The sequence below is a fragment of the Magnetococcales bacterium genome (genome assembly GCA_015231175.1).
Lineage (GTDB): Bacteria > Pseudomonadota > Magnetococcia > Magnetococcales > DC0425bin3 > HA3dbin3.
In genome coordinates, this window is the sequence record JADGBZ010000015.1 from 1 (window position 1) to 41,931 (window position 41,931).

Sequence of the window (41,931 nt, forward strand, 5' to 3'; positions counted from 1 at the left end):
CTGGACCCCGATTCATGGCTTGCCTGCACATCAAATCAACACGGTTGAGCCACTACAGCACATAACAGGCCAACACCCCCACTTGTCACTCTTTGCCGCAACGTTCCAGTCTCGGTTTGATCTCCTCCACCGAAACAACGTCTTCTCCCCCCTCTTCGTCCATATAGGCGATCTCGACCAGGCCATCTTCCTCCGCGCTGTCGATGCGGATCGGACGCCCGTCATGATATCTCTGCACCGGGGGGGGCGGCGTGGCATCCATCACCTTGAAGCGCCCCATCCCTGTTGCGGATTTGGCCCCGGCGCCGATCCATTGCAGGGCCTCCTTGAGCCATTCGGCAACCAGGCCACCATCCGTGTCGTGACCAGGGCGCGGCATGATGGCGAAGGAGAAGGGGGTTCCTGCTTCCACGGCCAGAAACGGAATGGGGGTTGGACTGTACCAGTCGGCAGGAGGTACCGGGACGGGTGATGCCTGCTGATACCATGGGCCATAGTGGGGGGTCATCACCTCGGCCACAAGTTGGACGGGTTTTTGGGGAAGCGCATCGAGAAAGATCACCGAACCGACGGATGGGGAGGTGGTTTGCGGTCCAGCTTCCGAGCCGAAGATGGCGGCAATCCGCGCCTCATCCGTATCGGTCCACTCCCGCACATAAGCCCGGACCATACCCTTGACGCCGGAGCCTGGCAGATAGGGAACGCCCAGGGATGGATGCCAGGTCAACCCGTTCTCCACCGGATGGGATCGGCCCAGGCCGGTGACAAAGCGGGTCTCCGCCGTGAATATGAAAAAATGCCCACGACAACCGGTAACCAGGGATTTTCTGCGTCGAAGATACTCGCCCAGAATGGCGTCATCTCCAACAGGTCGCGCATCTCCCAGATATCCTCTCTTGGTCCAAGCGTTCGTCACAGAGCGGACCCAACCCAGTTTGGCGCCTTCATCGCCCAGCTCTGCAAAATCGTCGCTCCACTTGTCACAAAATTTGTCATACCACAGGCCGGCGTTGCCACTGTTCAGTTTAAACGTCTTCCTTGCTGCTTCCATCGCACCTTTATAAAGAGGGCTCGTCATGACCCCTCTCCTGCCGGGTCAGGGGCGAGTTGCGCTTCAACAAGGAACGCATGGGCAAATTTTTTCAGCCATTCGGCATAAGCCAACGCTTCCGCCTGGGCAGTCAGGTAGGTTTTTTGGTCGGCGGCACACAAAGACTGCATGAAATCTTCGCTCTTCGCAAAGGGGGTGTCCGGTTCCTGGCTGTTGCACAACCATCCACGAAACTGATTATATATGGCCTCATAAGCCTCTTTTCGCCCCTTGTTTTCCCCTTTTTTCGATTGGGAGAGCGCCATGGCCATGGCCTGTCCCAGACCATTCGTGCGCATCTCGATGGGTACGGATTTGATGGCGGAGAGATAAAAGGTGTTGCGGTCAGGGGTGCTCGTTTGGGCAAATGCCTGGATGGCCTCCAGGGCATGTTTGGCCCGGCGTTGAGAAAGCAACTGTAGCATGGTTCCCCTCCTCCCTACTCGTGGAGACAGCAGCAACGGAACCACCCCTGCCCCGTGGTCTCGTTGCCGCCCAGACGCAGGTAGCCATGCATGGCAAAAAGATCCATCGCCTCCTGCAACGGATCCTTGGCGTTATGGTTTTCCTCGATCCCCGTGCGTTCCTCCACCACCACATACATGGCGGTATCCGGCGGCAGCGTCTCCTCATACCAGAGGGCCTGGCTCTTCTTGGTATCCCTCGCAAGGCTGTTGTGTGCATCCACCGGCAGGGCATGGCGGGCGAACCAGGCAAAATCATCGTCGGAAACCACGGCAAGCTGATGCTTCAAACGGCCTCTTACGCCAGAGTCGGCGATGACGGCTCCCAGAAACCCCGCGAGGGTCTCCAGATTTTCCTCCTGACCGCCACAGATCACAAAATTGCACTCCTCAAGGAACAACTTTCCACTTCCTGCCGCCATGACCACGCCACCGGCAAGGCAGGTAAAATTGATCTCTGGCGGGCTGGAGAAACCTTGCCGTTGTCGGTCACGCCGAAAACGTTCGATCAGGTGCGGACAGGTCAGCCATTTGTAGGCGCCGGTCAGGCTGCGTACCGGCAACAACAACAGCCGGGCATCGGAGATCAACAACGCCCCAGCCTTGTCCGGTTCGCCAAACAACCTGTCGGCGACATTCTCTGGGTGTTCTCCCTCTTTCCAGTATGTGTCAAACGCCTTCTGCCGCAGGGATCCTTTGACACTCGAACCGGGGACAAGGGGATAGTCGGTCGGTTTTTCCCGCGCCACCGGCAGATCGACAGCGGCATCCGACTGTCCCACGCCCGGATGTACGAAAGTTTCGGCCAAAAGACCGAGAATCATGCCACACATGGTGAAGCTGCCTCCTCTCTGCCTGCATAAGTACCGATGGCCATCCGGCCAAAGCCATGCCGGGTCTCTTCGCCAATCGCCGTAAGGTGCCGTTTGAGAACAGCCGCTTTTTGTTCGGAAGAGGCAGCCATTTCCATGAAAAAGACGCTGCCTGCCGGCAGAAAGGGGCGCAATGGACGTGGACCAGCCGGTTGACCGCCGTAACCGGCGCTGTTCCAACCCCCGATAAGGGTCATGCGTTCAAGACAGGCCGAGACGATCAGGCCCGGAAGCTGCGGCAGCGTCCCCCCGGGCTTTCGCCACGCCTCATCGGGGGGGCACAGGGGGCTGAGCAGGACCACCGTGTAGAACATCCGCTGACCTGCACAACGCAGGGAGTCCGGCGCCTCGGGCTGGGGCAAGACGGCGGAGAGCTCCTCCACCCAGCCGAAACGCCCCTCGCCGCCCAGCGGCATCACCCTGGGGCACGGCCAATCGCCGGGTAATCCATGGACCTCCAGGGCCAGCATGATGTCATCCCGCAAGCGGACGTGGGAGGTCGCATAGAGCATCCCCTTCCGGGCCGCGCGCGTCTGATAACAGCGGGCAAGCCCGATCCGGCTCTCCTGGGGCCATAAATCATCAGCCAGCAGCATCTCCTCTTTTTGCGGCACGCTGCCCTTCAGAAATCGGGTGAGGCCTCCAGCCGTCACCCAGGTGTCGGAGAGGGGTTTCCACCCTGGTCCACTCCCCTCCGGCAATTGCGGCAGGGAGACCGCCTGGCCCAGATCACTCTGCAACGGCGCACCCGGGGCCAGCCGGCAATAGCCCTCCCTGGTGGCATGCCCAAGGAGCGCGAGCGGCACCGGGTGGAGCGTCTCTAACCTGCCGTTCGCTGCGCAGACCGGGGTGGGGGGACCAAAGGTCAATGGCCCCATGTCGTCCGGTCCATCGCCAAGGATTGCCTGAAGCTCAGGCGACCATGGACCGTGCCGCCACCCCCTGGCCTCGGCCAAGGCTCTGCGCACCGCTCCACTCATGGTGCAGGGAAATGGTGGAAAATGGCTGTGCGCCCGGGCCAACCCCTCGTCACTCTGGTTGAAAGGCCGACCATCACGAAAGAAAAGGGTGTCCTGGGGGGTGATCTTGAAGGTACGGGGTTGCGTCATCGTCAGCTTCCATTCCACAGCCAAATACCGTTGTCGGCCAGAAAACGGGCCAGAAGGGCGCCATCCGAAGTGAACGCCCCCCTTTCGACACTCCCGCTCTCCTTGGTGAGCGGTCGGCAGACCCGCAACAATTCGTCTATTTCCTTCTCGACAATCTCACGCGCCATCTCTGTACCTTTAAGCCGCTCGGCGAAGAGAATGGCGTGGGTTTGCCTTTCGTCAAGCCCCTCCCACAAGGAGGAGTCATAACGATCCCGCAGATGGTAGACAAAGCTGGTGGAGCGGTCGTCGTCGTCGGCGAAGGCCTTTGCCAGCGTTACCAGGTGATGGATGACCCCGCTGGCCGCGTCCTTCTCTTCCTTGCGCCAGCACGAACCCCATTCGAAGGCATCGCCGCCGGATTTCATCACCGCCACGGCGATGCCGTCACGTCCATTTTTCTCCTTGGCCACCGCGTCCAGAAGGTGATGGACCTTGCGCAGTACGGCTGACAAGGCCACCCCGTGGTGGGCAAAGGCGACGCCTGCCGATATCGTTCCGCCGCCACCCTCTTTCCAGGAGGCCTGGTAGGCATCGGCGAGGAGTGCGGCGGCAGGCAGGGCAGATGGAAGAGGAAACAGCCCCAGATAGTCATCACCGCCGGCATAGATGGTCACACCGTCATGCTTCTCGACAATCTTCGGAATCTTGCCGGCAAACTCTCCCAAGGCCTTGCTGACCTTCTTGCCTCCCCATTTTTGCAGAAGATCGCCGATCCGGTCACCATCCATGAGCAGCAGGGCATAATAGGGCGATGCCTCCTTCATTTTGAGGCGGCGTTTGGTGGACTCTTCAAGCAGGTCACCCTGGAAGCGTTGGAGGGCCTTGAGAACCTCTTTTTGGGAACGGGGAGGAACCACTTTGTCGTTGCAGACGGCATCGGAGAAAAACAAATGGCCATCCAGGTCCGCGAACGCCCCCATAGGGTGAAAATTGGCAATGCGGGAAATATGCTCCGCCCGTTGCGTGAGGATCGCATCGTCACCGCACGCCTTGATGGCTTTGACGTAATCCTGACAGGCTTGTTCGTTCCGCTCACTTGCCCGCTTCATCCAGGGCGCCGCCGCCATATAGGCCGTGGAGGGCCATTTGCGCAGCACCTTCCGCGTCCCGTCCGGGATCCAGCCGACGGTCGACTTCAGCGTCTCGTCTGGCAGAAGGGGAAACAGGCGCTTGACCAGGGCGATGGCGCACAGGCGCTCGTTATCCCGCAACTCCAGGGTGTTGACTTCCTTGTTTCCCTTCAAGGCCGCATAGACCTCATCGAGAACACCTTGCCGGATGGAGTCCCAGAACACTTCCTGTCGCTCTCGCTCGCGGAACCTGACCCATCCGGAGATCTCCTGCCAGTCGCTCATGATCGTGCAACGATCTCCCCCCTCTTCCCGGCGCGGATGGGTGCGCCAGTTTTTGCGGCGGTCCAGCCACCCCCCATCGCTACCGTCCGAGGCTTGCCCCATCACCCAGGAGGTTTCCCAGAATCCGTCTATCTGCCGCTCCCAGATGGCCCTTGTCTCTCTTCCCCTGGGGGCCACGGGGGCGACAAACGTCTCCCAGACGGCATCGGCGAGGCCATGCCAGGCCTGGTTGATGGCCTCACGGCAGAGTTCCCCCGCCTGAACCTTCGCCTGGGTGATGGTCGCCTTGAACCGGTTGGGCAGGGAGCCGACCACGGGGGCAGGGTCGATCCCTTCGCCGCCCAGGGCGCGAAACATGGCATCCCCTTGCACATCGGGAAAGTCGATCTCACCCCACCCCTTGTCAACGAGCGCCCGCATCGCCTTGCCGGACAGCCACGACAGCAAAAACGACCCGGCCCACAAATCACGGGTGCGCCGCGCCTGGGCCACAAAATTCTGTACAGGCCCCAGAGTGAAATGAAGTATCTGCTCCGTCATGGCAGCACCGCAGATTTGTCGGGGAAATAGGATTTTTGCTTGGTCGAAGGTTCGGAATGCGGTCCTTTGCCATCGATGAACGTGTCCAGAACGCGCCAGTCAATTTTGGCGGGTTTGGGTCCGGGGTGCTTGTCCTTCAATGTCTCGACCTGATCGTCGTTGGGGAGAAATTCCGCCGGCAAACGGACGGATACAGCGATGTGAAGGTTGTCCTTCAACTTGTGGATGTGCAGCAACAATGGGCTGGCGCGGCGGTCAAGTTTGCCAGCTGGTTTGACACTGGCACCTTTACCATAATTATGAGGCAGACCGAATACGGTGCGACGTGGAACATAGTCGGAGGAGAGCGGTTTCCCCTTGGACCAATCGTGATCGTCCTTGAAATTCTTTTCGATGGGCTCACCATTGACCACCTTATGATGCCCCCAGGAGCGATAACGCTGCATTTCCTTGCCGACCTTATCCAGAAGCGCCAACGAATTTTCCCCCTCGCGCAAAACATCGATACGGCTCCCGGGACCGAAGGCGGTGAAGGGGGGGAGAGGTTCGGCCTGGGCATATGGGATATCGGCAAACAGACCGGCGATGCTTTGCTCGTACTCCTCCCGGCTGGAAGGAGGTACAAAGGAAACGGCAGGGTCTTCCGCCGCAAACCCCGCTGCGGTCAGTTCGACAAGACGCACACTGCCCCACCCCCGCCGCGAACGGCTGCCGATACCACCCAACAACCCCAAAATCTTGAGCGCACGGACCAGACTGTCGACCTCCCATCTCTCTGCCTTCTCCTTGACCATCAGGGAGATGATCAAACTTTGATCCTTTTGGAGACAGGATCGGGTGATAACACCTGCTTCTTTGCCAAACGTCCCCTGGCCGGCAAGATAACAAGCCCCGGGACCAACGATGCGCTTACCGTTCATGAGCTTTGTTTTAGGCTTGACCATCTCCAGATTCTCGACCTTTTCCAGCCGCATCAACACTGCCCCCTGGCCGTCCTCGCTGCTGCCGAAGAGTCGAACCTCCGCCTTATGCAGTTCTTGCAACGCCGCCTCTCTGCGCCTGGTGGCGACCTGTGCTGCGGCATAGAAATTCGGATAATGCAGCGCCCGCCACCACCAGCGCAGCACACCACGCAACGAGGCCAGGCGGAACAGCGCCTCGGCCTTTGCAGGGTCGGCGCCCCCCAGGAACATGGGTGTGACGATCTCGAAGGTCGCCTGCAACCGTCTCATGGATAAACTCCCTCTGCGGATAGATCGCCGGCATGATAAACTCTTTTTTTGCACAAAATCTTTAGGTGTTGTACCCCGCCTCCCGACTCGGAGGCAAGAAAAATAATAAGGAATCATGGCAAAAGTCATGATGTGAATGACAGGCAGTCTATAAAAAAATTTGATATGCAGATAATGGCACGCATCCAAATGGAGATACAGACGTAACGATTCACCACTCTTGCAAGAAAAGCCTGGACAAGAAAGCCTTTGTCAGGGCCTCGCCCCGAACCGAGTGAATCCCGTTCACGCAACCGCCTGGTACGCTCTGAACGTTCGGTGGCGCCAACCCTTGACCTGTTTGGAGACCTTGATAAGAATTGAACAGGGTTCAACGTTCAAACAAGGATCGCCTGATGAGCGGTTTGGGAGTTCTCTGTTGCCAAAACCCGGAATGTCCTGATCCTGCCAAGACCGTTTTGGAATGGGTTGCACGCCCTATGAGACCAGGCAGGTCAGCATGGGGCGCCACCATTTTTTTCAGGGAACTCATCCGTGCAGAACGGGATGACGGGAGATAAAAATATGGCGGTGTTTTCTTTGGCAAAATTTTTTCAGCAGGCACAGGCCACGACCAATTTGAAAAGTGACCGGGATCGGCCAATCCCGGATATCCAGAAAGCCATGCTCGACTCGGGCCGAATCGAGTTTGCCCAATTGGCCACATGGGTTGGCACTTACGAAAAAAAACAATTTGTCAGCATGTTTCCCATGCCGTTCCTGGCGGGATCCTCTGTCGTCCAAGGGGTATTGTCCACATTGTCACATCAGGAAATCACCAAATTGTTTGAAGAGAAAAGAGATGCCGTTCGTGTAAATCAAAATGAGCGGGGCTTGCTTGAATGGGCAGTCTATCCCCTGGTCAAAAAAAAAGGAACTTTCGGCACCGGAATAGATAAATTCTTGATCGGACGCACCTCGGAAAGCGATATCGTAATCCCGGATTATGCCATTTCAAAAAAACATGCGGAGATACGCATGGTTCATAAAAAGTGCTACATTAAAGACAGCGGCGCAAGAAATAAAACATCCATAAATAATGCATTGCTTGAAAAAAATATAGAGCGTCCACTGAAGGATGGAGACATGTTAAAATTTGGCCGATATAAATTTTATTTTAAAGATTCACAGGGCATCTATGAATTACTCAATCCGGAATTTTGATTCTATTTTTTTGTCAACCCATCAAGATTGATGGTTATTTCCAAATCGGCATTCTGGAGCTGAACCGATACCGTCCTGGTCTGATATCCCTCTTTTGCAACAGAGACCTGATAGGAATCGGGCGGTAAAAAAATTCCAGGTTCATATTTTTGTTTAATATTCAGGATGCGGACCACTGCCCCTTGCGGCTGGGTTTTGATGGTAAGCCGATGTTGACGTTCCGGCTTTTCGGTCTTTCCCACCACTCCATTCAATGTTGAGCTTTCTCCCGGCATTGATGCGGAAGTCGGCGTTGTGCCGGATGGCAAAGAACCCGGTACGCTGTTGACAGCGGAAGTCGGCGTTGTGCTGGCTGGCAAAGAACCCGGTACGCTGTTGACAGTAGAAGTCGGCATTGTGCCGGCTGGCAAAGAACCCGGTACGCTGTTGACAGCAGAAGTCGGCGTTGTGCCGGCTGTTGAAGAACCCGGCACGCTGTTGACAGCGGTTGAAACCGAGCCATGATAAAATATGCGCTCTCCCGTTCCAAACATTGCGGCGCCAAGGAACATGGAAAGCAGGGAGAGCACCCAACAAAACCGTCCCTTGGTAAGTTCACACCTGATTTTCTCCGAAAATGATCGTATCTCAGGCTGGATTTTGTTGCCACCTGGTGTGGGCGCACCCACGTTCATGCGCAGTTTGGTCAACCACGCTTCAAGATCTTGCGGACGTTGCGACCTGTCCAGTTTCAACGACCAGTCGATGGCTTCCAGCAGACGCAGAGAGAAATTTCCTTTGGCCAAAGAGACCGCACTCGGCAAAGGATCGGGCCGATTCTCGACAATGGCACGATTTCTTTCCTGGGGATTGATCGAACGTTTGCCGGTGACGATCAAATACAATACCGAGCCAAGAGAAAAAATATCCGACCAGGGGCCCTGTTCCCCGTCAGGAGCAAGTTGTTCTGGAGGAGCGTAAGCGGGCGTCCCCATGCTGGTCAACTTTTTTCCCTGTGTCATCATGGATTGCCGGGCCGCCCCAAAATCCAGTAATACAGGAACCCCGTTCGGTCGAATCAAAATATTGCCGGGCTTGATATCCCGATGAATGACACCCTCTTTATGTACATGCATGAGTCCATCGCAGAGATGGCGAATAAAAATAAACACATCTTTTTCGCTCATCAATTCTTTTTTTGACAGGGCATGAAGTTGCTTTTTCAAAAAGACATCCAGCGTTTCTCCTTCTTCATAGTCCATGACCATGTAGGCTGTGCCATTGGCCTTGAAAAATCTTTTTACTTTTACAATATTTGCATGATTGAATTTGGCCAGGGTTTTTGCTTCCAGCAAAAACCGGTTCATTCCCCACCTGAACATTTTCTCATCGGTGGGGTCCAAATTCACAGCCACCTGGTCACGCACCTGACCGTTCAGGCTGGAACCTGAAAAAACATCTTTCAAGAAACGTTTCACTCCCCATGAGGATGACTTGTCTTGGGCATCCGTTTGCACCAGCACCCGGGCATTGTCCTGACGGGTCACGATAGACCTTGGAAAAAATTCCTTTATGGCCAATCTTTGGTCCAGATTCGTATCACGCACAAGATAAGTTATGCCAAATCCACCCTGACCGATAACACGCTCAATTTGATATTCATGAAGTTGGTATTTGATTGGAAGATGCATGAAGTGAGTCCGTTATGATTGAAATTCATGTGGTGTCAGGCGTTGACCTGATCTATTTGAATACAGCGCGTTCGGGACAGCCAACGTCATTTTCAGATCATACCGCAGCGTCTTGCATGCCAACTCGTAAGTGAACTCAAAACGCTGTATGACACCATCTTGCACGATGGAGCCGGCAGGGCGTTCACGCAAAACGGCCTCACCCTCGGCAAGTCGCTCAATGGCACGCACAAACGATGTGAGATCCAGACCCATAACCCAAACTCCATCGTAACTATTCAGCACCCGACCACGAATCGGGGTCCAGGGGGCTGGCTCCCTGGCAGGTCCAGGACAGAGTCCTGGTGGGGTTCGGGGCGAAGCCCTGACAAAGGCTTTCATATCCAGGCTTTTTTTGAAAGGGTGCCGAATAGTTACACTCCATCATGCACTCGATCAACTTCCGGGCTGAAATTCAGGTCACTGTTCAGAACCCTTCCAAGGGAGGCCAAGCCGGCGCTCGTCAATAATACGCCCGGTCAAAATCGACCGGGGGAGGTTCTTCACCCGGGGAAGATCGATAGGGGGAGGTTTGCGGGCCTTCGTTATCCTTGAAGGCTTCGTAGACAATGCGTTGCGCATGCGGCCCGGGTGGATGACCAGTGTTGGGATCGACGGCTTCGAGGTGGATGCCGCTGGGGATCGGGAAGTCGGTGGCAGGACGGTTGGCCAGGGCGGCCCGCATGAAGTCGATCCAGATGGGCAGGGCGGCATGGGCGCCGGTTTCGCGTTGCCCCAGGGTGGAGTTGTCATCGTTGCCGACCCAAACCCCGGTGACCAGGGAGGGGCTGAACCCCACAAACCAGGCATCCCGCATGTCGTTGGTGGTACCGGTTTTGCCGGCCAGGGGACGTTTCAACACCGTAGCCTGGTGGCCGGTGCCGTTGGTGATCACCCCTTTCAACATGCTGGTAATCTGATAGGAGGTCTCCTTGGAGAGCTTCCGTCCACCAAACATGGGATGTTCCCGGCCATCCGCACCCTCGGCCAGGGCATCACGGGTGGGCTCCTGGTGGCAGAGCAGGCAGTCGCCCCCGCTGTGGCGCTGGATGGTCCGGCCATAACGATCCTGGACGCGGGAGATGTAGACCGGCGGAATCAGCTTGCCGCCATTGGCAAAAACCCCATAGGCGGAGGTGATCTTCAAGGGGGTGAAACCAACCGTGCCCAGGGCGATGGAGAGATCCCAACGCGAGTCGGGAATGGTCAACCCAAACCGGGAGATGGTGGCGACCGCATCGTTCAGGCCAATATTCTTCAGCAAGCGAATGGTCACCAGGTTGCGGGAGTGCTCCAAGGCAACACGCAGGGTGGTCGGACCATAATATTTGCGTTCATAGTTCTCCGGGCGCCACACTTTTTGTTCACCGGTGTCCGGGTCGCGATAGGTCAGGGGCATCGGGCTGTCATCGATCAGCGAGGCCGGGGTGTAACCCTTCTCCAAGGCTGAGGCATAGATGAACGGCTTGAAGGATGAGCCGGGTTGGCGTTGGCTTTGGGTAGCCCGGTTGAACTCGCTGCGCTGATAATCGTACCCCCCCACCATGGCCAAAATCTCTCCGGTATGCGGGTCGAGAGCGACCAGCGCCCCTTCGGCCTCCGGATCCTGTGCCAATTTGTAAATGTCACCTTTGTTGGCAGGTGGTTCAAGAAAAACGACATCCCCCGCCTTGATGGCATCCTGTATGCGTTTGACAGGGTTGCCGGGGAGCTTGAAATCGGACTTCAGGCGCATCCGCACCCATTTCATCCCCTCCATGGTCAGGGGAACTTCCTGGCCATCCACCAACTGGACCCGGGCCTGGGCACCATTCGCCGCCAGCCTGGTCACCAACCCCTTGAGATAGATCCCCACCTGTTCCCGGTCCGGACGCGGTTGGACCTTGGCCCGCTCCTCCACCAGCCAGGCCTGGATGGAAGCCGCATCCACCTTTTCCAGGTGGACTGCGGGCGCACGGTAACCATGGCGGCGGTCATACTCGATCAAACCGCGTCGCACCGCCGCCTGAGCGGCCCGCTGCAAGCGGGGATCCAGGGTGGTGTAGACATCGAGTCCACCCCTTTGCAAATGTTGCACCCCCCACTCGGCGCGGATGGTCCGGCGTACATGTTCTAGGAAATAGGGGGCCACCTGCTCCAGGGGAATTTGCGGGCGGGCCAGGCCAAACGATTTTTCGCTGGCCTCCTTCGCCTGCTCGGCGGTCACCATGCCCAGCTCCACCATGCGGTTCAGAACCAGCTTTTGCCGGGCGCGGGAGGCCTCCGGATGGCGCCAGGGATCCAGGCTGCTCGGGGCCTTGGGCAACCCGGCCAACAAGGCCATCTGGCCAAGATCCAGTTCGGAGACATCGCGGTCGAAATAAATACGTGCGGCAGCTCCGACACCATAGGCCCCGGCGCCCAGATAGATCTGGTTGACGTAGAGTTCGAGGATTTCATTCTTGCTGAACCGCTCCTCGATACGCAGAGCCAAAAGGATCTCCTTGACTTTCCGTTTGAGGGTCCGTTCCGAGCTCAGCAAAAAGGTTTTGGCCACCTGCTGGGTGATGGTGGAGGCCCCTTGCGTCACCCGCCCGGACTTGAGATTGGCCACGATCGCCCGGGCAAACCCGACCGGATCGACGCCCGGGTGGAGATAAAACCGGGAATCCTCGATCGCCAGGAAGGCCTGGATCAACATTTGCGGCACTTCACCACTCGGCACGAATTGGCGGCGTTCGAGAAAAAACTCTCCCAAAAGCTGATAATCCCGGGCATAGACCCGGGTCACCAGGCTTGGGTGGTAATCGGCCAGGCTGTTCAGGGTCGGCAAATCCCGCGAATAGCGTTTGTACAGGGCGAAACCGTAACCCGCCACGCCAAGGGAGATGAGCAGGAGCAGCAAAAAAAACCGCATGATCCACCCTTTTTTCTTGGGCGGTTTGACTCTTGCGGGTTTAACTTTACTGGTCGATCTGGTAGCGGCCATGAGGTATCAAGAGGTCGGTCTGCTCGGAGCCTGGAATCCTGCGACGCTGCGCAACCCGGCGGGCCACCGCCGATGGCGGGGAGAATCCGGGAAGATCAGGTTGACGGGATCATCCGCTGTGGTCCATGCTGGAGGGATTCCGTACCGCATCATCATCACACATATCACGCACCTTGACAAAGGAACCGGTTGCCATGCGCCCTTCCACCACGCTCTCCCTTGATCTCGGTCCTCGCAGTTATGACATCGTCATCGGCCACAATCTGCTGGGACAAATCGGTTCCCTGGTCAAGCCCCTGGCTCCGGGCCGGCAGGTGGCGGTGGTGACATCGACCGTCGTGGCCCCCCTGTACCTGAAACCGGTCGCCACGGCTCTGGCGGAAGCAGGCTTCACTGTCCTGCCCATCATCCTCCCTGATGGCGAAGAATACAAGGAGTGGCCAACCCTGCACATGATCTTCGACGCCCTGATTGAAAACCGCTTTGAACGGTCCACCATGCTGGTGGCCCTCGGTGGGGGGGTGATCGGCGACATGACCGGGTTTGCGGCGGCCACGTTCATGCGGGGGGTGCCTTTTGTGCAGATCCCCACCACCCTCCTCTCCCAAGTCGATGCCTCGGTGGGCGGCAAGACCGGCATCAACCACCCGCTCGGGAAAAATTTGATCGGCGCCTTTTACCAACCGCGCCTGGTTCTGATCGATGCCGCCACCCTGAAGAGCCTGCCGAAACGGGAGATTCTGGCCGGGCTGGCCGAGGTGATCAAATATGGTCTGCTGCGCAACGCCACGCTGTTTGCGCGGATCGAGGACGGACTTGACGCCCTGGTCAACATTGATCCCAAGGTGCTGGTTCCGATCATGCGCGCCTGTTGCGCCATCAAGGCCGACATCGTCGCCGCCGATGAGCGGGAGAGCGGCCAGCGCGCCCTGCTCAACCTGGGCCATACCTTTGGTCACGCCATTGAAACCTTGACCCGTTATCAAACCTTTCTGCATGGCGAAGCCGTGGCCATCGGCATGGTGTTGGCGGCGGATCTCTCCCAGCGCTGCGACCTTGCCACCGCCGACGACACCCAGCGGATCCTCGCCTTGTTGCAACGCGCCGGCCTGCCGACCAAAGCCCCACACTTTCCCGCTGCAAGCTATCTGGACGCCATGGCCCGAGACAAAAAGGTCCAGGATGGTCGTATCCGCTTCATTCTGATCGAAAAAATTGGTCAGGCCATCGTGCGCAACGATATCGATCCAGAGATGGTTGCGGCCACACTGGCGGCGCATATGGAGGGTGCGACAAGCTGACACGATGTAACCATTCAGTACCCGGCAACGAATCGGGGTCCAGGGGGCTGGCTCCCTGGCTTGGTCCAGGGCAGCGCCCTGGTGGGGTTCGGGACGAAGCCCTGACAAAGGCTTTCATGTCCAGGCTTTTCTGGAAGGGGCGATGAGTGGTTACGGTCCGGAGGTCTCTGAACGATTACGACACGAGAGAAGTGATGTGGGCCAATACTGAGGAGAGAACGCCAGCCACGTCGCCGGCTGGCAGATCATGTTTGGACCGTTTTGGAGCGGGTTTCACGCCCTGTGAGACCGGTCAGGTCAACATGGGGCACTACCGATCGCTTGGGAGTGAGGCATGAAAAATAATCATTTTTTTTTGCCATGGTGTTGCATGGGGTTTCTGTTGCTTGTTGGATCAACCGCATGGGCTGATCCCATTCGCATAAGTGGTACTGGCGCTCTTCTTTCCTCTGTCAAACAGGTCACAGACATCCATACGCAGCGACATCCTGACGTGCAGACCCAATTTATTTTTCCACCCATAGGTAGCAGCGGCGCCATCAAGGCTGTAGCCAATAAGCAATTGGATATCGCCCTGAGTGGTCGCCCATTAAAAAAAGAAGAAGAGTCAGCGGACTTGAAACAAACATGGCTTGGCCGCTCTCCGTTTATCTTTGTCGTTCACAAAGCCTCTCCTACGACCAAAGCAACTTTTATTCAACTTATTGAGTGGTATTCCGGTCGCCAAAAAACTTGGCCGGATGGCGCAAAAGTACGGGTTGTTTTACGTCCTCCCTCTGACACGGATACGGCCATTCTCAGAGGTATTTCTCCATCCATGGATGAGGCGATCACATCTGCTTACGCAAACCGGCAACCTGGTTCCTCCATGGCCGATACCGATATTGATCTTGTGGATATGGTCGAAAAGGTTCCGGGTGGACTGGGATCGGTAGCGCTGCCTCTGATTCTGGCAGAACGCCGTCCCCTTAAAGGATTGATCCTGGACGGCGTTGAACCTACAGTTTCATCCATGGATAATAATAGTTATAAACATGTCAAGCAGGCATTCTTGATTGTCCGTGCCGATGCCCCCAGCCACGTGCGTGCCATCATCGAGTTCCTGCTCACTGCGGAAGCAAAGGACATGTTGCTGAAGCTGGGAATTTCATCAAAAGAACCATGACCTCATGAGCACACCCTCCCGGTTGCTGCACAAAATCACCATGACCTCCGGTGTCATGGCCGCCATGGTCATTTTTTTGCCGCCTCTCATCCATCTGTTCCTGAGTTTGAACCATGTCTACAAGAATTTGGATTCAGAACTGCGTATTCATGGTATTTTTTTAAACAAATTTGTCAGCAACAATCCCCTCGTTTGGTCTTCTCAAGGGATTCGCCTGCAATCTGTTCTGGACGATATCCATACACCAAACTTTTCAGTGCACGTATTCCATTCTGCCAATGGGCAGGCAAAGGAGGTTATCCATGTCATGGAAACACTTGCCTGGCCGCAATTAACCCGCGAAATAAATTTGTATGACTATGGTGATCTCACTGGAAATGTGGAAATTTCCCTGTCGTTGCGTCCCATGCTGCTATCCATTTCGTTGACTTTGCTCCTCAGCACACTTTTTGGTCTGACTATTTTTTTCCATCTGCGCAATCTGATGTTGCGCACCTTGAATCAGGCCACCGAAGCCTTGCAGGAAGCCAAAGAAATTGCCGATGAGTCCAATCGCACCAAAAGCGAATTTTTGGCCAACATGAGCCATGAGATTCGCACTCCCATGAATGCGATTATCGGTCTTACCGATTTAGCATTACAAATGACGATGCCGCATCAATTACGTGGCTATATAACAAAAATCTCCAACGCATCCCACTCCTTGTTACGCATTATCAACGATATATTGGATTTTTCAAAAATTGAGGCGGGCAAATTAGAGATAGAGTCCGTTGATTTTTTGTTACGGGATGTGCTTGACCATCTGATGGACCTGTTTCGCAGCAAGGTCCGCGAAAAAAATATTGAACTTGTCCTGCATATGTCAGAGGAGTGCCAGTATATCTTGACGGGTGATGCCCTGAGACTTGAACAAATCTTGATGAACTTGATCAGCAACGCCATCAAGTTTACCAGGGAGGGGCAGATTGAGGTAAGCATCCGAACATTGGTCCCCGTCGATCACCAGGGAGAGCAGCGCGTTCGACTGGAGTTTGCCGTCAAGGATTCCGGTATCGGCATGACACAGGAACAGAGCGCCAAACTGTTTCATTCTTTTACGCAAGCAGACAGCTCCACAACCCGGGAATATGGGGGAACGGGGCTGGGTCTCGCCATCAGTAAACGCCTGGTGGGCATGCTGGGTGGTGACATTTGGCTGGAGAGTGAACCGGGCAAAGGGAGCACCTTTTTCTTTACTGTCCTGTTGCCACGACGGATAGAGAAAGAAAGAAACGAGATGTCGCCTCCCGGCGCCATGCAGGGACTCCCCGTGTTGATCGTAGACGATCATGAAATGGCCAGACGCTCCCTGAAAGCGGTTCTGGATCATTTGACCTTCCGTGCCGTGGATGTTGCGTCCGGGGCAGATGCTCTGGTGGAGATGGCAAGGGGGATAACCGAGGGTACGCCTTACCCTTTGGTGTTGGTGGATTGGGCCATGCCTGAGATGGACGGTATGGCTGTTGCGCAAAACATGGTGAAAATCGCCTCCCGTATGGGAGCGGAGAGGGCAAAAATCATTTTGATGATTGGCGATGGCCAGGAAGAAGATGTTCGGATCAGCAGCCAACGGACCAGCGTGGACGCGGTTCTCGTCAAACCAGTCAACTGCTCACAACTGTTCGATACCATTATGGAACTCTTTGGTCAGGATGTCGAGAAAGTCTATCGACACGGTTTGACCTCCATGGATGCAGAGGGCGTCAGTGCCCATGTGAAGGGAGCCAGGGTGTTGTTGGTTGAGGACAACTCCATCAACCGACAGGTCGCTGGTGAAATGCTTCAGGGGCTTGGTTTGGTGGTTGAAATGGCCGTGGATGGCCTGGAAGGGGTACGCAAGGCGGAATCCTCCGAGTTTGATGTGGTATTCATGGATATCCAAATGCCCAGGATGGATGGCTATACAGCCACCCGCGAAATACGCAACATGCCGCATCGCAAGCGGCTTCCCATCATTGCCATGACGGCGCACGCCATGGCAGGGGATCGAGAAAAATGTTTGGCAGCCGGCATGAATGACCATGTCACCAAGCCAATCGATAGAGACAATCTGTATGCAGCACTGCTGCGCTGGATTCCGCCCGGTGAGCGGACTGGACGTGCAACAGGGATGGGCCAGGGAACTCTCAGCAACGACAAGGGACAAGTGCCGCCGACATTGGCAGGGATTGACGTGATGGCTGGACTGGACCGGTTGGGCAACAACCACACCATGTATCACTCACTTTTGCAAGAATTTGGCCGGGATTATCGCCATGCTGTCGAAAGTCTGCGGGTGTTGTGTGCGGGCAAACGGCAGGACGATAGGAGTGCTGCGGTCAGCCTGACTCATGCCATCAAGGGTGTAGCGGGCAATCTCGGTGCGCGTGATCTGTACGAAGCGGCACGTGACCTGGAACTGTGTCTCAAACGGGACGCACGGGAAGGGTGTGCCGATTTGCTGGACCGTTTGGAGCGTGCAAGGGCCCTTGTGTTGGAGTCCATCGCCTCCATGACAGAACAAGAGATGGCGCCAAAGGCTGAAGAGGGGAAAATGATTGCGGATGCGCCCGTCAATCGCGAGGAACTTCATGATCTTATTGATCATATGCTCTCACTTTTAAAACAAAATGATGTCGAGGCGGAAGTGCGCATGGCAACCCTGGAAAGAGTGCTTGCGGGCACCGGCCTGCACAATGAGGTGCAATTATTGGCGGAACAGATCAGAATGTTTGATTTTGATGGCGCAACCGTTACCTTGTCGGCCATAGTCAAATTATTAAACGTTCCATTGAATAAACCAGCATGAACGATAACACGCAGCAGGCACGCATACTGATCGTTGACGATGTGCGGGCAAACATCCGTGTCCTCGTGCAAATTCTTCGCAATGATTACAAAATCTCTGTCGCCACCCATGGGGAAAAAGCGCTGGAGGTGGCGCATGCGGAGCATCCGGTCCTTATTCTTCTGGATATCATGATGCCGGATATGGATGGCTACGAAGTTTGTAAGCGCTTGAAGGAAAACAAAAAAACTCAGGACATCCTTGTCATTTTTGTCACCGCGAAAGACGATGATCAGGATGAAGCGAGAGGCTTTGCGTTGGGCGCCGTGGACTATATCACCAAACCTTTCAGCAAGGACGTTGTGCTGGCCAGAGCCAGGAACCATATTCAATTGAAACAAAACCATGACAGCATGCTTGCCATGATGGTTGAGTTGGAAAAATCCAGGGAGAGGGCAGAGGTCGCCAATCGGGCAAAGAGCGGATTTTTGGCCAATATGAGCCATGAGATCCGTACCCCCATGAACAGCATTATTGGCATGACAGAATTGGTTCTGGATTCTGATTTGGATGAAAAAAACAGAAAATATTTAAATACGGCGATCTCTTCCGCCAAAAGTCTGCTGGGTCTCATCAACAACATTCTGGATCTTTCCAAAATTGAGAGTGGCAAACTGGAGTTGGAGTCTGTCGTTTTCAACTTGCGACATGTTTTGGAGGATGTTCTGGGCGCCATGCATGTCCTGGCTCAAGCCAAAGAGTTGGAGTTGTTCGGGGATGTGGATGCGCCATTGCCAAACTGTTTTATCGGTGATCCGACCCGTTTGCGCCAGGTTTTAATGAATCTGGTGGGCAATGCCATCAAGTTTACTGAAAAGGGACACGTCTTTGTCACCGTAACACGGGAATCGGCAGAGATGTTGCGTTTTGCCGTGACGGATACCGGCATTGGCATTCCTCCAGAACAGCAAGAGTCCGTGTTTGAGATTTTTTCCCAGGCGGATGACTCGACCACCCGGAAATATGGGGGAACCGGATTGGGGACGACCATTGCCAAAGAGATCGTGGAAAAAATGGACGGACGGATTTGGCTGAAAAGCACAACGGGCAAGGGGAGTACATTTTTTTTCGTGGTCCGCTTGCCAGAGGCCAAGGGGGTCGCCTCCTGCCAGGACAGGCGAGAACATGACCGCAAGGCAGCGCCATCGGACGTTGCCATGTCTGCGCCACTGAATATCCTGATTGCGGATGATGTGGAAGCCAATCGCGTCCTGGCTGTTACACGTCTGGAACAGCGCGGACACCATGTGGTGGTGGCGGAAGATGGTGTACAGGTTCTGGCCCACTATGAAAAGGGGGCATATGACGTGATCTTGATGGATCTACAGATGCCCCATATGGATGGAATAGAGGCAACCAAAAGGATTCGACAGAAGGAAGCCGGTATGAAACCCGCACAGCATATCCCCATCATTGCCTTGACGGCCCGCTCCATGGCCAGTGATCGGGAGTTGTGCCTTGCGGCAGGCATGGATGAATATGTCTCCAAGCCTATTGATTTTAATAAACTCTACTCGATTCTTGCGCAGATGTTTCCGTTGGGTGGTGGCGTGCGGACAGGAGAACGACCTGTTGTTGCAGTAGCGCCAGAGGAGACGGAACCGGTTGCTTTTCCCGACATTCCGGGCGTTGATGTCAAGGCCGGTTTACACCAATGGAGAGACGCAAAGGTGTATCGCAACGCTCTGCTGCGTTTTGCCCAGTCTCAAGCGGCCAAAGGTGGACTCATTCGCGCAGCTCTCCAGGCAGGAAAGCTTGCAGAGGCCGAAGCGTTGGTCCATGCATTGAAGGGTGCATCAGGTTCCTTGTATGCCGTTGCCCTGGCGGGTGCGGCAACTGCTTTGGAATCGGGGTTACGTCGACAGGAATCCCATTTGGATCCTTTGCTCACGACGCTGGAAAACGCCTTGTCAGAGCTGGTGGCATCGTGTCGCGTTCTGGAAGAAAATGGTCCGACTGTCATGGCTCAAGAGACCATCCCGGTTTCGCCTCCCCAACCGCACCACATCCTTATGATGCAGCACATGGCCCGGGCTCTTGGCAGTGGCCGGGCCATGGAAGCCGAGAAACTCCTGCCCGAAATGGCGCACTGGTTACAGGGAACTGTTTACGAGTCGGATGTTGCGCGTCTCATGACCCAGGTGGATGATACCGATTGTGCAGGGGCAAAAAAAGGGCTGGACAAACTGGCTCAAGCATTGGGAGTGCATGTGTATGGAAACGATCTCTAAAAGGCCGACCATCCTGTTGGTGGATGACGAACCTGCCAATCTCAAGCTGCTTCGAGAAATTTTGCGCAAGGATCATGACCTGTTGTTTGCACACAACTGCGCAGAAATGTTTGAATATGCCGCCGACCAACCAGACCTGATCTTGTTGGATGTCATGATGCCGGAGATGGACGGTTATACAGGATGCGCCCTGTTGAAGGCAAACGAGGCAACACGCGATATTCCAGTCATATTTGTCACCGCCAAAATTGAAATGGATGACGAAATTAAGGGGTTTGCTGCGGGAGCTGTGGATTATCTGACCAAACCTGTGCAAGGTCCAGTGGTACGGGCTCGTGTCAAGACCCATTTGGCATTGCGACAGGCAAGAGAGCTTGTTGTCCGGCAGAACAAGGAGATTATGGCACAATATGAATCGCTCAAGAAAACGGCTCAACTGCGGGATGATGTGGAACACATTGTTCGCCACGACCTGAAAGGTCCACTCAATGCCATCATTGGCATGCCGGAGGTGGTGATCAACGATGGGCCATTGACCGAAACCCAGGAAAAATTCCTGCACATCATTGAGGAAAGCGGCTACCTGTTATTGGATATGATCAATCGTTCACATGATCTATACAAGATGGAGCAAGGCATTTATCAGATAGACGCCAAACCGGTCAATATACTTGTGATTCTGGGTCGTGTTTTAACTGAACTTCAGCAACAAATACACGAAAAAAAATTATTGATCGATATAACTCTGAACAGCAGGCCCGTTGTTTCAACGGATCTGTTTCTCGTCTCCGGAGAGGAGCTTCTGTACCACTCCATGTTCTCCAACCTGCTCAAAAATGCGGTTGAGGCGTCTCCAGCGAAGCAATCATTGATGATCAGTTTAAAACAAAAGGAAAAACCGGTCATACGCATAAGCAACAAGGGGAGTGTGCCCGTTGTGATTCGAGACAATTTTTTTGGAAAATACGTTACTTCCGGCAAACAACAGGGAACCGGTTTGGGGACTTATTCCGCCATGCTGATTGCCAAAACATCGGGAGGGGACTTGCTGTTGGACACAACCAGGGAAGGCATGACATCTATTATAATCAAACTGAAAGCCTGGACGGATTGTTCCGCTTCGTAGTGTGCAATCAAGTCAAGTGATTGTTATTTTGCATCTATTCACCGCCCTTGCAAGAAAAGCCTGGACGGGAAAGCCTTTGTCAGGGCTTCGCCCCGAACCCCGCCAGGACGCTGCCCTGGACAAAGCCAGGGAGCCACCCCCCTGGACCCCGATTCGTTGCCGGGTGGTGAATGGTTGACAGAGACGCGGAGAGCCTCCTGTCCATCAAATAATCTGATGTAGCCAAAAAGCAAGAAATCTGTCAGAATCGTTCGGAGCGGATTGGTTTGGCTGCAACCTGATGTTTTCTCTTCATGGAATCAAGCAATGGCCATACATGCCTCTCCCAACTCCACAACATCCCTGGCTGGTTCGGGCGAAGCCCGTCCCCTCCCTGTCGCCAATCCCCACGACGGGACGATCCATGTCACCCCGGATGGGGGCCAGGTTTATCTGCCGGACGCCTCGTTTTTGCTGACCGGAGAGTATACCCGATCCGGCGCCGATCTGATCATCGAGAACGTGGCCGGGGAGAGGGTGGTGATCGAGGGTTATTTCGCCGGGAAAAATCACCCCCTGCTCAAGCTTGCCAACGAGGCCACGGTCACGCCGGATACGGTCGAGGCGCTGCTCCTCAATCCGGTAGCCCCCTACATGGTGGCCGGGCCGACCTTCTGGCCGGGGGGAGAGGCGGAATCTCCTGTCATTGGCCATGTAGACCGGGTGGTCGGGCGGGTTTTCGCCCGGGATCGCAATGGTGAGTCCCGCCTGCTGCAAAAGGGGGATTCCATCCATCTGGGCGATGTCATCGATACGGGCAAGGAGAGTCTGCTGAAACTCCTGCTCAACGACGACACCATGTTTCAACTCGGTGAGAATGCCCGTGGCATCCTGACCCAATATATTTTCGATCCCGGCAGCGCGTCCGGAAAATTTGCCGCCACGGTGTTGCAGGGCATTTTTCGTTATGTCAGCGGCAAATTGGCCCATCTCAGCAAAACAGGCCAGCATACGGTTATCAAGACGCCGGTGGCCACGATCGGCATTCGCGGCTCGGCGCTGGACGGCGAGGTCACTCCAGCCGGGGAGACCACGGTGGTGCATACTTCGGGCGTGCTCTCCATCGGGGATGCCCAAGGCCAGGGGAGTATCACCCTGACCACGCCGGGAACAGCCACAGCCGTGTCATTCACCGGCGGGCCTCCGAAGCCGGTCTTCAAGGCGCCCGACACCTTCATGGCCAAGTTGAACTCCCAACTGTCCACCCAGGTCTTCGAGCAGAAGGAGCATGCCGAGCAGAAACAGATCGAACAAAAAATCGAGCAGCATAAGGAGGAACAGAAGCAGGAGCAGGGCAAAGAGAAATCGGACAAGGCCGATGCCAAGACCGGGGAGGCCGCTGGCGACAAAGGGGAGCAAAAGGGGGACGAAAAAGGCAAAGGGGACGACGCCAAAAAAGACGAGGCCAAAGCGGACGACGCCAAAAAGGATGATGCGCAAAAGGACAACGCCAAAAAGGATGATGCGCAAAAGGACGACGTTTCAGCCAAAACCGACGACGCCAAAAGCGGGCCGGACTTCGGCGAAGATCGCCCCCCGGAAAAATCCGGCGACGACACGAAAAAAGCCCCATCCGGCGGGCCGGACTTCGGCGCCGGCGACGCACCCAGACCGGATGGCCCGGGCAAGGCCGCCGGGCCTGACTTTGGCGACGGCGCCCCCAAACCTCCAGCCGATACCGGTCAGGCCAAGCCGGGCGCCGGAACGAACAATCCTGCCGGTGGGCCGGATTTTGGCGTTGGTCCCATCCCGGGCAGCAACAGCGGAGAACCGGTGCGTTTGGGCAGTGCACTCCCCCCGGGAAATCTTCCGGGACAGCCTGAGACCACCGCCAAAACATTTGGCACAACCCTCGCCCCCCCTCCTTCCGATGCCGCGAAACACCTGCTCCCTTCCCCGACCAACAACCTGCCCGCTGCCGGTACGCAACCCAGCCTTGTCGAGACACAAAACGTCAAACTCCCACCACACCCGGGGAGTGACACCCTCGATGCCCAGGAACAGGGCGCCCTGACCATCCCCCCAGCCAAGCTCCTGGCCAACGACCAGGATCCCCGTGGGTCATCCCACTTGAAGATCGATCCGCAGGGATTTGATTTTTCAAAACTGCTCGGAAAGATCGCTGTCGGATCCGATGGCACGCTGACCTATCAACCTGATGGTCGTTTTGACCATTTGAACCCCGGGGAGACCGCGACCGAAACCTTCAGCTATACGGTTGCCAACAGTCATGGCCTTGTCGCCACAGCCCCTGTCGTCGTGACCATCACCGGAGAGAATGATGCCCCGACGGTCAACAACACGCTTGTCACCAACCAAAATTTCATTCTGGGCAAAGCTTTCAGCTACGTCGTCGATGCCGAAACCTTCAGCGATGTGGACACAGGCGACAAACTCACCTATTCGGCCAACCTGGCAGGGGGAAGCGCCCTGCCCTCTTGGCTCAAATTCGATCCCGCCACCGCCACTTTCAGCGGCACCGCCGGCGCCGATGCGACCAACGATGTTCAGGTTCAGGTCACGGCCACGGACACATCCCAAGCATCGGTCTCGGCCAACTTGACCTTGCAACCCCTGGCACAGGGGGTCTTCCTCGATGGCGCCGTCAGCGGCCTCAATTATCAAACCGCCACCCAGTCAGGCTTGACCGACAGCCAAGGCAACTTTCTCTACCGCCCCAACGAGACCATCAAATTTTACGTGGGAAATTTTTATCTGGGGCAATCGGCGGGCGGCTCCGTGGTCACGCCGGTGGATATCGCCGACGCGGGAAATTCGACGCGGGTAGCCAACACCTTGCAACTCCTGCAAATGGCCGATGCCGATCACGACTTGAGTAATGGCATCCAGATTTCCGCTGCGACCAGCGCCGTCATTTCGGGCTTGAATCTCAACCTGGACACCCCCCTGACCGAGACAAATTTTGCCCCCCTCCTTTCCCAGAATGGTGGAACCTTTATCACCCAATCACAAGCCTGGAGCCATTTCGGTCAAACCCTGGGTAACCTGAGCAGTGAAAAAGGGGGTTTTACCGGACTGTCCATTTCCAGCAACACTCTCTCCGCCGGGGCCACAGCCGGCGCCGCCGTGGGTACGCTCACCGCCCAGGCGCCAGCCGGGGCGACCCCGGTGGTGCAGATCATCGGGGGAGCGGATGCCGGGTTGTTCGAGGTCAACAACGGCGTGCTGCAACTCAAGGCCGGGGCTGTATTGGATTTTGCCAACCACCCCACGCTGGAAGCGGAGTTTCTGACCACGGATGCCAAGGGGGGCATTCCGCCCCGGGTGGACGCCCTGACCATCACCCTGACCAACCCCAATCACGCCCCGACCCTTGCGGGCCACGCCAGCATCCCGGCCCATACCTCTGATCTCGCCAGCTCGGGCGCCACAGTCGGCGCATTGTTCGTTGGGCTCTTCAAGGATGCCGATACAAGTGACCGTCTGGCCGGGGTGGCCGTTGTCAACAATCCGGCGACCATTAGCCAGGGGGTATGGCAATATTCCGTGGATGGCGGGGCCAACTGGACCGCGCTCGGCGCAGCCAGTGACGGTGCCAAGGCCATTGCCCTCTCCGCCGCCAGCCAGGTGCGTTTTCTGCCTGCGGCTGGTTACACAGGTTTGGCGCCGGAGTTGTCCGTCAGGGCGTTGGACAGCTCCTACAAGGGCAATTGGTCATCTACGAACGCCATCGTGCAGGTCGATACCACCACAACGGGTGGATCGACCCCGATCAGCACAACCACCATTCCCTTGGGGGTCGATCTCACATTTTACCAGGGTGCGCCTTATCCGTTTGGGGTCGTTTTCGATACCGTGGCCAACCTGACGGCCAATGCCGGTGGGTACATCAATGCGGCACAACGTGTCACGGTGGTCGATACGGCAACCGTGGCCCAGTTGGCAACCATCGATGCCTTGACGCCGGGAACGGTCGTTCCCACCAGTCTGGCCGATACAGCGGCCCATCTGGCTGGCAGCGCCGGGGTTTATGTGACAGGCGCCGTCAACGTGACGGTGAGTGATGCCGCATCCCTGGCCCAACTGACGGCTATCGATGCCGCCACCACCGGAACCATGACCTACAGCACCGGAGGTATCGCCGACACGGCAACCTACCTGGCAGTCAATGCCGGTGGCTATGTCACTGGCGCCGTCGACGTGACGGTCACCGACACCGCCACCATCGCCCAACTGGCCGCCATCGACGCCCTGACCACCGGAACCATGACCTACAGCGCCGGAGGTATCGCCGACACGGCAGCCAACCTGGCAGCCCATGCCGGTGGCTATGTCACTGGCGCCATCGACGTGACAGTCACCGACACCGCCACCATCGCCCAACTGACCGCCATCGACGCCCTGACCACGGGAACCCTGACCTACAGTGCGGGAGAGATCGTCGATACGGCGGCAAATTTTGTCGCCAATGTCGGTGGCCTGGTGACGGGCACCATCAACGTCACCCTGTCCGATGCCGCCACCATCGCCCAACTGACCGCCATCGACGCCCTGACTGCGGGAACCCTGGATTACACGACGGGTGGCATCATCGATACGGCAGCCAACCTGGCGACCAACGCGGGAGGCTATGTCGACAGCTCCACCAACGTCACGGTCAGCGATACACAGACCTTGGCCCAATTGGCTGCCATCGATACCGTCACGGGAACGGTCACGGCAACCCATGTATCCGACACATGGGCCCATTTGACCGCCAATACAGGCGGATACGTGACCCGTTTCACCGATGTCGCCGTGACCGATACGGCCACCATGGGTCAGTTGGCCGCCCTGGATCTTGCGGCAGGGGTGGTCACCGCCACGCAGATCACCGACGCAGTCGGTCAACTGTTCGTCAATGCGGGTGGCTACATAACCGGCAACGTCGCCGTCACCGTCACCGATGCCGCCACCATCGCCCAACTGACCGCCATCGATGCCCTGACCACAGGCGCCGTCACCCCGACCACCATCATCGACACCGCCGCCAACCTGGCCGGCAACGTGGGCGGATATGTGGGTGGCGGGATCCATTGCATCATCACCGATACGGCGACCAGCGCCCAGTTGACCACCATCGATGGCTTGACCACCGGAACTTTGACCGTCTTGAACAACGTGGATCTGGTGGGCAACTACAGCAACCCCTCCCCCAGCCTGAACCTGCTTGCAGCTGCCGTCACCATCAACGGCGGCGGATATACCCTCGACAACCCCAATGGCTCCACCCTGAACCTGGACGATGACAGTTTTGCCTCCGTTCCGACCCTGAGCACCCTGAGCAACAGTGGCACCATTCATATCCAACGTTCACCTGGTACGGTGACGGTCCATGGCGCCTACCTCAACAATGCCGCCTCCGTCCTGGCCATAGGTGTGGGTGGTACGACCAGTCTGACTGGTGCAGCCATTGCCTTTGCCAGCGGCCTGACCAACGCCGGCGTCATCGCGCTGGACAATCATGACGCCAGCACAGCTGACGCAAGCCTGACCATCACGGCAGGCACCCTGACCAACAGCGGCACCCTCTGGTCATTGAACTCAGGGGGCGCCGTCGCCGGGGTGCGCACCATCACCGGCAACGTCACCAACAGCGGCACCATCGATGTCGATTACGATCTGACCGTCGCCGGCGGCACGCTGGACACATCGTATGGCACGTTGGACCTGGCTGCCGGGACGACGCTTGTCGCCAACGCCTGTACCATCGTGATCGGGGCCGGAACCTCACTCATCGGCACAGGCGTGCTCCGCCCGGACAGCTCCTTCGATATGACAGACAGCTTCGCCTACGGGAACACGGTGACGTTGGATCTGCTGCACAGTACGGTGACCATCCGGGGGGCCTTTTCATTTGGCCTGCTCAACGGCAGCCATCTCGCCATGGATGACGACATCGTGGATGAAAACACCACCATCAGCAATGATGGGACTGTCGAAATCCAACGCCACGCGGGAACGGTCACCATCAACGGAACCTGGTACAATCAACCCCCCAACGGGTCGCTCGTCATTGGCAAAGGCGGCAGTGGCGGCAGTGCCGATATCGTGTTCGCCAGCGGATTTACCAACTATAACCTTATCGAACTGGACAACGAGAGCAGCAGTACCGATGAGGCCTCCCTGACCATCACCAGTGGCACTCTGACCAACCCCGGAACCATCTGGTCGCACGACTCCGGGGGTACGGCGGCGGGGTTGCGCACCATCACCGGCAACGTCACCAACACAGGCCGTATTCTGGTCCATCATAACCTGACCATCAACAACACCGGCGCCACCTTCGATACCAGCAGCGGCACCATCGATCTGTCCACCCTGAGCCCCAGCCCCACGTTGACCATCGACTCCGGCACCACCCGGTTTGGCGCCGGCACCACCCTTTTGGGGTTCGGCTATCTGGTATTGGCGAACGCCCACACCCTGGACCTGACGGGAAATTATAACCATCAAACCCCGGCGCATCTGGACCTGCTCCACGGCACGGTGACCATCCAGGGTTCCGGCTACACCTTCACGAACGCTGCCGCCTCCATCCTGAACCTGGACAACGATCACTTTTCCGCCGGGCTGACCCTGAGCAACAGCGGCACCATCAATGTATTACGTTCTTCCGGTACGCTGACCATCGACGGTTCCTCCAGTAACAACGTCGGCGCCGTGCTGGCCATCGGCATCGGCGGCACCGGCAACGCGGCTCTGGCTGTCACGACCAGCTTCACCAACGCCGGAACCATCATTCTGGATAACGAGAGCAGCACCGCCGGCAACAGCACGCTCTACGCCAACAGCAACGGTGTCATTCTGACCAATTCCGGTCGCATCTGGTCGCGGGATTCCGGTGGCACGGCAGCCGGGATGCATACGATTTATGGCTGCATCGTCAACTCCGGCGTCATCGATGTGGATTATAATCTGCTTATTGGCAATACCGGCACCTTGGCCACTTTTGACACCTCGGCTGGTACCATCAATCTGGGTACGGGCGCCGTTCTGACCATTTCCGGTGGCACCACGGTATTTGGCACCGGCACCGTCCTGAATGGCAATGGCTCGATTCACCTGGCTGGAACCCAGACCTTGATGTTGGCAAGCAACTACACCTACAGCATGCCCTCCTTCAATCTGGTTTTCTATGGTGCGGTGACGGTTACAGCCGTATCGCCCACCACCTTCATGATCGCGGCCAGTGGCGCACTGGACATGGATGGCGACACATTCGCCACCCAAGTCGGGTTGGTCAACCTTGGATTTTTGAGCTTTGGCGGTACCGGCAACCATATCGACGGCACCCTGACAAACGATGGCGTTCTGTACGTCGATGGCTACAGCTATGCAGCGACCGAAGCCATCTTTGCCAGCGGTTTCACCAATGCCGGCACCCTGGTTCTTGACGACACCGCCGCCAATGCCAGCGCGGTCCTGTTACAGATCAATTCGGGCACATTGATCAATACAGGCACCCTCCAGATGCAAAATTCCGGAGCCGGCACCGCAAGCACCTTCCATATCGATGGACATCTCAGCAATCAAGGTAGCATGTACCTGATCGGCAATCACAGCACCTTGATGTTGGATCATGCGGCAGTTTTTGGAACATTTGTCAACAACGGCACCCTGTCGATCCTCTCCGACAGTGCAACGCTCAAGATCTCCGGCCTGCCCAGCACGACATTCACCAATGATGTCAATGGTCTTATTTCCGGAATCGGGACGATCGACGTTTCGGATCCCGATGTGACCTTCATCAACAACGGCAGGATCCTGCCGGGTCTGACCACGACCGGCAACCTGACCATTCAAGGCCCCGTCACTTTTGGCAATACCGGTACGCTCGAACTCTTTTTGGAAAGCAGCCAGAGCTTTGACAAGTTGACGGCCAGCAGCGTCGATCTGAACAACGCCTCCGATACCGTGGTTCTTCATTTCTACAACTACTTTGTGCCTGCGCATGGTCAGACATTCGACATCATGTCAGCTTCTTCCGTTTCCGGAGTATTTGACTATTATGCCCATGCTCTGGGGACGGACTGGACCTTTACCCAGGCTTTTGCAGGCGGCCAGTACCAGGTGACGGCCCACAAGGCCATCGATGCAGCCACGTCGTTGGGCAATATCACCGGAATTCGCGGATTTTCTCTGCAAGGCGCTGCCGCCGGCGACAATTCCGGCAACGTGGTCGGATCGGCTGGAGACTTTAACGGCGACGGTTTTTCCGACGTTCTGGTCACATCCGAAAACAACGACGTTTCGGCCAGCAACGCCGGCGCCACCTACGTGATATTCGGCACGTCAGCGGGCGTCACCTCGCCTCAATCTCTCACAGGCAGTGGTTTTACCGCTGTTGGCGTTGCGGTCAACGACTTTTCCGGAAGCTCGGCGGCCTCTGCCGGCGATGTCAACGGCGACGGCGTGGACGATTTGATCATCGGCGCCAAAGGGGCGGATGTGGTCAATGGCGGAACCATGACGGATGCCGGTGCAGCCTCCATTATTTTTGGTCAAACAACCTGGTCTGCCGACCCTTTCAATCTGTCGAGTCTGAATGGCGGCAACGGCTTTACGTTGACCGGCGGCGCTGCGGACGATTTTCTGGGACATGCGGTTCATGGCGCCGGCGACATCAATGGCGATGGCTACGATGACATCATTGTGGGCGCCTACAAAACCAATACCAACCAAGGCAGCGCTTATGTCGTATTTGGTCATGGCGGCACGTTTACCCCCACTCTCGCAGTCAGTGCCCTGGATGGCAGCAACGGTTTCACCATGAACGGTATCACCACGAGCCAGACAGGATATTCAGTCAGCTCTGCCGGGGATGTGAACGGCGATGGGTATGACGACATCCTGGTTGGCACATCCGCCACCGTCAACTCGGCTGTTCCCGGCAAGGCCTTTCTGGTTTATGGGAAAGGTTCAGCTTTTGACGCCACCCTGAATCTCGCCACCATGACTTCCACCGATGGCGTCACCCTGGTCGGCGCCAACAATGGCGACTCCCTGGGTTTGGGGGTCGATGGCGCCGGAGATGTCAACGGCGATGGTTACCAGGATATCATCGTCAGCGCCAGTAACTTTGACCTCTCCTCCGACGCCGGCGCCGGCGCAACCTATGTGATTTTCGGTTCGGCCTCCCTACCGGGTTCCATCGCCGTCTCCTCCCTGGATGGCAACGATGGATTTGCCATGTATGGCATGGCTGGCTCCGACCATGCCGGATCCTCGGTCGCAGGGGTGGGAGATGTGAATGGCGACGGTTTCGATGACGTTCTGGTCGGCGCCCTTCAAGCCGATCCTGGAGCCATTGCCGATGCCGGTCAGGCCTATCTGATTTTCGGCGCTCCCAATGTTGGCAATGGGGGTTCCCTGAATCTTTCCGCCCTGGATGGCCATAATGGCTTGGCCCTGAACGGGGATCACTCTGGTGATTGGGCGGGAAGTTCCGTGGGCGCGGGCGGTGATTTCAACGGTGATGGCTTGAACGATTTCATGGTCGGCGCCACCAGGGATGCCGTTGGCGCCAACGCCCTTGCCGGGATCAGCACCCTGGTCTATGGAGATAATTTCCCGGGAAAAATCAATTTCAAGGGCAATACCGGCAACAATACCATCGTCGGCTCCGGAGCTGATGAAAACCTGGTCGGCGGCGCCGGCAACGACACCCTGGATGGGGGCAGCGGCAACGATGTCCTGATGGGAGGCCAAGGGGATGACATCCTCTTTCACGACTCCGCGGACACCCGCGCCGTGGTGGGTGGTTCTGGCGTGGACACCTTGTACCTCCATGGCACGGTTCCCTCGCTGAACTTACATACGAACACGGCCATAAAGGGCATCGACATCATCAACATGAACACTGACGCCGGAGCGAACAACCTTGAGCTCAACATGAACGATGTGCTGAAAATCTCCGACCACAACGCGCTGATCGTCATGGGCGATGCCGCCGACACCGTGACGGCCAATTCCCTGGATGGCTGGACCAGGGCAGCGTCCACCACGGTCCACGTCAACGGCCAGAATTTAAGTGTCAGCTCTACCGGGCTGACCGAGTTGGGCGGCCATACGTTTGATGTCTATACCGCTCCGGTCAACCACCTGGGGGTGTTGTTGATCGAGGATCCGATCCTGCCAAGCAGCGGCATCATCTGAGGCCCGCCATTCCGTGCCGGGTACTGAACGGTTATCACGACTCGTTTATTTTTGTCGGGATGGGGCAGCCTTGGTTTGAATCCAAGCTGGATTATCTCCATTTCGAGATGTATGATCCTGTGAAGAAATTGGCAGAGGGTTATCGTTTCCCGACAGTTCGGTCATGGTGGACATCACACATGCTAGGGGTTGTTGATCTCTCCACTCTGGGCGGAGCGTCCCGGCGCGCGATTGCCAATCGTATCCGGGCACGTTGCCATTTGTGGAGATGGAGCGTGATGGCCCTCCTGATCCTGCCGGCACCAGCTTCGGCCACAACCCTCCTGGAGGCCACCGCTCACGCACTCAAGTCCAATCCTGAAGTGTTGGCTGCCTTGGAAAATCAGCGCGCCGTGCGCAATCAGATTGATGGGGCCAGGGCCGGATACCTCCCCACCCTGGACACCGCCACGGCCTACGGTCGTGAATGGAGCAACAACACGACGACCCGGGGTCTGGGGTTGAACGGCCTGACGCTCACCAACGGGCAATCCAGCATCACCCTCTCCCAACTGCTCTACGACGCCGGCACCACGGCAGCCAACTCGGCCAAGGCGCAAGCCGCCTATGCCTCGGCCACCTTCGGATTTCATCGTGTCGCGGAAGCCTTGCTGCAATCGGCCACGGATGCCTACCTGGAGTCCCTGAAACAGCAGGAACTTCTTGCCCTTTTGCAAGACAACGTCCGTCTGCATCAGGACATTCTGGAAAAGATCCAGGCCAAGTTCAAAAGCGGCGCCGGCAACGAGGCCGACGTTCAGCAAACCGAGACCCGTCTGGCCCTGGTTTCGGCCAATCGCGTGGCCACCCTGGGGGCATTGCGGATAGCCGAAGCCCGTTATCTGCGCATCACAGGCTTGCCGCCCAGGGATCTGCTTCGGCCTGAGGTCCATCTCGCCGCTATCCCCGTAAACTGGGATGTGGCGGAAGCTGCCGCTTTGCAATCTCACCCGGCCATTCTGGCGGTGCAACAGGATCTTGCCGCCGCGCAACACGACCTGGAGGCCATCAAGGGGAGCTTTCGTCCCAACATCAAGATGGATATCCTCTACGGAAACAATGCCAACCAGAGTGGGACGGTGGGTTATGCACAAAATGTCTCCGCTCTGGTCAAAATGAACTACAACCTGTTTCGGGGTGGCGCCGACAATGCCCGGAAGCACGAATCCATGCAGCGCATCACCCAGATGCAGCAGGTTTTGGAACAAACCCGCCGCACTGTCCGGGAAACCCTGCGCACCGCCTGGGAAGGTTTGGAAGCTGCGCGGGATCGCCTTGAATTTCTTGAGAAGCACGTTGCCATCAGCAGCAAGGTCTCCGCAGCCTATGGCGATCAGTTCAAAATAGGCAAACGCACCCTTCTGGATGTTCTTAACTCGGAAACCGAACTGTTCACGGCCAAGTCCACCTTAACCACCGAACAGTTCAACCTTTTGGCCAACGCCTTCCGGGTCATGGGCGGCATGGGGAAACTTCAGGAGTTTCTCGGCGTGCAGAACCCACACACGGACCCGGCCACGACCGCGACCCCGGCTCTCCCTCTCCCTGTGACAGCTTTCCAGGAGACGATTGCCAGACTGGCTTCGGACAGCTTCCCCACCCCCCCGAACCCACCCGCAAACCCGGCGCTCGATGGATCCCCCACCCACCCGAATCCGGGAGCCCATCCCGACCCGTCGGAAAGCACCGCACCCCTCGATTTGGACAACGTCCCACCCCCCGACCCGGAGGGGATCCATTTCTCGTCCCAAACTCCCTCCGTCCAGATTCCTCTCCCCGAGCGCACCCCACCATCCGTGGCAACACCCGCCCCCAAAAGGGTAGCTCCAGAAAAAGCAACCCTCGCACCCTCTTCGCCGACACCGGAGCCATCATCAAAATCAACCGAGACAGCCTACCCCTGGTAACAACACCGGGCACGAAAGACCGAACGTCCGGGCACGAAGGACCAAATACCGAAGGGAAAGAGAACTCTTCCGGTCGGATCGCGCCCGAAATCAAGCCTGAATGTCGATCCCGGCAGCCGCCGGGGATCCGGATTGACCGCCCCCCAGAACGGTCTCCTGTGTGTGCATGGATGTTGCGCGGCTCACATCAGGGGTTTGGGCACGAACCTCCCGGTTAAGCAGGCTGGACCGCACATCGACCTGGACGGCATCCCGATGCAGACTGTTCTCAATGCTGGACCTGGTTCCCCGGGAGACACTCTGGTTAAGGCTGTTCAAATATTGCGTGCGGCCATGGGCCGAGGCGTCGTTGGAAGCGGTAATGGCGGCGACAGTCATTGTATCATCTCCCTGCCTATTCGGATATCCAACCCTCCACCGGGTTGCACGGTCTATGCTACCCATCCCACCGGGGGAGGTCAACCCAATCCTGGCTTTATTTGATTGAATATATTTATTAACACAAAGAAATATTTATTTTTTCAGCCGCCGGCCATTCTCTGGTGAAAAATCTTCTTGCAAGCGAGGTCTGGACTGCTATGATGAGACGCATCGTGGGCGTGTGCGTTGGGTGTTCTTCATTGCGGGGGATTGCAGGGGGTGTCGCACCATGATTTTCAGCTTTGATTCTTTTTCATTTTGCGAAGAAAAACAAAACGAGAGAAGAGTCTCATCGCGCATCTGCCACAGCAGACAGGTCACACTGGAGCTGACCAAAAACCGCACCGTTTTGGGTGTTACGGAAAATGTTGGGTGCGGAGGGGCCTTCGTACGCATTGAGAGCCCCATGTGGTCCTTGACACCTGGGGCCACCTGCCAATTGCGCCTGCTTGGCAGGCCAACAGCCACGGCTTGGCCATGCCGGCTGGTTCGCACGGAGCGAAGCGGTGTTGGGGTCGAAATATTGAACGACGCGACTCACTTCCTGGGAGAGTGTGACATCTCCCGCAAGGTCATGACCTGCCAGTAACCTCATTTCTCCTTTTTGGTGGCCACTGGCGTACTTCGGTATGCTTATTGCTGAGCAATAAGCCCAGCCATACTCTTCTTTTGGCGTGGCGCCTGCCTTTGGAGGGTGGCCGTGGGTTTTGCGGTGGCGCCGTCACTTTGTACGTTTATTTTTCCGGTGAATGAATCTACCATGCCGGAAGCGGGTATCGGGTGGTCCAAGGGTGCGTTATGGAACGGAAAGCGGCAAATCATCAGGAAAAGGGTGCGTCCATGTCCAAGTCGGTTTATTACGTCGTCGTCTTCTTGCTTCTAGGTCTTTTTGTCGGTATCGCGCCAGCCCGTGCGACAAGCTCCCCCGAGGCTATCGGCCACATCAAAAAGCTGGAGGGGTCCGTCAAAATTTTGCGCGCCTCGAAAACGGTTGATGCCAAACTGGGTGACGAAATTTTCATGAACGACACCCTGAAGTCTGGGACTGGCGCCGCCATGGGAGTGACCTTCAAGGACGACACGCGTGTCGCTCTCGGTCCTGATACTGAGTTTGTCGTAGATGATTTTGTCTATCAGCCCCAAAAGAACAAACTTTCTTTCGGTTCACGCATCACCAAGGGCACCTTGCAAGTCATCTCCGGAACGATTGCCAAACTTTCTCCGCAATCCGTCAAGCTTGAAACCCCGACCGGAACGATTGGCGTCCGTGGAACGCGCTTCCTGGTCAAGGTGGGAAAATAACATGGTCTATTTCCGGCATGGAAAGAACCTGTGCCAGAGGTCAAGCTGGAGCAGGTTGCGAGCCTGTCCGCCCGGGGGTCAGTGCCGGTCGGATTGGTTGGGTGTGCATCGCCCCTGCAATGCGCGAGGCTCCGGTGGGCGCATCCTGTTCTCGCTCTTTTCCATCTCACTGGTATCACACGGAACGATCCAAACATGAGCAATACACCCCGGCATGTCATCATCAACCTGGACGGCAACAGGTTTCTTCTGAAGGGCCGGTCCTGCGAGCCTTTGCCGTCATTGGACGCAGTCAAGGGGGACAAGTGGGTCATCACGGATTTCCGGGGTGCTCCATCCTTCCTCATGTCTGTCGAAGCACCGCAGCGTTACGCCGAACTCCTCGCCCACCGACAACTCCAGGAGCAGGGGGAGGCCAATCAGCACGCCCGGCTGCTCACTCACTGGAAACAAGGACGCACGGCAAACCTGAGCGAGTTGTTCTTTACCGTGGTGGAGAAGGATGCGGCAACCAGCTATTTTGACATGGCCCAGGCCGACTCCAACCATCACCTCGTGTTCCCCCTCAATGCCGTTCTGTACGATGTGCTGGTCAAAAACTCCTCCAAAAAACAAAATGTCGCTGTCCTGTTCGATCACGATCGGCATGTGGACATCCTGATCGGCAATCCGGGGCGTATCGCTGGCAACTTGCGGCTCTCTTCGCACTCGTCAGCACCAGAGGACAAGGCCAATATGGTCGAGTCCCTCCAGGATGAGTTGAGGTCCATGGCCTCCAAGGCCAATATGCGCCTTGAGAAAATCATCTATTTCAACTGGCATCTCCTGGATGAAACCGGCAGCGCCACATCCGCGACAAACACCGACATCTCTTTCGGTACCGAAAGCGACGGGGCCACGATGGCCACCATCGGTGGACACCTCGACGGCGCCATCAAAACCTCGACAAAAAAAGCGACGTCTGCGTCGCGTTCTGCGTTGGTCATGAGCGCCGGCTGGGTTCGTCAGTTGGCGGAAAAAATGCAACTAAAGTGTGTCGTCCTGCAACAAACCCGTTATGAGCAGGAGAATGATCAGGTACTGGTAACATCCCTGCCAACCGCCATCAAGAGTCTCTCCTACCAGCGTGCGGGAAACACTACCCTTGAGATCGTCAAGTACGGCGCGGAAAAGGCCGTTGTGCCCTTTTTGACCACCTTCTTGATTGTGGTGGGGGGCCTCTACCTGTCTCATCTCTTCCTCGCACAGAAAACCCGAACCATCGAAAAGCAGATCGAGGCGGAAAAAGGGCAAGGCTTCCACTATGAACCTGTCTTGCCTATCTCCCCCGACTCCACAAAGGTCGTCGATTTTACCAAGCGCCTCTCCTCCCTGTTCGACATGCCGTCGCCGCGCTCCATCCTGGTCGAGGTCAGCGATTCGATCCCGGAGGGGATGGATATCCATGTCAGAAAACTTTCCTTCGACTACGATGCGCGTATGACCCCGATCATCACCATGGATGGGTTTGTCGGTGGTGGTTTCAAGGTTGCCAAACAGGCCTACACCACGTTCATGCAGTCCCTCGTCAAACGTGGCTACGTCCTCGAAGCAGAGTCCCTGAACACCGATGTCCAGAAGATCAATTTTGTCACCAAAATCAGGCGTGAGCATGCCCAGCCCAAAAATATGGTGATTCTGCTCCCGGGCGATGACGGCAAGGTCGGTGCGGTCTCCGTGACCAACAAGGGCGGACACCAAGAACTGAACACCGCACATGCAGCCGTGGGTGTGGATGACGCCGACGTGGCCCCTACCCAGCCATTTTCCATGGACCAGAGCCAGATTCAAGCCGCCTTCGGCAAAGCGCTTGATGCCAACCCTGAGCCACCTCTCCACTTCATTCTCAATTTCAACTCGGGCGGAACAGACTTGACCGAGGAGTCCAAGCTCCGTATGACGGAGCTCCTGGGCGCTGTCTCCAAACGGTCCACCCCTCCCACGGTGGAGGTTGTCGGTCACACGGACACTGTGGGGCCTGCTGACCGGAACTGGCAGCTTGCCCTGGATCGGTCACAGTCTGTCCGAAACAAGCTGGTGGAGATCGGTCTGAAGCCGGAGATGGTCGACTTCAGTTCCCACGGCGAGGGCAATCCCCTGGTGCGTACCGCCGACGAAGTGTCCGAATCACGTAATCGCCGGGTCGAAGTGACCATCCAGTAACCTGACCACTCCGTCTTGTTCGTGGCCCATCAGCAGTAAACGAAGATATGAAAGCCTAGTGGACCAACCGACTTGATTTGAAGTGCTCACTTTTCGTGCCTATTCCGCACTCTTTCAAGAAAAGCTTGGAAATGAAAGCCTTTGTCAGGGCTTCGCCCCGAACCCCACCAGGGCGCTGCCCTGGACCCGCCAGGGAGCCAGCCCCCTGGACCCCGATTCATGGTTTGCCTTCACATCAAATCAACACGGTTGAGCCACTGGTCGGGGCTTCGCCCCGAACCCCACCAGGAGGAAGGGCGCAGCCCCTCCTCCTGCACCTCCATCCCGGTCTTGCAATCGTTTTTTTTGGTTCGCTCCCCCTACTTGGAAGAGAGCACCACGCGGCTTCCCTTCTGGCCACTCTCCAGGCGTTGCAGATGAAACCGGACCAAGCCGTCATCCGGGTAAGCGGCAGCCAGGTTTTGGAACGCTGCCAAGGCAGCCGGATCCTCCTCGGTCATGCTTTGGTATGCTGCCTTATAGGCCTGGATGTGTGGTGACGTCTCCTCTTCCATCGTCAGCAACTCAAAAGTCTCGATGCCCTTCTCTTTTCCCTTCAAGACCAACTCACCCGCCGGGCGACCGACAAAATCCGGACATTGCGCCACGGTCGAACCACTGACACAGATGCGCGTTCCCAACTGCTTGTTGACGCTCTCAAGGCGGGCTGCCGTGTTGATGGCATCGCCAAGGGCACGATAGTCCAGGACATTGTTGCCGCCAAAATTTCCCACCAGGACAGTGCCGGTATTGACCCCAATCCGGGTCAAACCGAAGGGAATCTTTTTTTCCTGCTGCTGATACCGGGCAAATTTCCAGGAGAATGTGTTCATATCCCGGGCGCAACGAACGGCACGGATGGCATGGTCGGGTTGTGCAACCGGTGCCGAAAAAATAATGGCCACGGCATCCCCCACGATGCGGTCCAAGGTGCCCTCGTGGGAAAAAGCGATCTTCACCATCTCGTCCAGATATTCGTTCAGCAAAGCCACCATGGCATTGGGATCAAATTTTTCCATGAGGGACGTGAACCCGGCCAGGTCGGTCATGACGAAACTGCATTCACGTTTCTCTCCCCCCAGCTTCAACAACTCCGGGTGGTCGATGATGTACTGCACCAGGTTTGGGGAGACATAACTGGCGAAAGCTTCGCGGATCCACTGGGATTTTTTCTCTGCCTGCAAGTACCTGGGTACGGAAAAGGTTGCAAACGTACCCATCACCATGATGGATGGCAAAACGGGATCCAGCAGCAGATTCCACTGATTGAAGGCATACCAGGAGCCATAACAGGTCACCGCCACCGCCCCGCCGCCGACCACCACGGACCATGTGGCGCCAAGGCGCGCCAACAGGGTGACGAGCAACAACCACATCAGCACCATGAAAATGATGGCCCCTGCCTGTTCGAGATCGGGACGCTCCAGAAAACTCCCCTGCAACATCTGTTCAACCAACTGGGCATGGACCTCGACCCCGGGAATGATGCCGCCCAGGGGGGTAAACCGCACATCCAGCAAACCTTTTGCCGATGGTCCCACAAAAACGATATGCTCCTTGAACCGGGCAGGATCGGACTTGCCTTCAAACAATTTCCAGGCCGGTTCATACCGGTCGGGGAGAGAGGGGGTGTAGTGCAACCAGATATCCCCACGCGGTCCGACAGGCACGGTCAGGTTACCGATCCGCACCGATATCATGCCCGTGTGTCCTCCAGCGCGTTCCTCGCCATGCGCTCCCGAGGATTTAATGAAATAGTTTTTCGCTCCCTGGGCCACGCGCAAGGCCTCTGCGGCGAGACTGGGGTAGAGTATGTCTTCCGACCGCTGAATCAAGGGAACGCTGCGGATCACCCCATCGCTGTCGGCGGTGAAGGCGAAGGTGCCATTGCCCACCGCAGCGGCCTCCAGGATGGGTAAAGTCGCCACTCGTCCGGGCAAGGATCGAAGAAATTGTTTGGGATCATCGCCGGCGGTCACAAACGCCGCCTTCTGGGCCGGTTCGCGGTCGTTGGATTTTTTTTCGCCCAGGGTAAAACCGGTGACAACCTGACCTCGGCGAATCGCCTCGGCAAAAACCTCATCATGGTCCGGCATCTGGCGGAGCAGGTCCATTTTTGTCGCATCACCCTTCCACAGCTCCAGCAACCGTGCGGGCGATGTCCGATCCGGTTCCGCAAAAACCACGTCAAAAACAATGGCCGCCACATCCAAGTCCTGCAACCGCCGCACCATCTCCGCCTGCACGGTGCGTGGCCAGGGCCATTGGCCCAGCTTTTCCAGACTGACATCATCAATGTCCAGGATACGCACCGGAGCATTCTGGTACTCCCGGGGGTGCCAGCGCTGAAAGGCATCGAACGCAACATTGCGCAGCGTACCCACCATGGGATCATCCCTCAACTCTGCCCCAATCCCCACAAGCAGGACACAAAAGGAGAGCCAATAAGGCATGGTTTCAACAATCCACGCCATAATCCGGCTCAGGAAAGGGGGCCATGATCTGGCATTACGTGTTGCGGATTTTTTTTTCATGAGACCTGCCTGTTTGGCAATAGGGGTCGGGATATGGTCCGAAACGATAAAATGGATTCTGCTCAACACCCTCGAAAAGTGCTATTCTGTCCCATCGTACTGCTTATCGCCAGGGAAAGCCGTAAACGAATCATCAACGCGCTGACAAACGGTGAGACATGTCATCCGAGTCCGACGTAATGCCTCTGTTCCCCCTGCACACCGTCCTTTTCCCGGGCGGCACGCTGAATCTGCGTATATTCGAGGAACGGTATCTGAATCTGATCCGTCACTGTAGCCACGACGTTTGCGGGTTTATCGTCGTATTGATTCGGCAAGGTCGGGAGGTCAAGGACATACCCACCTTGTATGACATCGGCACATTGGCGACCATCGTCGATTTTGGCGATCTGCCAGGAGGTCTTCTCGGTATTACGGTGCAGGGTACCCGTCGTTTTCGCATCCATGGTGTGCGTTCCCGTCCCGACGGTCTCCTGCTTGGCCATGGCGAACTTCTTCCCGTGGATGCGCCCCCTCCCCTCCCCCAACACCTGGCCGTCCTGGACGACCTTCTGGAACTTTTGGCCGGCACAAACCCGATCAACATACCTCGGAACGACCACTCCAACCATCAATCATCCGCTGAAAAGGGTGGAGTGGAGAAATCCCGGGATTCGGCTGCATTGGCCTGGAGACTGGGTGAGCGGTTGCAAGTGCCCAACCATGAAAAACAGGCGCTCCTGGAGATGCACGACCCGCTGCTGCGTCTTGAATTCATAGGGGAGTTGTTGAGTCTCTCGCCTATGTAAAAAAAATTTTTCAGTCAAATGGATGCGACATCAACCCGGCCTGCCCGGGCTGGTCGATCATGCAGTCAAGCCTGTAGACGTCCTTTTGTGTAGCTGGAATGCACCTTGCAGTGTCTGTTGACGGGATCACCCATCTTTTCGGGACATCGACACATGAACACTCTGCGGCTGGCGCCGATACTCTCTGCCACCATACCACGCGCAAGCCGTCCTGGTTCGGCGTGGATCCACACCGGGCTGCCTGACCTTGTCCCACAGCCTGCCGGCCATGCCGACAAGACCCGTCTTCAGATCGTGATGGTGGGGATGGTCTTTCTGGTTCTGCAATCCGGAGCTGCCAACTCCGGATCCAATCAGGGTGACGAACCTCGGACGACCGTTCATCCCCTCTCTCTGGGATACACCTTGCAAATGGCCTTGCGGGCCGCCATCGACACCGGCATCAACCCGGAAAGTCCTGCCCACTTTGCCCGCCTGACCGAGGTCAAAGGCACCCGCAGCCAAGCCTTGGACCTGGAGGAGCAGGCCGACAGGCGTGACCAGGCCAGGCTGCTTCTGGAGAAACCCTTCGCCGCCGCCAAGCGGGTCGTGCGCGACGACGCCAAACAGTATCTGCTGGCAAAGGGTCGTTCGCTCCCCATCGTGGAGTCCCTGGGCAAGACCCTGGAATCCCTGGGTGTCGACATGATCCCCTTCGGCAACGACGATCGACAAACACACCTCAATCAACAAACACACCTCACAGGTGGCCATTCCCTGGTCAAATTGGGCTGGAATCCTCTGCAACCGGCCCATCTTCGGATCCATCTGCAACGGGCCGACGGAGACCATCCAGCCTCTGCCTCTTCATGGCCACATGGTCTGTATGTGGATGGTCACATTGCGCCCGGAGAGAACCAATGGGAGGGGGGGTGGAGAAGCGGACATTTCAATCTGTCGGGTGTGGTCAGGAGTGGCCGGTCCGATGGTGAAACCATGCAGGTACGGGCTGGATACCAACTTTCGGAGCATGCCACCGCCGAACTCCGGAGCGGCAACCAGGGCGCCGCCCTGACCATCCATTTTTCCAGAAGCTTTTGATCTGCCTTCGTCACTATTCAGCACCCTTGCAAGAAAAGCCTGGACAGGAAAGCCTTTGTCAGGGCTTCGCCCCGAACCCCACCAGGAGGAAAGGCGCAGCCCTTCCTCCTGGACCTCCATCCCAGTTTTTCAGTCGTTTTTTGGGTG

The 41,931-nt window shown here is 56.8% G+C and carries 24 protein-coding genes; 13 read left to right on the plus strand and 11 right to left on the minus strand.

Annotation, left to right across the window (positions count from 1 at the left end; genetic code table 11):
* Positions 1-85: 85 nt before the first annotated feature.
* Genes cmr6 through cmr1 form a run of 6 tightly spaced genes read right to left on the minus strand, consistent with a single transcriptional unit; the run spans position 86 to position 6,704 of the window.
* Positions 86-1,078: a type III-B CRISPR module RAMP protein Cmr6 gene (cmr6, locus tag HQL63_05340; protein MBF0176257.1), complete on the minus strand. Its 993-nt coding sequence runs from the start codon at positions 1,076-1,078 to the stop codon at positions 86-88.
* Positions 1,075-1,515: a type III-B CRISPR module-associated protein Cmr5 gene (gene cmr5 / locus HQL63_05345; protein MBF0176258.1), complete on the minus strand. Its 441-nt coding sequence runs from the start codon at positions 1,513-1,515 to the stop codon at positions 1,075-1,077. The genes cmr6 and cmr5 overlap by 4 nt, the downstream gene beginning before the upstream one ends.
* A gap of 14 nt (positions 1,516-1,529) precedes the next feature.
* A complete protein-coding gene (gene cmr4 / locus HQL63_05350) occupies positions 1,530-2,387 on the minus strand; it encodes a type III-B CRISPR module RAMP protein Cmr4 (GenBank protein MBF0176259.1) in 858 nt (285 codons plus the stop codon).
* The gene (locus tag HQL63_05355; protein MBF0176260.1) at positions 2,375-3,535 is read right to left on the minus strand and encodes a type III-B CRISPR module-associated protein Cmr3; all 1,161 of its coding nucleotides are present in this window, start codon (positions 3,533-3,535) and stop codon (positions 2,375-2,377) included. Before HQL63_05355 ends, cmr4 begins: the two co-directional genes overlap by 13 nt.
* A gap of 2 nt (positions 3,536-3,537) precedes the next feature.
* Positions 3,538-5,472: a type III-B CRISPR-associated protein Cas10/Cmr2 gene (locus HQL63_05360; GenBank protein ID MBF0176261.1), complete on the minus strand. Its 1,935-nt coding sequence runs from the start codon at positions 5,470-5,472 to the stop codon at positions 3,538-3,540.
* Positions 5,469-6,704, minus strand: coding sequence for a type III-B CRISPR module RAMP protein Cmr1 (gene cmr1, locus HQL63_05365; protein MBF0176262.1), 1,236 nt, complete (start codon positions 6,702-6,704; stop codon positions 5,469-5,471). The genes HQL63_05360 and cmr1 overlap by 4 nt, the downstream gene beginning before the upstream one ends.
* A 534-nt stretch (positions 6,705-7,238) precedes the next feature.
* Here cmr1 and HQL63_05370 point away from each other — a divergent pair.
* Positions 7,239-7,907 carry an FHA domain-containing protein gene (locus HQL63_05370; protein MBF0176263.1) on the plus strand — a complete coding sequence of 223 codons (669 nt, stop codon included), beginning with the start codon at positions 7,239-7,241 and terminating at the stop codon, positions 7,905-7,907.
* A gap of 2 nt (positions 7,908-7,909) precedes the next feature.
* Here the strand turns inward: HQL63_05370 and HQL63_05375 are convergent, their stop codons facing one another.
* The 3 genes from HQL63_05375 to HQL63_05385 all read right to left on the minus strand — a co-directional run bounded on the left by HQL63_05375 (position 7,910) and on the right by HQL63_05385 (position 12,512).
* On the minus strand, positions 7,910-9,577 hold the full coding sequence (locus HQL63_05375) for a protein kinase (GenBank protein ID MBF0176264.1): 1,668 nt from the start codon (positions 9,575-9,577) through the stop codon (positions 7,910-7,912).
* Positions 9,578-9,589: 12 nt separating this feature from the next.
* A complete protein-coding gene (locus HQL63_05380) occupies positions 9,590-9,832 on the minus strand; it encodes a nucleotidyltransferase substrate binding protein (protein MBF0176265.1) in 243 nt (80 codons plus the stop codon).
* A gap of 247 nt (positions 9,833-10,079) precedes the next feature.
* Entirely contained in the window at positions 10,080-12,512 is a 2,433-nt protein-coding gene (locus HQL63_05385; GenBank protein MBF0176266.1) for a PBP1A family penicillin-binding protein, read from the minus strand.
* A gap of 266 nt (positions 12,513-12,778) precedes the next feature.
* On the opposite strand from HQL63_05385, the gene aroB reads away from it, so the two are divergent.
* From aroB to HQL63_05420, 7 genes are all read left to right on the plus strand, one after another.
* A complete protein-coding gene (aroB, locus tag HQL63_05390; GenBank protein ID MBF0176267.1) occupies positions 12,779-13,885 on the plus strand; it encodes a 3-dehydroquinate synthase in 1,107 nt (368 codons plus the stop codon).
* A 334-nt stretch (positions 13,886-14,219) separates the two neighbouring features.
* On the plus strand, positions 14,220-15,050 hold the full coding sequence (locus HQL63_05395; protein ID MBF0176268.1) for a substrate-binding domain-containing protein: 831 nt from the start codon (positions 14,220-14,222) through the stop codon (positions 15,048-15,050).
* Positions 15,051-15,054: 4 nt separating this feature from the next.
* Positions 15,055-17,880, plus strand: coding sequence for a response regulator (locus HQL63_05400; protein ID MBF0176269.1), 2,826 nt, complete (start codon positions 15,055-15,057; stop codon positions 17,878-17,880).
* Positions 17,877-20,150: a response regulator gene (locus tag HQL63_05405; GenBank protein MBF0176270.1), complete on the plus strand. Its 2,274-nt coding sequence runs from the start codon at positions 17,877-17,879 to the stop codon at positions 20,148-20,150. Before HQL63_05400 ends, HQL63_05405 begins: the two co-directional genes overlap by 4 nt.
* A complete protein-coding gene (locus HQL63_05410) occupies positions 20,134-21,276 on the plus strand; it encodes a hybrid sensor histidine kinase/response regulator (GenBank protein MBF0176271.1) in 1,143 nt (380 codons plus the stop codon). The genes HQL63_05405 and HQL63_05410 overlap by 17 nt, the downstream gene beginning before the upstream one ends.
* 306 nt (positions 21,277-21,582) lie before the next feature.
* Positions 21,583-31,473, plus strand: a complete 9,891-nt coding sequence (locus tag HQL63_05415) for an FG-GAP repeat protein (GenBank protein ID MBF0176272.1) — start codon at positions 21,583-21,585, stop codon at positions 31,471-31,473.
* 179 nt (positions 31,474-31,652) lie between these two features.
* On the plus strand, positions 31,653-33,419 hold the full coding sequence (locus HQL63_05420; protein ID MBF0176273.1) for a TolC family outer membrane protein: 1,767 nt from the start codon (positions 31,653-31,655) through the stop codon (positions 33,417-33,419).
* Positions 33,420-33,509: 90 nt separating this feature from the next.
* On the opposite strand, the gene HQL63_05425 is transcribed toward HQL63_05420, so the two are convergent.
* Entirely contained in the window at positions 33,510-33,797 is a 288-nt protein-coding gene (locus HQL63_05425; protein ID MBF0176274.1) for a hypothetical protein, read from the minus strand.
* A 448-nt stretch (positions 33,798-34,245) separates the two neighbouring features.
* Between HQL63_05425 and HQL63_05430 the strand changes: the two genes are divergently transcribed.
* From HQL63_05430 to HQL63_05440, 3 genes are all read left to right on the plus strand, one after another.
* Positions 34,246-34,428, plus strand: a complete 183-nt coding sequence (locus HQL63_05430; protein ID MBF0176275.1) for a hypothetical protein — start codon at positions 34,246-34,248, stop codon at positions 34,426-34,428.
* 251 nt (positions 34,429-34,679) lie between these two features.
* Positions 34,680-35,141, plus strand: a complete 462-nt coding sequence (locus HQL63_05435) for a FecR domain-containing protein (protein ID MBF0176276.1) — start codon at positions 34,680-34,682, stop codon at positions 35,139-35,141.
* A 195-nt stretch (positions 35,142-35,336) separates the two neighbouring features.
* Entirely contained in the window at positions 35,337-37,343 is a 2,007-nt protein-coding gene (locus HQL63_05440) for an OmpA family protein (protein ID MBF0176277.1), read from the plus strand.
* A 359-nt stretch (positions 37,344-37,702) separates the two neighbouring features.
* On the opposite strand, the gene HQL63_05445 is transcribed toward HQL63_05440, so the two are convergent.
* Positions 37,703-39,916 carry an adenylate/guanylate cyclase domain-containing protein gene (locus HQL63_05445; GenBank protein ID MBF0176278.1) on the minus strand — a complete coding sequence of 738 codons (2,214 nt, stop codon included), beginning with the start codon at positions 39,914-39,916 and terminating at the stop codon, positions 37,703-37,705.
* A 179-nt stretch (positions 39,917-40,095) separates the two neighbouring features.
* Between HQL63_05445 and HQL63_05450 the strand changes: the two genes are divergently transcribed.
* Entirely contained in the window at positions 40,096-40,704 is a 609-nt protein-coding gene (locus tag HQL63_05450; GenBank protein ID MBF0176279.1) for an LON peptidase substrate-binding domain-containing protein, read from the plus strand.
* 153 nt (positions 40,705-40,857) lie between these two features.
* Positions 40,858-41,784 carry a hypothetical protein gene (locus HQL63_05455; GenBank protein ID MBF0176280.1) on the plus strand — a complete coding sequence of 309 codons (927 nt, stop codon included), beginning with the start codon at positions 40,858-40,860 and terminating at the stop codon, positions 41,782-41,784.
* The last annotated feature ends 147 nt before the right edge of the window (positions 41,785-41,931 follow it).

Coding starts and splice junctions, on each gene's coding strand:
- cmr6 (MBF0176257.1), bottom strand. CDS start 1,078: ATGACGAGCCCTCTTTATAAAGGTGCGATGGAAGCAGCAAGGAAGACG.
- cmr5 (MBF0176258.1), bottom strand. CDS start 1,515: ATGCTACAGTTGCTTTCTCAACGCCGGGCCAAACATGCCCTGGAGGCC.
- cmr4 (MBF0176259.1), bottom strand. CDS start 2,387: ATGTGTGGCATGATTCTCGGTCTTTTGGCCGAAACTTTCGTACATCCG.
- HQL63_05355 (MBF0176260.1), bottom strand. CDS start 3,535: ATGACGCAACCCCGTACCTTCAAGATCACCCCCCAGGACACCCTTTTC.
- HQL63_05360 (MBF0176261.1), bottom strand. CDS start 5,472: ATGACGGAGCAGATACTTCATTTCACTCTGGGGCCTGTACAGAATTTT.
- cmr1 (MBF0176262.1), bottom strand. CDS start 6,704: ATGAGACGGTTGCAGGCGACCTTCGAGATCGTCACACCCATGTTCCTG.
- HQL63_05375 (MBF0176264.1), bottom strand. CDS start 9,577: ATGCATCTTCCAATCAAATACCAACTTCATGAATATCAAATTGAGCGT.
- HQL63_05380 (MBF0176265.1), bottom strand. CDS start 9,832: ATGGGTCTGGATCTCACATCGTTTGTGCGTGCCATTGAGCGACTTGCC.
- HQL63_05385 (MBF0176266.1), bottom strand. CDS start 12,512: ATGCGGTTTTTTTTGCTGCTCCTGCTCATCTCCCTTGGCGTGGCGGGT.
- aroB (MBF0176267.1), top strand. CDS start 12,779: ATGCGCCCTTCCACCACGCTCTCCCTTGATCTCGGTCCTCGCAGTTAT.
- HQL63_05395 (MBF0176268.1), top strand. CDS start 14,220: ATGAAAAATAATCATTTTTTTTTGCCATGGTGTTGCATGGGGTTTCTG.
- HQL63_05400 (MBF0176269.1), top strand. CDS start 15,055: ATGAGCACACCCTCCCGGTTGCTGCACAAAATCACCATGACCTCCGGT.
- HQL63_05405 (MBF0176270.1), top strand. CDS start 17,877: ATGAACGATAACACGCAGCAGGCACGCATACTGATCGTTGACGATGTG.
- HQL63_05410 (MBF0176271.1), top strand. CDS start 20,134: ATGGAAACGATCTCTAAAAGGCCGACCATCCTGTTGGTGGATGACGAA.
- HQL63_05415 (MBF0176272.1), top strand. CDS start 21,583: ATGGCCATACATGCCTCTCCCAACTCCACAACATCCCTGGCTGGTTCG.
- HQL63_05420 (MBF0176273.1), top strand. CDS start 31,653: ATGCTAGGGGTTGTTGATCTCTCCACTCTGGGCGGAGCGTCCCGGCGC.
- HQL63_05425 (MBF0176274.1), bottom strand. CDS start 33,797: ATGACTGTCGCCGCCATTACCGCTTCCAACGACGCCTCGGCCCATGGC.
- HQL63_05430 (MBF0176275.1), top strand. CDS start 34,246: ATGTGGTCCTTGACACCTGGGGCCACCTGCCAATTGCGCCTGCTTGGC.
- HQL63_05435 (MBF0176276.1), top strand. CDS start 34,680: ATGTCCAAGTCGGTTTATTACGTCGTCGTCTTCTTGCTTCTAGGTCTT.
- HQL63_05440 (MBF0176277.1), top strand. CDS start 35,337: ATGAGCAATACACCCCGGCATGTCATCATCAACCTGGACGGCAACAGG.
- HQL63_05445 (MBF0176278.1), bottom strand. CDS start 39,916: ATGAAAAAAAAATCCGCAACACGTAATGCCAGATCATGGCCCCCTTTC.
- HQL63_05450 (MBF0176279.1), top strand. CDS start 40,096: ATGCCTCTGTTCCCCCTGCACACCGTCCTTTTCCCGGGCGGCACGCTG.
- HQL63_05455 (MBF0176280.1), top strand. CDS start 40,858: ATGAACACTCTGCGGCTGGCGCCGATACTCTCTGCCACCATACCACGC.